The sequence below is a fragment of the Cohnella zeiphila genome (assembly GCF_014212055.1).
Taxonomy (GTDB): domain Bacteria; phylum Bacillota; class Bacilli; order Paenibacillales; family Paenibacillaceae; genus Cohnella; species Cohnella zeiphila.
Genome location: NZ_JACJVO010000008.1, coordinates 115343 through 173013 on the forward strand (window position 1 = coordinate 115343; position 57671 = coordinate 173013).

Annotated in this window: 45 protein-coding genes (1 of these 45 cut by a window edge); 39 read left to right on the top strand and 6 right to left on the bottom strand. The window is 60.1% G+C overall.

Features of this window, described 5'->3' with window-relative positions; genetic code table 11:
* Positions 1-114 precede the first annotated feature (114 nt).
* The 3 genes from H7C18_RS06990 to H7C18_RS07000 are packed head-to-tail and all read left to right on the top strand — an operon-like array spanning position 115 to position 3214.
* On the top strand, positions 115-924 hold the full coding sequence (locus H7C18_RS06990) for a ribose-phosphate pyrophosphokinase (RefSeq protein ID WP_185128310.1): 810 nt from the start codon (positions 115-117) through the stop codon (positions 922-924).
* 1 nt (position 925) lies between these two features.
* Entirely contained in the window at positions 926-2413 is a 1488-nt protein-coding gene (locus tag H7C18_RS06995; RefSeq protein ID WP_185128311.1) for a nicotinate phosphoribosyltransferase, read from the top strand.
* 27 nt (positions 2414-2440) lie between these two features.
* Positions 2441-3214: an NUDIX hydrolase gene (locus H7C18_RS07000; RefSeq protein ID WP_185128312.1), complete on the top strand. Its 774-nt coding sequence runs from the start codon at positions 2441-2443 to the stop codon at positions 3212-3214.
* A gap of 101 nt (positions 3215-3315) precedes the next feature.
* Here the strand turns inward: H7C18_RS07000 and H7C18_RS07005 are convergent, their stop codons facing one another.
* Positions 3316-4350 carry a Gfo/Idh/MocA family protein gene (locus tag H7C18_RS07005; protein WP_185128313.1) on the bottom strand — a complete coding sequence of 345 codons (1035 nt, stop codon included), beginning with the start codon at positions 4348-4350 and terminating at the stop codon, positions 3316-3318.
* Between the two features lie 236 nt (positions 4351-4586).
* Here H7C18_RS07005 and H7C18_RS07010 point away from each other — a divergent pair, with 236 nt between their 5' ends.
* The 13 genes from H7C18_RS07010 (at position 4587) to H7C18_RS07070 (ending at position 20885) form a co-directional block, all read left to right on the top strand.
* Positions 4587-6347: a sensor histidine kinase gene (locus H7C18_RS07010; RefSeq protein WP_185128314.1), complete on the top strand. Its 1761-nt coding sequence runs from the start codon at positions 4587-4589 to the stop codon at positions 6345-6347.
* Positions 6344-8311, top strand: coding sequence for a glycoside hydrolase family 15 protein (locus H7C18_RS07015; RefSeq protein ID WP_185128315.1), 1968 nt, complete (start codon positions 6344-6346; stop codon positions 8309-8311). Before H7C18_RS07010 ends, H7C18_RS07015 begins: the two co-directional genes overlap by 4 nt.
* Entirely contained in the window at positions 8289-9710 is a 1422-nt protein-coding gene (locus tag H7C18_RS07020; protein ID WP_185128316.1) for a response regulator transcription factor, read from the top strand. The genes H7C18_RS07015 and H7C18_RS07020 overlap by 23 nt, the downstream gene beginning before the upstream one ends.
* 156 nt (positions 9711-9866) lie before the next feature.
* The gene (locus tag H7C18_RS07025) at positions 9867-11609 is read left to right on the top strand and encodes an extracellular solute-binding protein (RefSeq protein ID WP_185128317.1); all 1743 of its coding nucleotides are present in this window, start codon (positions 9867-9869) and stop codon (positions 11607-11609) included.
* 125 nt (positions 11610-11734) lie between these two features.
* Positions 11735-12622 (top strand): ABC transporter permease, encoded by an 888-nt coding sequence (locus H7C18_RS07030; RefSeq protein WP_185128318.1) that lies wholly within the window; start codon positions 11735-11737, stop codon positions 12620-12622.
* Between the two features lie 16 nt (positions 12623-12638).
* Positions 12639-13529 (top strand): carbohydrate ABC transporter permease, encoded by an 891-nt coding sequence (locus tag H7C18_RS07035; protein ID WP_185128319.1) that lies wholly within the window; start codon positions 12639-12641, stop codon positions 13527-13529.
* Positions 13530-13554: 25 nt separating this feature from the next.
* Positions 13555-15525, top strand: coding sequence for an alpha-galactosidase (locus tag H7C18_RS07040; protein WP_185128320.1), 1971 nt, complete (start codon positions 13555-13557; stop codon positions 15523-15525).
* Between the two features lie 44 nt (positions 15526-15569).
* A complete protein-coding gene (locus tag H7C18_RS07045) occupies positions 15570-16688 on the top strand; it encodes a mandelate racemase/muconate lactonizing enzyme family protein (RefSeq protein WP_185128321.1) in 1119 nt (372 codons plus the stop codon).
* A gap of 69 nt (positions 16689-16757) precedes the next feature.
* A complete protein-coding gene (locus H7C18_RS07050) occupies positions 16758-17546 on the top strand; it encodes an SDR family NAD(P)-dependent oxidoreductase (protein WP_185128322.1) in 789 nt (262 codons plus the stop codon).
* 13 nt (positions 17547-17559) lie between these two features.
* Entirely contained in the window at positions 17560-18612 is a 1053-nt protein-coding gene (locus tag H7C18_RS07055; protein WP_185128323.1) for a zinc-binding dehydrogenase, read from the top strand.
* Positions 18609-18938: a cupin domain-containing protein gene (locus H7C18_RS07060; RefSeq protein WP_185128324.1), complete on the top strand. Its 330-nt coding sequence runs from the start codon at positions 18609-18611 to the stop codon at positions 18936-18938. Before H7C18_RS07055 ends, H7C18_RS07060 begins: the two co-directional genes overlap by 4 nt.
* Before the next feature lie 19 nt (positions 18939-18957).
* A complete protein-coding gene (locus tag H7C18_RS07065; RefSeq protein ID WP_185128325.1) occupies positions 18958-19980 on the top strand; it encodes a DUF4432 family protein in 1023 nt (340 codons plus the stop codon).
* Positions 19977-20885 carry a fumarylacetoacetate hydrolase family protein gene (locus tag H7C18_RS07070; protein WP_185128326.1) on the top strand — a complete coding sequence of 303 codons (909 nt, stop codon included), beginning with the start codon at positions 19977-19979 and terminating at the stop codon, positions 20883-20885. The genes H7C18_RS07065 and H7C18_RS07070 overlap by 4 nt, the downstream gene beginning before the upstream one ends.
* A gap of 285 nt (positions 20886-21170) precedes the next feature.
* Here the strand turns inward: H7C18_RS07070 and H7C18_RS07075 are convergent, their stop codons facing one another.
* The 3 genes from H7C18_RS07075 to H7C18_RS07085 form a co-directional block, all read right to left on the bottom strand.
* Positions 21171-21815, bottom strand: a complete 645-nt coding sequence (locus H7C18_RS07075; RefSeq protein ID WP_185128327.1) for a peroxiredoxin family protein — start codon at positions 21813-21815, stop codon at positions 21171-21173.
* Between the two features lie 219 nt (positions 21816-22034).
* Positions 22035-22652, bottom strand: coding sequence for a TetR/AcrR family transcriptional regulator (locus H7C18_RS07080; RefSeq protein ID WP_185128328.1), 618 nt, complete (start codon positions 22650-22652; stop codon positions 22035-22037).
* 52 nt (positions 22653-22704) lie between these two features.
* Positions 22705-23907, bottom strand: a complete 1203-nt coding sequence (locus H7C18_RS07085; protein WP_185128329.1) for a sialidase family protein — start codon at positions 23905-23907, stop codon at positions 22705-22707.
* Between the two features lie 204 nt (positions 23908-24111).
* Between H7C18_RS07085 and H7C18_RS07090 the strand changes: the two genes are divergently transcribed.
* From H7C18_RS07090 to H7C18_RS07190, 21 genes are all read left to right on the top strand, one after another.
* A complete protein-coding gene (locus tag H7C18_RS07090) occupies positions 24112-25281 on the top strand; it encodes an iron-containing alcohol dehydrogenase (protein ID WP_185128330.1) in 1170 nt (389 codons plus the stop codon).
* A 62-nt stretch (positions 25282-25343) separates the two neighbouring features.
* Positions 25344-27140 carry a sigma-54-dependent Fis family transcriptional regulator gene (locus H7C18_RS07095; protein ID WP_185128331.1) on the top strand — a complete coding sequence of 599 codons (1797 nt, stop codon included), beginning with the start codon at positions 25344-25346 and terminating at the stop codon, positions 27138-27140.
* A gap of 672 nt (positions 27141-27812) precedes the next feature.
* Complete coding sequence (locus H7C18_RS07100; RefSeq protein ID WP_185128332.1) at positions 27813-29402, top strand: type 2 periplasmic-binding domain-containing protein; 1590 nt, start codon at positions 27813-27815, stop codon at positions 29400-29402.
* Between the two features lie 72 nt (positions 29403-29474).
* The gene (locus H7C18_RS07105) at positions 29475-30446 is read left to right on the top strand and encodes an ABC transporter permease (RefSeq protein WP_202886964.1); all 972 of its coding nucleotides are present in this window, start codon (positions 29475-29477) and stop codon (positions 30444-30446) included.
* A gap of 12 nt (positions 30447-30458) precedes the next feature.
* Positions 30459-31334 carry a carbohydrate ABC transporter permease gene (locus tag H7C18_RS07110; protein WP_202886965.1) on the top strand — a complete coding sequence of 292 codons (876 nt, stop codon included), beginning with the start codon at positions 30459-30461 and terminating at the stop codon, positions 31332-31334.
* Between the two features lie 52 nt (positions 31335-31386).
* On the top strand, positions 31387-32682 hold the full coding sequence (locus H7C18_RS07115; protein WP_185128334.1) for a four-carbon acid sugar kinase family protein: 1296 nt from the start codon (positions 31387-31389) through the stop codon (positions 32680-32682).
* Positions 32667-33665, top strand: a complete 999-nt coding sequence (pdxA, locus tag H7C18_RS07120; RefSeq protein WP_185128335.1) for a 4-hydroxythreonine-4-phosphate dehydrogenase PdxA — start codon at positions 32667-32669, stop codon at positions 33663-33665. Before H7C18_RS07115 ends, pdxA begins: the two co-directional genes overlap by 16 nt.
* A 216-nt stretch (positions 33666-33881) precedes the next feature.
* Positions 33882-34787 carry a 4-hydroxy-tetrahydrodipicolinate synthase gene (gene dapA / locus H7C18_RS07125; RefSeq protein WP_238357526.1) on the top strand — a complete coding sequence of 302 codons (906 nt, stop codon included), beginning with the start codon at positions 33882-33884 and terminating at the stop codon, positions 34785-34787.
* Positions 34788-34796: 9 nt separating this feature from the next.
* On the top strand, positions 34797-35477 hold the full coding sequence (locus H7C18_RS07130) for a TerC family protein (RefSeq protein WP_185128336.1): 681 nt from the start codon (positions 34797-34799) through the stop codon (positions 35475-35477).
* On the top strand, positions 35452-36639 hold the full coding sequence (locus tag H7C18_RS07135) for a sialidase family protein (protein ID WP_185128337.1): 1188 nt from the start codon (positions 35452-35454) through the stop codon (positions 36637-36639). Before H7C18_RS07130 ends, H7C18_RS07135 begins: the two co-directional genes overlap by 26 nt.
* Positions 36636-38768 carry an MGH1-like glycoside hydrolase domain-containing protein gene (locus H7C18_RS07140; RefSeq protein WP_202886966.1) on the top strand — a complete coding sequence of 711 codons (2133 nt, stop codon included), beginning with the start codon at positions 36636-36638 and terminating at the stop codon, positions 38766-38768. Before H7C18_RS07135 ends, H7C18_RS07140 begins: the two co-directional genes overlap by 4 nt.
* Positions 38769-38919: 151 nt before the next feature.
* Positions 38920-40686: a cache domain-containing sensor histidine kinase gene (locus tag H7C18_RS07145; protein ID WP_185128338.1), complete on the top strand. Its 1767-nt coding sequence runs from the start codon at positions 38920-38922 to the stop codon at positions 40684-40686.
* Positions 40658-42256 carry a response regulator gene (locus H7C18_RS07150; RefSeq protein WP_185128339.1) on the top strand — a complete coding sequence of 533 codons (1599 nt, stop codon included), beginning with the start codon at positions 40658-40660 and terminating at the stop codon, positions 42254-42256. The genes H7C18_RS07145 and H7C18_RS07150 overlap by 29 nt, the downstream gene beginning before the upstream one ends.
* Before the next feature lie 108 nt (positions 42257-42364).
* Positions 42365-43708 (top strand): ABC transporter substrate-binding protein, encoded by a 1344-nt coding sequence (locus tag H7C18_RS07155; protein WP_185128340.1) that lies wholly within the window; start codon positions 42365-42367, stop codon positions 43706-43708.
* A gap of 17 nt (positions 43709-43725) precedes the next feature.
* Positions 43726-44616, top strand: a complete 891-nt coding sequence (locus tag H7C18_RS07160; protein ID WP_238357527.1) for a carbohydrate ABC transporter permease — start codon at positions 43726-43728, stop codon at positions 44614-44616.
* The gene (locus H7C18_RS07165) at positions 44606-45442 is read left to right on the top strand and encodes a carbohydrate ABC transporter permease (RefSeq protein WP_202886967.1); all 837 of its coding nucleotides are present in this window, start codon (positions 44606-44608) and stop codon (positions 45440-45442) included. Before H7C18_RS07160 ends, H7C18_RS07165 begins: the two co-directional genes overlap by 11 nt.
* A 37-nt stretch (positions 45443-45479) precedes the next feature.
* Positions 45480-46319: a sugar phosphate isomerase/epimerase family protein gene (locus H7C18_RS07170; protein ID WP_185128341.1), complete on the top strand. Its 840-nt coding sequence runs from the start codon at positions 45480-45482 to the stop codon at positions 46317-46319.
* Positions 46316-47308, top strand: coding sequence for a zinc-dependent alcohol dehydrogenase (locus tag H7C18_RS07175; protein ID WP_185128342.1), 993 nt, complete (start codon positions 46316-46318; stop codon positions 47306-47308). The genes H7C18_RS07170 and H7C18_RS07175 overlap by 4 nt, the downstream gene beginning before the upstream one ends.
* A 73-nt stretch (positions 47309-47381) precedes the next feature.
* Positions 47382-48440: an NAD(P)-dependent alcohol dehydrogenase gene (locus H7C18_RS07180; RefSeq protein WP_238357528.1), complete on the top strand. Its 1059-nt coding sequence runs from the start codon at positions 47382-47384 to the stop codon at positions 48438-48440.
* Between the two features lie 250 nt (positions 48441-48690).
* Complete coding sequence (locus H7C18_RS07185; protein ID WP_185128343.1) at positions 48691-52809, top strand: hypothetical protein; 4119 nt, start codon at positions 48691-48693, stop codon at positions 52807-52809.
* 63 nt (positions 52810-52872) lie between these two features.
* Entirely contained in the window at positions 52873-53652 is a 780-nt protein-coding gene (locus H7C18_RS07190) for a GNAT family N-acetyltransferase (protein WP_185128344.1), read from the top strand.
* A 124-nt stretch (positions 53653-53776) separates the two neighbouring features.
* Here H7C18_RS07190 and H7C18_RS07195 read toward each other — a convergent pair whose 3' ends face one another.
* Positions 53777-54598 carry a phytanoyl-CoA dioxygenase family protein gene (locus tag H7C18_RS07195; protein ID WP_185128345.1) on the bottom strand — a complete coding sequence of 274 codons (822 nt, stop codon included), beginning with the start codon at positions 54596-54598 and terminating at the stop codon, positions 53777-53779.
* 25 nt (positions 54599-54623) lie between these two features.
* Positions 54624-55712 (bottom strand): enolase C-terminal domain-like protein, encoded by a 1089-nt coding sequence (locus tag H7C18_RS07200; RefSeq protein ID WP_185128346.1) that lies wholly within the window; start codon positions 55710-55712, stop codon positions 54624-54626.
* Positions 55713-55971: 259 nt separating this feature from the next.
* On the opposite strand from H7C18_RS07200, the gene H7C18_RS07205 reads away from it, so the two are divergent.
* Entirely contained in the window at positions 55972-56373 is a 402-nt protein-coding gene (locus H7C18_RS07205) for a (deoxy)nucleoside triphosphate pyrophosphohydrolase (RefSeq protein ID WP_185128347.1), read from the top strand.
* Positions 56370-57671: the 5' portion of an arylsulfatase gene (locus tag H7C18_RS07210; protein ID WP_185128348.1), read on the top strand. 177 nt of this gene lie beyond the right edge of the window; only the first 1302 of its 1479 coding nucleotides appear in the window; the start codon lies at positions 56370-56372; its stop codon lies beyond the right edge, outside the window. Before H7C18_RS07205 ends, H7C18_RS07210 begins: the two co-directional genes overlap by 4 nt.

Sequence of the window (57671 nt, forward strand, 5' to 3'; positions counted from 1 at the left end):
GTTTTTTCGACAAAAATCTCTTGACGGTTTTTAATATTGTCACTATGATAATATAAAAATGAATTTATTAAAGACATCGGTGCTGAGCCTGATCAAGCAAGGAGCGTGAACGGAATGATTATGCTAAACGGTGAAAAGCTGGCGTTCGAAACGTACCCCAACGGCGAAACGCGGGTGGACGGCGAACGGATCCTGGACCTGGCCGGCGAGAGCAACCGCCTCGTTCTCAAATACGAGAACGACGGAGATTTGATCAAGCTGATGTTCGTCAAAAGATTTCTGGACGATCATCGATACCCGGCGTCTCTCTATGTTTACTATATGCCTTACAGCCGAATGGACCGGGTCGAAGGCGCATCGGTGTTCACGCTGAAATATGCGGCGAATTTCCTTAACGGGCTTAACTTCGAACAAGTAACGGTCGTCGAGCCTCATTCGGACGTTACGCCGGCTCTGATCGATCGAAGCTCCGCGAAATATCCGACGGTCGAGCTGCTGGATCAAGTGGTGAGGGACACCGGCTTCGACCCGGAGAAGGACTACTTGTTTTTCCCGGACGCGGGAGCGCAGAAGCGCTACGGCAAGGTGAAAGGGTTCAGGCAGCTGGTCGGATTCAAGGAGAGAGATTTCCGGAGCGGGGAGATCCGCAGGCTGGACATCGTCGGCTCCGTCGATAAGCCGGGATTCAAAGCCATTATCGTGGACGACTTATGCTCCTACGGAGGCACGTTCCTTCTCAGCGCGGAAAAGCTCCGCGAGATCGGCGCGGCGGAAGTGTATCTGCTGGTGAGCCACTGCGAGAATTCGATCCGCCAAGGCCGGATTCCGCAGTCGAACGCAATCGATCGGATTTACACGACGGACACGATGCTGGACCCGTCGGATACGGATCTCATTCATATTTATCCCATCGGAGGGTTTTGACATGACAACCAAATTCGTTTACCCGGCCACGCTGCTGTGCGATTTCTACAAAGTCAGCCACAAGAATCAGTATCCGAAAGGGACCGAGCTCGTCTATTCGACCTGGACGGCTCGCACCAGCCGCCTGGCCGGCGTGGATCGCGTCGTCGCTTTCGGCTTCCAGGCTTTTATTAAGGAATACCTGATGGAGTATTTCGACGAGCATTTCTTCGGGAGAACGAAGGAGGAGGTCGTGAACGAGTACAGGCGGGTCATCCGCCTCGCTCTCGGCGTTCCCGAACCGGATGCCGAGCATATCGGGCAGCTGCACGACCTGGGCTATCTGCCGATCCGCATCAAGGCGATCAAGGAAGGCGCCCTCGTTCCGATCAAAGTCCCGATGCTGACCATCGAGAACACGAAGCCCGAATTTTTCTGGCTGACGAACTACCTGGAGACGCTGATGTCGTGCCAGCTGTGGATGCCAGCCACGAGCGCCACGCTGGCGTTCGAGTATCGCAAGATCCTCGAAGAGTACGCCCGCCGCACCAATGGAGACGTCTCGGCCGTCCCGTTCCAGGGACACGACTTCTCGATGCGCGGGATGAGCTCGCTGGAAGCGGCCAAGGGCAGCGGGGCCGGACATCTGCTCTCGTTCGCGGGGACGGATTCGATCCCGGCGATTCTTTACCTGGAAGACCGCTACAAGGCGGATATGGAGAAGGAGCTGGTCGGCACTTCGATCCCCGCGACCGAGCACAGCGTCATGTGCGCGCACGGCCGCGACGAGATGGCCTCGTACCGTTACTTGATCAAGGAAGTGTATCCTAGCGGCTTCGTCTCGATCGTATCGGACACGTGGGACCTGTGGAGCGTGCTGGACGTCGTCATTCGCGGGCTCAAGGACGACATTATGAGCCGGGACGGCCGGGTCGTCATCCGTCCGGACAGCGGCGACCCCGTCCTGATCGTTTGCGGCGATCCTCAGTCGGACAACGAGTTCGGGCGCAAGGGCGTGATCGAGGTGTTGTGGGACATTTTCGGCGGTACGATCACCGAACGCGGGTACAAGCAGCTGGACAGCCATATCGGGGCCATCTACGGGGACGCCATCACGCTGGACCGCTGCCGCGAAATTTGCGAGAGGCTGAAGGCCAAAGGGTTCGCATCGACGAACATGGTGTACGGCATCGGCTCGTTCACGTACCAATACAACACGCGCGATACGTTCGGCTTTGCGCTGAAGTCGACGTACACGGTGGTGAACGGCGAGGAACGCAAAATTTACAAGGATCCGAAGACGGACAGCAACAAGTTCAAGAAATCGCAGACCGGCCTGGTCCGGGTCGTCGCCGCGGAAGACGGCATGGAATATATCGACAACCTGAACAGGGAACAATATGGCCATTATGACGATGCCGATCTGTTGGAGGACGTATTCGTGGACGGCAAGCTGGTCCGCGAGCAGACGCTCGGCGAAGTTCGGGCGGAATTGCTGGCCAACCTGTAGACCAACCGATTGCGAGGAGCCGTTGTCATGAACGAACGTAATGAGAAGCCCGATTCATTCAAGCCCTCCTCCTATCGAACGCCCGACGGGGTGCCGACGGACATCGTGGTGTTCACCATCGCTTCCAGGGAGAAGGAGGGAGCCAAGAAGGCGCTCCCGATCCGGGAGCTGCAGGTCATGCTGATTCAACGCAAGATGTGGCCGTTCGAAGGAAAGTGGGCACTGCCGGGCGGGTTTACGAGAGATACGGAGACGGTGCACGAATGCGCCCGCAGAGAGCTGGAAGAGGAGACGGGCGTCTCCGGCGTCCTCCTGGAATACTTCAACGTTTACAGCGCTCCCGGCCGGGACCCGCGCGGATGGATGATCTCCCACGCGTTCTTCGCGCTGGTCCGCGAGGGCTGTCTCGCCGGCCGGAGCCCTTCGGACGAAGCGGCGGAAGTCGTTCTGTTTCCGGTGGAGGAGGCGCTCGAGATGGAACTGGCGTTTGATCACGCCGTTATCTTGAGGGATGCGTTGGAACGGATTCGCCATCAAATGCTGACGACGACGATCGCCAAGGAATTTCTGCCCGAACAGTTCACGATCAGCGAGCTTTATCAGGTCATCCGGACGGTGGCGCCCGCGTTCGAGGAGCGGAACTTCCTTCGGAAAGTCACGTCCACCCAGAGCCGCAAAGGCATTCTGGAGGAGGTCCTTGACTCCGACGGTCGGCCCGCGGTGTCGAACCGGTACTCCCAGCGTCCGGCGCAGCTGTACCGGTTCACGGATTACGCGCCGGAGCTGTCCATTTACGGCTAGCCGTAAACGGCGCGTTCGGAATCCTCGAAAAAGAGCGGCAGCCCGGGACGATCGTAGTCGTCTCCGAGCTGCCGCCGATTTGTTTTGTCAGGAAACGGCGATCAGAGTCTGATCTCGTGTCCGGTCTCGGCCGATTCGTAGATCGCGGACAGAATCTTGATCATGTCGACCCCTTGATCCGGCGTAATGGTCGGAGTCTCCCGGCCGAGCACGCATTCCACGAAGTGGCGGATGTTCGCCGTATGCTGGGGAACGTTCGCTCCCGGGAACTTCGGCTGCTGGTCGATCAGCGCGCCGTCCGCTTCCGTGAAGATGCGGAGCTTGTCGTTGATCAGACTGAAGCCGCCTTCGGTGCCTCTCCACTCCAGGAATTTCTGCTCCTCTTCGACGTTGGACGCCCAGCTGAACTCGATCTGCAGCGAAGAGCCGTTGTCGAAGCGGATGAATCCGGCCGCCAGGTCCTCGACGTCGAACGTTCCTTCCGGAATTTTGCCCGATGCGTCGGGACGATCGGCGAACTTGCGGTACGTCGAGCCGGACACTGTAACCGGCTTCGGATTGCCGTTCAGCCACATCGCCAGGTCGATCATGTGAACGCCAAGGTCGATCAGCGGTCCGCCGCCGGACAGCTTCTTGGTCGTGAACCAGCCGCCGCGCCCCGGGATGCCCCGGCGGCGCAGCCAGCCGCAGCGTCCCGTGTACAGCTCGCCGAGCTTGCCTTGTCCGATCGCCCGCTTGATGAACTGCGCTTCCTCGCTGAACCGGTTGTTGCGCATCGTCATGAGCAGCTTGCCCGACGCCTTGGCCGCGTCCGCCATCTTCTGCGCCTCGATCGGATTGATCGCGTCCGGCTTCTCGCAGAATACGTGCTTGCCCTTCTGCAGAGCCGCGATCGCAATCTCCGAATGGTACAGGTTCGGCGTGCTGATGCCGACGATATCGATCGAAGGATCCGCGATCAGATCGTGATAATCCTCGTAGACTTTCGCATCCGGAAAATCCTTGGCCGCCGCTTCCGCCGACGCGCGGAAGGCGTCGCAGAACGCGACGATCTCGACTTCCTTGTGGGACAGCCAGCCCGGTAGATGGGCGAACTTGAAGATGCCGCCCGTACCGATAACTCCTACTTTTAACATCGTGAATCGCTCTCCTCGTTTTAACGGATCTATCCCTATTCTAATATAAAAGGGGCGGGATGCATCGATTGCCGATCAGGTCCAATTGTTATCGGATTCTGTCCTTCGCCCCCTTGCCGCCTCTTCCCCCGGAAAGCCGCTTGCTCGTTCCCGTGCCATGATTTACGGATTCTCAAGAGCGTCGGGTTGTGATAGATTTAATTCTACGATACCGGGACCGAGAAGGGGCAACCGAGATGAAACGAAGGGCACGACTGGTCTCCGCGGTTCGGACGGCGATGCTGCGGAACAAGCTTTTTTACTCGTTGAAGAACAGGGTGACGGCCGTCTTCCTCCTCAGCACGCTGATCACGTTCACCCTTGTAAGCGCTGCCTCGTATTACACGATCTACTCGATTCTGTACAACAAGATCGAGAAGAACATCCAGCTCACCCTGGACCAGGTATCCAAGGACACCGACTCGGCCATGGACAACCTGCTGTCCGTGTCCAACCAGCTGAGCTACGGCGGGATCGTCTCGAACGACCTGGCGAACTTCCTGTCCACGGACAGCTACTCCAGCAAGCGGACCCACTACGACAACATCAACTCCTATTTGAACTTGATCGACTACACGAACCCGACGGCGGGATTCCATTTTTACTACCGGTCCGACTCCAAGGATATTCTGTTCGGGAACGGCAGCCTGAGCCGGGACTTCAACCTGGACGGCCTGCCTCTGCTCACGGAGCAAACGTTCTTCGCCTTCTACGGTCCCCACCCTTCGTTCGCCGGAGGAGCGGGCGACCTGGTCCTGTCGATGTCCCGCCCGGTCCAGATCGGGAGCGACATCAACCTGAAGCTGTACCTGGAGTCCAATACGGCGGTGCTGCCGCGGATTCTGAAAACGGAGCAGCTCGGCATGCGGGTGAGCTACGCGCTGGTAAGCGACGGCGGGCAGGTGGTGTACAGCGAGCTTCCGAACGCTTATCCGACCGGGTCGATCTACGACGGCAAAATCAAGAAAGCGGCAGACTCCTACCTTTTCGGGAGCGAGAGCCGCTACGGGTGGAAGCTGCTGGCCGCCTTCGACAAAGGCGCCTTCAACCGGGAGATTCGGGACTGGGCGGTCCGGATGGCGCTGCTCGGCATCGCGCTGATGCTCGTCAGCCTCCTGCTCGGCTACTTGGTCTGGCGGGCGGTTTACGTGCCGATCCGGCTTTTCAAACGGGAGATCGGCACGCTCGCGTCCAGCCCGTTCGACACCGGGAGCTCGGAGCGCACGAACGTGGCCGAATTCGACAAGGTGCTGAAGGAGTTCCACTTGATGAAGGAGCGGATTCAATCGCTGCTCGTCGAGGTGAAGCAGAAGGAGAACGACAAGCGGCAGCTCGAAGTCGACAAGCTGCTCTCCCAGATCAATCCGCATTTTCTGTACAACACCCTGAACACGGTGCAATGGATCGCGAAGGCGGAAGGGCAGCGGACGATCGTCAAGCTCGTGGCGGAGCTCACCCGGCTGCTGCGGTACAATCTCGGCAAGGAAGGCTCCGTCGTCACGGTCGACCGGGAGGTGTCCGCTTTGAAGGACTACGTCTCCCTGCAGCTGGTGCGCAACGATCACCAGTTCGAGGTGCGGTACGACGTGGACGAAGAGGCCAAGGACGTCGCGATTCCGCGGTTTATTTTGCAGCCGCTCGTGGAGAATGCCATCACCCATGGCCTGACCGACGGACAAGGCACGATCGGGGTCAAAGTGGCGAAGAACGGCCCGAGCCATGTGACGGTCGAGGTCGCGGATGACGGGGCGGGCCTGACGGTGGAGCAGCGGCTCGCGATTCTCGAGCAAGGCCCGAACGGGCTCGCCGGCAACGGCCTCGGCATCGGGCTTAGCTACGTGAACAAGATGCTGGAGGTCCATTATGGAGAAGGATGCACGCTGTCCATCGACAGCTCTCCGGAGACCGGCACGTCTTACCGTTTTACCATTCCCAACCGGAAGGCAGATGACGCATGAGAAAGTGGAGCAGCAGAGGAACCGACGAAGGAAGCCGGCATGCGATCGGCAACGGAGAGATGCTCGTCTACGGCATCGGCCCGAATATCGAGTATGTGTACGCGCCTCCCTACAGCAGCCCCCCGATGATCGGCTTGGCCGCCCGGGAAGACGGCTTCGGGCTCGAATGCGAATCCGAACGCGTCTTCGGAACGGCGATCTGGAAGCACCGCATCCGGCGAGAGGACGGGGCGCCTGTCGCCGCGATCACGGATTACCTGCTGCCGGACCGGAATATTCTGGTGAGAGAGGTCGAAGCGGACGCCGAGCTTCGATTCCGCGCCGTTCCGCTGCCGGGCGTACGTCCGGTTGCCGTCGGCCGCGTTCTCGACGGAGAGGAGAAGGTTCCGGACGCGTCCTCCTATCTGTTTAGCTATACGAAAGGCCTCGCGTTTCTAGCCTACGATCCGGTGACGGAGGAAGTCGATCTGCTCGTAACGGTAGACGGAAGCGGATCGTGGGAGGACGCGGGGGACGGAGGTCCGGTCGTCCGGCTGCGTCCGGGGAAGAGCCGGATCGCGTTCGCCGCGGGGACCCGGTATCCGGATCTGCTGCGGGACACGGAGCGGGTTCTGGCCGATTCGGACGGTACTTATCTGACGCGGACGAAAGCGTACTGGCGGAGATACGCCGGGAGGCGGACGGACTTCGCCGCGCTGATTCCGGCCGGCCACCCGCAGAGGGCGGCGATGCTGGAAGCGATCGACAGCGTGTCCGTGCTGCTGAAGTGCCAGCATTCCTCGTCCGGCGGCGTCGTTCCCGGCCACCGGTATAGCCCGATGGCGTACGTCCGGGACATGGCCGGCGTGCTGCGCGGCTATCTGGCGCTCGGGTACCGTGAGGAAGCCGAGTCGATTCTGCGATTCTGGCAGCGGAAGTGGGAACGGTTCGGGAACCTCGAGAACGCCGAAGGGATGGGCGACGATTCGGTCCGGCTCAGCGGCGGCAACAACGAGGTGGAAGTGCCGGCGCTGCTGATTCTGTGCGCCTTCGAATACGCCCGGCAGACGAAGGACGAATCGCTGCTGGAGGACCTGTGGCCGATGATGGACTGGGCGTTCTCGGTCCAGCTCGGCCATCTGGCCGGCGGCATGCTCGAATTCAGCAGCGACGAGACGTACATGGCCGGCGGCATCATTCCCCGGCACCTGATGTTTCAGGGCTCCGCCGAAGCGACGCTGCTGTTCGCGACGGGCGGGGCCCAGCTGCTCGGCTGGGCGGAGAAGCGCGGGCTGCTGGCCGGCGGGAAACGGGAACGGTACCGGGAGAAGCTGGGGGAGGCCGAACGGCTGTTCAAGGCGAATTTTATGCCGGACGGCACGCTCTGCGCCAACCAGCCGAAGCGGGTGGAGCTGGCCGGCAAGCCCCGGTACCAGTTCGGGTTCTGCGACGCCCACGGCCGGCTGGACGGAAAGCTGGTCAACCGCTGGATCGAGCGGCAGGAGCAAGGGTATTACCTGTGCGCGGAGTGCAAGGGAAGGGCGATGCCGGAACCGGAAGTCGACGAGGGAAGGCTCTACGAGCTGAATTCCGTCAACCTGCTGCCGCTCTACTTCGGCAGCGATCTGCTCGCGCCGGAGGAAGCGGCCGCCGTGGCGAGGCGGGGCATCGGCCGGTTCGCCGCGACCGGCGTCATTCCGTCCGATATCGGCGGCACTCGCGCGCTCGGCTATGACTGCGGCCTGATGCTGTACAACGCCGTCGCGCTTGGCGACCCGATTCGGGATCGCTTGCTGGACAAGGCGCTCGGCCTGCTTGATCCGACGGGCGCGTGGGCGGAATATTACGACGATGACCGGCCGGCGGATTGCTGCCGCGCCCGGCCTTGGGAGAGCGCCATGAATATCGAAGGCGTGACGGCGTACATCCGTTCGCTGAATTTCCACGGGGAGGCGGAAGCCGATGAACAAAGTGCTGATCGTTGACGACGAGAAGCTCGTCCGTCAGGGTATCATGACGACTTTTCCTTGGGGCAAGCACGGCTTCGAGGTGGCCTGCAGCGCGGGCAGCGGCGAACAGGCGCTGGAACTGCTCGAACGGGAGGAAGTCGACCTGCTGGTGACCGACCTGGCGATGAATGGAATGTCGGGCCTGGAGCTGATCAAGCGGGCGCGGCAGCTGCGCCGCGACTTGCCGGTCGTCGTGCTGACCTGTCACGACAACTTCCGCTACATTCAGGAAGCGATGCGCCTCGGGGTGCTCGATTATATCGTCAAAACGGAGATCGAAGACGAAGTGGTGGACGAGACGCTCATGCGGATCGCCGGCAAGCTGAACGGAGAGCAATCGGCGGACGGGGGAGCGCCGCAAGGTCCGGCGCCCGGGGAACCTGCCCGCGAAGGGCTTCTGCTCTGCGGTCCGGCCCGGTCGAGCATGCCGGCGGATCTGCTGGCGCCGGGAGACCGGGAAGGATGGGCCGGCCAGCTGGCGGAAGTGGATGCGGCGACGTGGCTGCTCCGGACGACCGGCGCCGAGGCCGACCGCTGGATGGCCAAGCTTGCGCCCGCGCTGGAGGAAGGCGGATGGATCTGCGTCCGGCTGACCGGCATCGACGGGGAGGACGATCGCGACGCGGCGGCCAAGCTGAGGCGGTTCCGCCGCCGCGCGCTGTTCTACCGCCCGGATCGAGCGGCCGGAACGATCGCGTGGCGCGATCTTCCCGAGGCTGGAGAGGCGGGAGAGGAGGACGGCGAAGCGGCAGCCCGCCTTCGGACCGTTTGGAACCGCTCGGACTGGGTACATGACGAGGAGCTGTTCGAGCGGCAGCTTCGCCGCACGGCCGAAGCCGGCTTGGACGCGGAAGAGCTGCGCAGCCTGTTCTATCCGGTCGCGCTGGAATGGGAACGCCTGTTGAACGCCGGGGTTCTCAAGGGATTTCTCGGCTTGGCGGATGCGGGACTCTATTGGGCGGAATGGGAGGCCTGGCTGCGGGACTTCCGCGCCGCGATCCGCCGCGCCGCCGGACGGAACGCGACCCGGCAGATCGCGGACGCGATCCTGCAGGCCGCCGAGCGAATCCGGACGGGGGGCGATCTGGAGATCAGCGAGGAGGAGATGGCCAGAGCCGCGAACATGAGCCGGGGCTACTTCAGCAAGTCGTTCAAGAAAGTAACCGGCCGATCCTACGGCGAATACGTCCGGCTCGTCAAGCTGGAGCGGGCCAAGGAGATGCTTCTGCGCACGGACGAGCCGATCACCCGCGTGGCGGAGCTGTGCGGCTTCAGCGATTACCGTCATTTCAGCCGCGTGTTCCGCGATTATACCGGCAAGCTGCCGACCGATTATCGCAAAGCCGGCGCGGGGGACGGGCGTCCCGAAGTGTGAATCCGGTGCCCGCCGGTGTGAACGGCGTTCCCGCAACCGGTTACAAAAACCGCACGAATCGAACGCTCCCTTGCCTATAACCTTCGGAAGCCTTCCCGTAGAATAAGGCTGTAAGGGGTTTCAACAAAAATACAGTCATCGAAGGGGTTGTTCGTATTGCCAAAGACTAGTTGGAGGAAGCCCGTCCTGCTGGCGATGCCGGCGATGCTGCTCGCCTTGGCCGCCTGCTCGAGCGGCGGCTCGTCCGATTCGAATTCCGCTTCGCCGTCCGCCAGCCCTTCCGCAGCGGAATCTGCAAGCGCCTCCGCAAGCGCTTCCGCTTCGCCGGCCAAGGATCCATGGGGACCGCTTCCGGAGAAGACGACCGTCAATATTTTCAAAGTGGAGCCCGACGGAGGCCCGGACTTCCTCGCTCTGCCGGAAGGCGAGACGATTACGAATAACCGTTATATCAAGGCCATCGACGAGAAGTTCAACCTCGACGTCAAATTCCCGATCGACGTGAAAGGCGGGGCGGCCGGCGAGGAGAAGGGCAACCTGATGATCGCCAGCAACGACATCACCGACGTCATGATCGTCGGCTACAACCAATACTTGCAGATGATCGATAACGGCATGCTGGCCGATCTGACGCAATCATACAACGACTACGCTTCTCCGCAGATGAAGGAGGTTCTGCAGACGGACGGCGGCAAGGCGCTCGAGCTGGCGACCGTCGACGGCAAGCTGTACGGCATTCCGACAATGGGCACGGTTCACAATTCCGACCCGCTGATCTGGCTGCGCAAGGACTGGCTCGACAAGCTCGGCCTGCAGCCTCCGAAGACGGTGGACGACCTGGTCGCCATTCTGAAGGCGTTCAAGGACCAGGACCCGGACGGCGACGGCAAGGCGGACACGATCGGCCTGCCGGGCGTGGACAAATTCGCGAAGACCTCGGCCGACGGCGCCCCCGCCTTCTACGGCTACGACGCGATCTTCAGCGCGTTCAAGGCGTACACCGGCACTTGGGTCAAGGGCTCGGACGGCACCGTCCAGTACGGCTCCATCCAGCCGCAGACGAAGGACGCGCTGGCCAAGCTGAACGAGATGTACCAGGCGGGCGTCATCCCGAAGGATTTCGCCATCATGAAGAACGAGCAGGCCTCGGAGAAAGTCGCGTCCAACACGGCCGGCGCCTTCTTCGGTCCGTGGTGGGCCGGCTGGGATCCGCTGACTTCCGCGATCAAGAACGATCCGAAGGCAGACTGGCGGGCTTACTCCCTGCTCGATACGGACGGCAAGTCGAGATCGCTGCAGGAGACGCCGATCGGCTCCATCGCCGTCGTAAAGAAGGGCTTCAAGTACCCGGAAGCGATGATCAAGATGGTCAACTACGGCTACCAGGTGCAGCTCGACGATCCGGCGGTGGCCGGCGGCGATCCTTATCAGGGACTGACGATGCCGAACTGGCAGACGCTTCCGGTGCCGCTCGCGCTGTGGCGCGCCGACTCCGTCATCCTGGACCATACCGGCGTCGTGGCCGCCTCCAAGGGAGAAGAGCTGCCGAAGGTCGGGGCGGCGACGCTCCAGAACTACAAGACCCAAGGCGGCTACTGGAGCAAGGGCCTCGACTGGTTGCGCCAGAACCCGGACTCCTACGGCGAACCGCTCTCGCGGGTGTACGGCGTGGACCCGATCGTCGAGAACGATACCGAGCCGGTCTACAGCGAATATTACGGCGTCACCCATACGATGGAGCAGAAGATGACCAACCTCGACAAGCTGGAGATCGATTCGTTCATCAAGATCATCACGGGCGAGAAGCCGCTCGACTACTTCGACGAGTTCGTCTCCCAGTGGAAGAAGCTCGGCGGCGACCAGATCACCAAGGAAGTCAACGAAGCGCTGGAGAAGTGAAGCCTGCCGCACCGACATAAAGGGGCAAGCGGACGAGAGCGCTGCGCGTCATGCGCCGCGCTTTCGTCAAACCAAAAGAGTTGCCGGGCTAATCTATTCCCTAGGCTTCCGAAAGAGGGCCGATCATGAGAAACAAACTGGCGATACACTACCACGTCATGCTCATCCCCGCGATCGTCATTCTGGGCCTGTTCAGCATCTATCCGCTCTTCGGGCTGATGATCGCGTTCGAGGACTTCAAGCCGGGCCGGGGCATCTGGCATTCTCCGTTCGTCGGCTGGGAAAATTTTCAGTACGTGTTCATGCTGCCGGACATCAAGCAGATTTTCTACAACACCGTTTCGATCGCCATCATGAAAATCGTCTTCACGCAGCTGTTCGCGATCGTGTTCGCTTTGCTGCTCAATGAAGTGAAGAACCTGCTTTTCAAAAAAACGGTCCAAACGATCGTCTACCTGCCCCACTTTATCTCCTGGGTGCTCCTGGGCGGCATCATCATCAACGTGCTGTCGCTGGACGGCATCGTGAACGAGGCGCTGCAGGCGATCGGGATTCCGCCGATCTTCTTCCTGGGCAGCAACCACTGGTTCCCCGGCGTGATGGTCGGAACGCACGTCTGGCAGGAATTCGGCTTCTCCGCCATCGTCTACCTGGCCGCGCTGACCGGCATCAACCCGAGCTTGTACGAAGCGGCGGCCATCGACGGCGCCGGACGCTTCAAGCGGCTGCTTCATATCAGCCTGCCCGGCATTACGGCCACCATCATTCTGCTCCTGACGCTGGACTTGCAGAACGTGCTCAACGCCGGGTTCGAGCAGATTCTGAACCTGTACAACCCGATGGTGTACCAGTCGGGCGACATTATCGACACGTACGTGTACCGCGCCGGCCTTCGGGAATTCCAGTACGAGCTCGGAACGGCCGTAGGCTTGTTGAAATCGGCCGTCAGCTTCGTCCTGATCGCCATCTCTTATTTCCTGGCGTCCAAGTTCGCCAATTACCGCATTTTCTAAGGAGGAGCGAGCGGCAATGGTCAAAAGCTTCCGGACAACCGACCGCGTCTTCGACGTCATCATCGTGGCCGTCCTCACCCTCCTCTCCTTGAGCACCTTGCTGCCGCTCGTCCACATCGTGGCCGAATCGTTCAGCGACAAAGCGGCGGTCGCGGGCGGCCTGGTCACGTTCTACCCGCGGCATTTCACGCTCGTCGCCTATCGCGCCGTCATGTCGGACCACGCCTTCTTCCGGGCGTTCCTCGTCTCGGTCGAACGGGTGCTGCTCGGAGGCGGCTTGCAGTTCGCGTTCACGATTCTGACGGCCTACGCCTTGTCCCGGCCGACTTCGGAATTCCGGTCGCGCAACGCGTATATGTGGATACTCGTGTTCACGATGATTTTCAGCGGCGGGATGATCCCGTTCTACCTGACGATTCGCGACCTGCACCTGCTGGACACGATGGCGGCCCTTGTGCTGCCCACCGCCGTTCCGGTGTTCAACGTGGTCGTGCTGATGAATTTTTTCAAGAGCTTGCCCAAAGAGCTGGACGAGGCGGCCCTGATCGACGGAGCCGGGCCTTGGTACCGGATGGTCTCCCTGTATGTGCCGCTGTCGCTGCCGTCGATCGCGACGGTCACGCTGTTCAGCGTCGTCGGGCATTGGAACGCGTTTTTCGACGGGATGCTGCTCATGAACAGCCCCGACAAGTACCCGCTGCAGACGTATTTGAACCAGATCATCGTCCAGGCTTCCCAGCCGCAGTCGCATCTGACGCCGGACCAGATCAAGCAGCTCTCCCAGCTGTCGGACCGGACGGTCAATTCGGCGAAGATCCTGGTCAGCCTCGTGCCGATTCTGATCGTGTACCCGTTCTTGCAGCGGTATTTCGTCACGGGGATGACGCTCGGCTCGGTCAAGGAATGAATCGGACGGATAGGGGGTGGAAGAGATGAATGGATTCGTCGTGACGTACGACGGCAAATGCCGTTCGAACGAAGACGGCTTCTCGAAGCGGCAGCCTGCGTCGATTCAAGAGCAGGCGGACGGATCGTCGGTCCGCACGGAAAGCTTCGCGTCGGACGACGGCGCTTTGAGCGTAGACTCCGTAACGGCGACGTACCCGGACTCCGCCGTCATCCAGCGAAGGATTCGGGTGACGAACCGGTCGGCGCGCACCGTTCGCGTTACGAGGCTGGACCCGTTGTGCGGCGTGCTGCCGAAGATGGAGTACACGCTCGATTATTTCGAATCGACCAACGGGCAGGAGTTCTCGCCGAAGTCGGTGCCGCTGGCGGGAACGAAGGTGCTGGAGACGACGGCGGGGCGGTCATCCAAGGGAATGCACCCTTGGTTCGCGCTGAGCGACGTCCATGGAGGCGCGCTCGCCGCGGCCGTCGCCTGGTCGGGCAACTGGATCTTCCGCTTCGAGCCGCTGGACGGCGGCGCATACCGGGTAACCGGCGGCATGAGCGATTGGGCGTTCGCCAAGGAGCTTCGGCCGGGCGAGACGATGGAGAGCGTCCCGGTCCTGTACGCGGCATTGCCGGAAGGCGGCCCGGACGCGGTCTCGGTCGAATTCGGCCGCTGGGGCTTGCGGTTCTGGTATCCGCGGAACGAGATGTCCCGCCGCGTGCCCGTCGCTTGGAACCATTGGTGGCCCTACGAGGATTCGGCGATCAACGAGGAAGTGTTCCGCGCCAACGTCGACAAGGCGGCGGAGCTCGGCGTCGAGGTGTGCACGCTGGACGCCGGCTGGTTCGGCGAGCCGGACCCGCACTGCAACGACCACCTGGGGTGGAGCGAGAACGTGGACTGGGTGCTGAAGCGCGGGGATTGGCACAAGATCAACACGCTTCGTTTTCCGTCCGGCATTCGATCCTTATCCGACTATGTGCATGCGAAGGGAATGAAATTCGGCATCTGGTGCGAGATCGAGGCGCTCGGCGTCAAGTCCGACGTCTATGTCGAACGGCCGGAGCTTCCCGCGTTCCGGGACGGTACTTCGCTCGGCTACGTGTGCCTCGGCAATCCGGACGCCCGGGACTGGGCGTTCGGCGTGCTGGAGAGGCTGATCGTCGAATACAAGGCGGACTGGATCAAGCTCGACTTCAACCTCGACCCGCGAGCCGGCTGCAACCGGACGGATCACGGGCACGGGGCAGGCGACGGCCTGTACGAACACTATCTCGGCTATTACGAGCTGCTGGAGAGGGTGCGGGCGAAATACCCGGACGTCTATCTGGAGAACTGCTCGTCCGGCGGCCTGCGCATCGACCTCGGCCTGGCCCGGCATACGCACGGAGCTTTCCTGAGCGACCCGGATTTTACCCGGCATCATCTGCAGCTGTTCTGGGGAGCTTCGCTCATGCTGCATCCGTCGGCCTGCTTCCACTTCACCTGGTCGCAGACGATCGTGCATTACGACAGCAACCTCGACAAAGATCCGATCAAGCCCGGCATGCCGAGGCACAAATTCGATTACCTTATCCGCGCCAACATGCTGAACGGCTTCGGCATCTCGTACCGGCTGCCCGAGCTGCCGGACTGGGCTGCCCGGAGGCTTCGCGAGCTGATCGGGTTCTACAAAGAGACGATGAGGCGCTTCGTCGGGGAAGCGGACATGCATCGGCTGACCGGGCAGACGATCCGGGATGGCCGGGGCGATTCGTGGAACGCGTTCCTGTACGTCATGGACGGCGCCGAAGAAGCGATGCTGTGCGCGTTCCGGCTGGCCGATTCGGAGCCGGAGCGGCGGCTCCGCCTGGTCGGCCTGGACCCGTCGGCGGCATACGAGATTCGCGCGGCGGACGGCGGTTGGACGCAGGAGGAGAGCGGCGCGGCGCTGATCGAAGAAGGGCTGCTGCTCTCCGGCCTGGAGGAAGAGGCGTCGGAAGTGCTGCTGCTTCGGAAGAAGGCCTGATAGGTCGCACGGGCAATGGACAACGGGCAGGGGAGAGAGACCGCATGAAGATCACGGAAGTGGAAGCCATCTATTTGAAAATACCCGATCTGGACGCGACCAAATGCGACGGCACCCAGGATACGCTGCTGATCCGGATCCGCACGGACGAAGGAATCATCGGCGTCGGCGAGGTCGATTCGGTTCCGCTCGTCGCCAAGGCGGCGATCGACGCGCCGGCCTCCCATTCGATCGCGACGGGGCTGCGCAGCCTGCTCCTCGGGGAGAACCCGCTGGAAGTCGAGCGGCTCTGGGAGAAGATGTACGAAGGGACGATCTACTTCGGCCGTTCGGGCCCCGCCGTGCACGCGATCAGCGGCATCGACATGGCGCTCTGGGACATCGTCGGCCAGCATGCCAAGGTTCCGGTCTCGGAAGCGCTGGGCGGCGCGTTCCATCGCAAGCTGAAGGCGTACGCCAGCTCGCTGATGCCGGACACCGTCGCGGAGGCCGCGGCGCTGGCGGAGCGCTACGCCGGGCAAGGCTACAAGGCGATGAAATTCGGCTGGGGGCCGATCGGCCGGAACGCTTGGTTCGACGAGGAGCAGATTCGGGCGATCCGCGAGGCGGTCGGTCCGGACATCGACGTCATGATCGACGCCGGCCTGGCTTGGGACCTGAAGGGCGCGCTGCGCATGGCGGAGGTGTACGAGAAGTACGGCGTGTTCTGGCTGGAGGAGCCGCTGCACCCGGATAACCTCGACGGGTACCGCGAGCTGGCCGGCCGGACCAGCCTGTACATCGCCGGCGGCGAACAGGAGAGCGGCAGCGCGGCGTTCCGCCGCCTGCTGGACGAAGGGCGGCTGGACATCATCCAGCCGGACCTCGGCCGCTGCGGCGGGCTGTCGGAAGGACGCCGGATCGCGCGCCTCGCGCACGACCGGCACAAGAAAGTCGTGCCGCACGCCTTCAAGACGGGCGTCCTCGTCGCCGCCAGCACCCACTTCGCGGCGTCCATTCCCGAGGGGTTCCTCATCGAGCACACCGTGTCCGCGTCTCCGCTGACCCGGGATCTCGTCCCGGAGCCGATCGAGTTCAAGGACGGCTATGTGCACGTCCCGAACCGCCCGGGGCTGGGGGTTACGGTGGACGAGTCGGTCATCGAGAGGTATCGGGTGCTGTAGCTATGCGTTTGGGACTGCGTTAGCGGGACTTCGGCCGTTAGGATCGATGCAGGGAAAAGGAGGACGGCGATGGAACGGGGATTGCGCCGATTCGAAGGAAAGACCGCCGTCATTACGGGCGGCGCTACGGGCGTGGGGTTCGCAACCGCCCGACGGCTGGCGGAAGAGGGCGCCCGCGTCGTCATCGGCGGCCGCCGCGCGGACGTCGGGCTGCAGGCGGAAGAAGCTTTGCGCGCGGCGGGCCTGGAAGCCGCCTTCGTGGCGGCGGACGTGGCCGACGAGGTGCAGGTCCGCCTGCTGATGGACGAGGCGGTCCGGCGATACGGGAGCCTCGACGTGCTGGTGAACAACGCGGCTACGTTCTCGCCGGGAGGATTCATGGAGACGCCTTGGCCGGAATGGCGCCGGGTGTTCGACGTTATCGTCAGCGGCGCGTACTTCTGCACGAAGGAAGCCGCGCGCCTGATGATTGCGCAAGGCGCGAAAGGGCGGATCGTCAACGTCTCGTCGATCAACTCCACGCGCGCGCTGGAGGAATCTTCGCATTACAACGCGGCCAAGGGCGCGCTCGACCAGTTGACCCGCAACACGGCGCTGGAGCTGATCGGCCGCGGCATCCGCGTCAACGGCGTCGCGCTGGGCTTTATCGACACGCCGATGTCGGTGGTGGACGGAGTCAAGGAGCACGAGACGGACTGGTTCCGCGACATCTACGTCGCCCGCAAGAAAATTCCGCAGCAGCGCACGGGAAAGCCGGAGGAAGCGGCCGGGGCGATCGCGTTCCTCGCCTCCGACGACGCCTCGTATCTTTGCGGGGCGGTCGTCCCGGTGGACGGCGGCTTGTCCATTACGTTCTAAGGAGGCTATGCAAGTGAGAGCGCTCGTCTACGAAGGCCCGTCGGTCATGAACGTCCGCGAAGTCGAGACCCCGGTTCCGGGCGAGGACGAACTGTTGATTCGGGTCGCCTATTCCGGAATATGCGGGTCCGAGCTGAGCGGGTTCCTGGGGCAAAATTCTTTGCGCAAGCCCCCGATGATCTTCGGCCATGAATTCGCCGGTACGGTCGCCGCCATTGGCAGCCGGGCGGCGGACGGGTCCGGGTCCGGGGCTTGGGCCGTCGGGGACCGGGTGACAGCCAATCCGCTCGTGACCTGCGGGCGCTGCGAGAACTGCCTGAAGGGCCGCCAGCAGCTGTGCGCGGAGCGCAAGCTGCTGTCCGCCGCGCTGCCGGGCAGCAACGCGGAATACGTGAAAATTCCGGCCTCGTTCGTCCACCGGATTCCGGACGGCCTGTCGCTGCGCGAAGCCGCGCTGACCGAACCGGCGGCATGCGCCGTCCGGGCCGCCGAGCTTGCGGAGGCGGAGCCGACGGATACGGCGCTGGTCGTCGGCATGGGGCCGATCGGGCTGCTGATCCTGCAGGCGCTGGCGCAGTACGGAGTGCGGCGGATCGTCGCGGTCGACCGGAACCGCGACCGGCTGGCGCTGGCCGCCCGGCTCGGCGCGTCCGACGTGTGCTGCCCGGAGGATGGCGACCTTCTGGCGGCCCTTCGGGGCCTGACCGGGGGGCGCGGCGTCGACGTCGCCGTCGACGCGGTCGGCGCCGCGGTCACCCGCCGGCAGTGCGTGCAGGCCTGCAGGCCGGGCGGACGCGTCGTCCTGACCGGCCTGCACGAGGAAGAGTCGCCGCTGCCGGTGAACTTGATCATCCGCAGCGAAGTCCGGCTGGCGGGCTCGTTCGCCTATTCCGAGACGAACTTCCGCACCGCCCTGCGATGGCTGGCCGAAGGAAGGATCGGTCTCCCGGAAGGCGTCGTGGAGGCGCCGCTGGAGGAAGGCGCGGCATGGTTCGATAAGCTGATCCGGAATCCGGGCAACGTATCCAAAGTGCTGTTGAGGCCGCAGGGAGCGGACGGGGAATGAACGGTTACGGAGAATGGCGGCCGGCGGGCGAAGGCATCCGACGCAAGATTTATCCGCCGGGAAACAGCATCATGAGCATGGCGATCGAGTTCGAAGCCGGCGCCAGAGGAGCCGCCCACTCGCATCCGCACGAGCAGATTACGCACGTGATCGAAGGGCGGCTGCGGCTGACGGTGGACGGCGCGTCGCACGAGCTCGGGCCCGGCGAGCAGCTATTCGTGCCGGGAGGAGCCGTTCATTCCGCGGAAGCGCTGAAGGCTTCCTCGGTGCTCGAGATCTTCTCGCCTCTGCGCGACGATTTGCTGGCGTCGGTCGAAGGCCGTTAAACCGAAAGGAGAAGTTGTCGTGACCGTGCGGGTCGATACGGATTGGACCTATCGGGATCTTCGGACGGTGATCCTGGAGAACGACCGGCTTAAGGTCGTCATCATGCCGGAATTGGGCGCGAAAATCTGGCAGATCACCTACAAGCCCCGCGGCAAGGATCTGCTCTGGCAGCATCCGCGCCTGAAGCCGCGGCCGCTTCCTTTTCACGCCGTCTACGACGATCAGTTCTTCGGGGGATGGGACGAACTGTTCCCGAACGACATGCCGGAGACGATCGGGGAGGAAGCGTACCCGGACCACGGGGAGCTCTGGACGCTTCCCTGGCAGTTCGCGGTCTGGCAGACCGGCCCGCAGGAAGCCTCGGTCCGCTTGTGGACGGAGACGCCGATCAGCAATTGCCGGGTGGAGAAGACGATCACGCTGCGGGCGGGAGAGGCGAAGCTTCGGTTCCGCCACTTCATCGCGAACAACGGCCGCGAGGACTTGCCGTATTTATGGAAGCTCCACGCGGCGATGGCGGTCGACGGAGACGCGCGGATCGATCTGCCTGCCGAGAACGTCTACGTCGAGGAGTTCGGAAAACCCCGCATCGGTCAGACCGGGGTGACCTACCGCTGGCCTTATGCGACCGACGAAGAGGGAGTCCGCCGCGATATGAGGAAGGCGCTGCCGGATTCGGCCGGCGTCGGCGAGTTTCAGTACGCCATCGGCATGAAGGAAGGCTGGTGCGCGATCACGCATGCGAAGGAAAAGATCGGTTTCGCGCTTGCGTACGACAAGCGGCGGCTGCCGCATTGCTGGCTGTTCGCCTCCTATGGCGGCTGGCGCGGGCTGAATACCGTCGTGCTCGAGCCTTGTACGGGCTATCCCGCCGGCGTGAACGACGGCGTCCGCCAAGGGACGCATGCCGTACTGAAGCCGGGCGTTCCCTTCGAATGCGAGATCGTGGCTGCTGTATTCGAGGGGCTGGACGGCGTGTCCTCCGTCGACCGGGAAGGGAATGTCGCCGGAATCAAGCAAGAAGGGAAGAGAACCAGATGAAACTGCTGCATTTTATCGCGGACGGAAAAACGAAGCTGGGCGTGTGGACGGAGAGCGGCGTGCTGGACGTCGAAGCTGCCGCTGCGGAGTTCGGCGCAGCCGGAGGAACCGTTCCCCGGGACGCCGAGGAAGCGATTGCCGGGGGAGAAGCCGCGCTTCGGACGCTTCGCCGCCTGGCGGAAGCCGCGGCGGCGTCCGAAGCGCCGGAACGGGTGCTGCTGCCCGAGAGCGGGCTGGCTTGGGCGCCATGTCTCGCCCGCCCGAACAAAATCGTCTGCATCGGGCTCAACTACCGCCGGCATGCGGAGGAGACGAATTCTCCGATCCCGTCTTCTCCGATCGTTTTCCACAAATTCAACAATGCCCTGACCGCCCATCAAGCCGACGTGTATCTCCCCCGGACGAGCGTCAAGGTCGACTACGAGGCGGAGCTCGCCATCGTCATCGGCCGGAGGATCAAGGATGCGGCGAAGGAGCGGGCGCTTGACTCCGTCTTCGGATACTGCTGCGCCAACGACTTGTCCGCGCGCGACCTGCAGATGCGAACGTCGCAATGGGCGCTCGGCAAGTGCTGCGACGGCTTCGCTCCTCTCGGCCCTTATCTCGTCACGGCGGACGAAGTCGGCAACCCGAACGACCTTCGGATCCGCTGCGAGGTGAACGGAGAAGTCCGCCAGGATTCGAACACGTCGGACATGATCTTCGCCTGCGACGAGATCGTCAGCTACCTGTCGCAGCACATGACGCTGGAGCCCGGCGACGTCATTCTGACCGGCACGCCGGAAGGCGTCGTCATGGGCTACCCGCCAGAACGCCAGGTTTATCTGCGCGACGGCGACGCGGTCACGGTGGAGATCGAGAAGCTGGGCTCGCTGACGAACGTCATGAGGAGCGAGGCGGGATAAGAGCCGCGATCGCGACTCCATGCATTCTATAACCAGTAAAGGAGCTGTCCCTCCGTTCGGGACAGCTCCTTGTTTGTCGTTCGATTCACACCAGGGTGACGGAGACGCCGCGGTTTCGCAGGTAGTCGATATCGTCCGCCGGCGCGCCCGCATCGGTTACGGCCGCGAGCACCGTTCCCGTCGAGCTCGTCATCCGCCGGGAAGGCGACGAGGACCGTCGGTTGATCGGACCGTAACCGAAAGTCAGGCCCGCGCGAAGGTGCGCGGGCCTTTTGCCTGGAGGAGTTACAGCTTCCTCAACTGATCCAGAATGTCCTCGGGAGCCGGACGCTGCATGAAGTCCGGGTTGACGTAAGCGGAACGGATGATGCCGGTCTCGTCGATCATGAACGTGGACGGAACGGGGAGGATCCAGCGGTCGGTCGCGTTGTATTCGGCCAGGCTCATCTTGAACTGGTTCGTCATGACTTCCTGAACGTAAGGAGGCACCTCGTACAAAATATTATAAATGGCGGCCACGAGCCCATTCGTGTCGCTAAGCACCTGGAAACGAAGCTCTTGCTTCTCCTGCTGGGAGAGCGTGTTGTCCGGGCTTTGCGGGCTGACGGCGATCAATTGGGCGCCCAGCGCTTCGATCTCCGGCAGCGCCTTCTGGTACGCCTGGAGCTGCAGGCTGCAGTACGGACACCAGCCGCCGCGATAAAAGGTGAGCACGACGGGGCCTTTGGCCAGCTCGTCATACAGGCGGACGGGAACGCCCGCCGAATTGTTCAAGGTAAAATCTTTGGCTTTCTGCCCTTCCTGCAAGCCGTACAGTATTCCCGACTCCTGCTGCTCCCGGATCTGACGGAACATGGCGGCCTGAACCTCGGCGGGCGTATGGGCGATAAACTGTTGCTTCGCCTCTTCGAGAGCTTGGTTTAACGTCATGAACGGTTCTCCTCCTTAAATTTGGTTCTTCTTCCGGTTTTTTTGGAGTAAGTACTCCATTTTCGTATCTGCGCCTTATCGTAATGGATCGATTTTGGATTGTCAACTCCAAAAACTAAAAACAATAAAAGCCCCTAAAACCGGCGAACGGCCGCTCTCGGGGGCGATACCTGCGGGAAGTGTCCTCCTTCCGGCTCCAATATGGGACTTGCGATCCGGTCAAACGAGAAACGACCGGATGTGTGCGAGCATGGCGTCCAATCCGGCTTCGAGCGGGCCGGCTTCCTTGCGGACTTGCGCCAGAAGCAGGCCGCCTTGAAGGCCGGCCAGCAGCGCCAGCGCGAGACGGTCCGGATCGGCGTCCGGCCGCATCTCGCCGCGGTCGTACATCGCCCGCAGCCCTTTGCGGATCGCGAGCTCCCACAGCTCAAAGCCTTCGGCCAGCTCGAGACGGGCGTCGGGCTCCGCGTCCGCCAGCTCGCTGGCCAGCGAGCCGATCGGACAACCGCCTACGAATTGCCGCTCGATCTGAAGCTGAACGATCGCATCGCGCCACGTCCGGAGCGCCTCCATGCTGTCCAGATGGCTCAGCAGCGGTTCCTGGGCGCCGAGCACCTGCTCGCACTGAAGGCGAACGACCGCCAAAACGAGCTCGCGCTTCTCCTTGAAGTAGTGGTACAGCTGGGAGGCGCTCACTTTGGCTTCCCGCTGCACATCCTCCACGCTCGTTCCGGCGACGCCGCGTTCGAACATCAACCGGGCCGCGGCGGCGACGATGCGCGCGCGCGTCTCTTTTCCCTTCCGGGTTAACCGGTGCTCTTGGTTTGGGGTGTCCATCGTCTTTTCCATAGTTGCAGTATATCAAAAACGGACGGCCTTGCGGATCGGTTTACTTCATCGGGAAGTTCTCCCAGGGCCACTTGTTTCTCTGTTGGCCTCGAATCGAATCCTCCGGGAAGCAGGCGTATTGAATATGAGTGCGGTTGCCGTATGCGTAGGCGACATGGATCATGCCGTCCCGCGATTGAATCAGCGTCGGATATTCGTAGCGGCGGTTGAACTTCCGGTTCGCTTCGCCGCAGTAATCGTCGCCGGTCTCCAAGTGCCGCATGTACGGCCACGTCTCTCCGCCGTCATCGGACAGGGCGATCGTGACCGGAACCCGCTCGTACGGCCACAAGGTGACGGACGGATCCTCGTTCGCGCTGCAATGATTGAAGACGATCGCGATCGCTCCGCTTTGCAATCGAATGGCGCGAAGGGACGCATTGTTGTTGGGCAGCGTCGTGCACACGGGCTCGGACCAGCTCCGGCCGTAGTCGGCCGATTGGCCGACATAGATGCGGTCCGCGCTGCGGCTGCGGAAGAACGCCGACAGCCGGCCTTTTCCCCGCTCGACGATCGAGGCATGCACCCTTCCGCGACTGCCGGGAATGACGGTCTCCCGCCACGTCCGGCCTTCATCCGTCGATCGCCGGACGGCGCTGTAATCGCGACCGAACTGGCCGGTCTCGTCGAGGCTGCTGTACCAGACGGGGAACAGCCAGCTTCCGTCGGAGAGCACCGTGATCGGATGGCGCGCGAACGTCCCGGGGCGGTCGAACAAGGTGAACGGCTCGTCCCACGAATGCCCGCCGTCCCTTGAGATGCGGCAGCGGACAACCGATGTGTGCTGCATGGCGAACGGCCCCTCGGCCTCCCCTTTTCGGAGTTTCTCTTGCCACTCCGGCAGAGTGCACCCTCTTGTCTCCATGGAAGTGTGCATCAGCCACAGATCCCCGTTGGGGGCGACGAACAGGGACGGATTCTGGTCGGCTCGGGAGTAATCGTCCGACAGCCGAACGGGCCGGCTCCATTGCGCCGACTCGGCGGCCAGCCGGGACATGTAAATTTTAATGTCTCCGGCCCCTTCGTCCGACCCGCCGAACCAGGCGCAGACGAGGTCGCCGTTCGCCAGCTCCGCCAACGCCGGGGCGTGATTGGTCGGGCAATCGGTCGGAAGGCGCGCTTCGATCCGGTCGGATTCGGGATCCAGGCAGCAGCGTCCGTCGGTCAGAAAAGCTTGCAGATTGATAATCGCGGTTTGATCCATGAGCGATTCGACCTCTTTCTGCGAAAATGGGGAACTCAAATGATTGTTGAATAAAACAACAGGAATTATTATAATGACGAATATCAACAAATTTGTTGCATTTTTAATCTCAAATTCAATTTATCATTCGTCAATTAGAGAGTCAACAGAAATGATGTCCTAAAATTAAACATCTCCACCAATCCAACTTCAGGAGGCGTCATGATGTCTAATCTTCCTTATTCGTTCCAAACCGCCGCGCGCATCGTCGCCGGCAACGGCTCGCTTGATCGGCTTGCGGATCTGGTTCAAGGATGCGGCGAAGTGAAGAGGGCGCTCGTCATCGCGCAAAATTCCGCGGTTCGGCTCGGGTTCGCCGAGCGGATCGAAGCGCAGTTGAGGCAGGCGGGAATCGCATCCGAACGGCTGACCGGCATGATGAACGAGCCGACGGCGGACCATATCGGAGAGCTGCATGCCCGAATCAAGGAGACGCCGTTCGACGTGTATATCGCCATCGGAGGAGGCAGCGTGCTGGATGCGGCGAAGATCTTGTCCGTGCTCCGGACGAATAAGGAACGCGTGGAGGAGATGGTCGGGACGGATCGGGTGAGGAAGCCGGGCGTTCCGACGGTTCTCATCCCGACGACGTCCGGCACGGGGTCCGAGGTAACGCCGAACGCGATCGTCACCTTCCCGGAGGAGGAGCTGAAGATCGGCGCCGTCAGCCGTCATTTGCTGCCGGCCGTCGCCCTGCTCGATCCGGAGCTGACGCTGGAGCTGCCGGGGCCGGTGACCGCGGCGACCGGCATGGACGCGTTCACGCACGCGTTGGAATCGTTCATCTCCAACAAGGCGAATCCGATCAGCGACATGTTCGCGCTGGAGGCGATGCGCAAAATTTCGGGAAGCATCGAGACGGCTTACCGCGAAGGCCGATCCTTGAAGGCGCGGGAGGATATGCTGATCGGCTCCATGTACGGCGGCATGGCGCTGACCGGTTCGGGAACCGCCGCCGTGCATGCGTTGGCCTATCCGCTGGGAGGCAAGTTCCACATTCCGCACGGGGTGGCGAACTCCATGCTGCTGCCTCATGTGATGGCGTTTAATTATGACGCCATCGAGGAGAGGCTGGCGGAGGCGGCGACTGTCATGGGACTGCGGGAGGGCCGCGGCGCTTCCCGGACGGCGGCGGCCGAAGCGGTCATCGAGAAGATCGCCGAATGGACCAAAACGTTGGACATTCCGCAGCAGCTTGCCGCGTTCGGCGTACGGGAGGAGCATGTCCCGGAGCTGGCCGTCGCCGCCTCCAAAGTGACCCGGCTGCTGGATAACAATCCGAAGCCGCTCGATATCCCCCAGATCGAAGCTCTGTACCGGAAGCTGCTCGCATGACGATTGCATTTTGGTCCGACATCGGCTATGATCTGTGTAAAATTGCAACAGAAGGTGTCGAGATGAAAATCAAAGCACTGGTCGTCGCGCCCTACGAAGGGTTGATCGAGCTGATCAACCAACTCTCTTCCGAGCTGCCGGAATTCGAGATCACGTCGGTTCTGGGGGATCTGTCCGAAGGGCTTCACGTGTTCAAGGAGCGTTACGTTCATAAGGAATTCGACGTGGTCATCAGCCGGGGCGGCACGGCGGCTCTGCTGCGCGAGCACATCTCGGCTCCCGTCGTGGACATCCAGGTGTCCGGGTTCGATATTTTGCGCATGCTGACGCTGCTGAAGGGCTACCGGTCGAAGATCAAGATGATCGGGTTCCCGAACGTCATTCAAGGCTTCGCGGCGGTGTCCAGCCTTATGAACGTGGAAATTCCGTACGCGGAAATCCACCACGAGGATGAAGTGGAAGCGATCGTGAAGAGGGCCAAGGAGGAAGGGGTCATCGTCGTCGTCGGCGACAACGTCACCGCCCGCCTTGCCAACGAATGGGGGATGCAGGGCGTGCTTATCACGTCCGGCCGCGAATCGGTAATGGATGCGTTCCGCACGGCCAAGCAATTGTGCAAGGTGCTTCGCGCGGCGAAGATTCGCAATTCGGTGTACGGAACGCTGCTGGACCAGGTGGAAGAGGGCTTCGCCATGGTGGACGAGGACGGCGGCTTGACCTACGCCAATCGGGCTTTCAAGAAGCTGCTCCAACTTCCGGAGACGGAAATCGAGGTGAATTCGATATTTGCGGCCCATCCTTTTTTTCGGGAATTCGTTCGCTTCACCCAAGAACGTCCGGCTCCGGCGATTCCCGTTCTGTACGAGACCGAGCGCAAGCTGGCTGTCGCCGCGTCGGAGGTCGAATCGCTGCCGGGATGCCATCTGATCAAGCTGCAGGAGTTCAAGAGCGTCTCCGGCGAGATTTATGTCATTTATCATAAGAAAAGCAGCCATCATTCCTTTCCCCAAATCATTATGACCGGAGAAGCGTTCCGGGATGCGCGCCTAACGGCGGAGAGGCGGTTCGAAGCGGGGCTGCCCGTCGCCGTTTACGGCGAAATGGGCAGCGGCAAAATGCTCTTCATGCATATGCTCTACCAATCGGAGCGCTATCCGGACGGAAGTCTGGCCGAGATCGTCATCCAGGGCGGCGGCGAGGAGACGTGCGGCTATCTGCAGCGCCTGCTGCAGAGCGTTCGGCCGGGGGCGCTGGCGTATATTCGCGGACTGGAGAAGGTTCCCGTCCCGATGCAGCGCAAGCTGATCCCGCTCATCAAGAAGGCGAGGGGCAGGCTCGTCTTCTCGTTCGTCCAGGATCCGAAGCGGCTCAAGGACGAACTGCTGCTGGACGCGAAAATGTACGACCTGCTGGCCGAAGACATCGTGTTCCTCTCCCCGCTGCGCGAGAACGTCCGCTATTTCGAGGAGCTCGTCCGCACGTTTATCGTCCAATACAACGAGAAGTACGGCAAGCAGGTGGTCGGCGTGCGGCCGAAGGTGCTGGACGCTTTGCGCTCCCACCCGTGGAGGGGGAATTTCATCGAGCTCAAGGAAATGACCGAGCAATTCGTCCGCAGCGCCACGGGAGAATACATCGAGGAGGATGCGCTCGGCATTCTGGGGAATTCCTCCGTCGTCGGCTGGTCCGAAGGGCCGGCGGACACGAAGCGGATCAACATCCATCAGCCGCTGGAGGAGATCGAGCGGGATATTATCCGGATGGTGATGGAAGAGGAGAACATGAACCAGTCCAAGGCGGCGAAGCGGCTCAAGATCAACCGCGCCACGCTTTGGCGGAAGCTGAAGGAAGAGAAGTAACGCAAGGAAGAAGCGCGGCGCAGCCCCTCGGGGCTGCGCTTTTTTTCTGGGGGCAGGACCCCCACTGTGATCGACCGACCGCTCGCTCGGTTATTGCGGTTTTCTAACAAATCTAAAAATCCTTATTCCTCTCCGCAGACATCGTTTGGGATTTTAACGAATCGAAGAAACCTTATTTGCCCTTTAGGGCATGAATCGCAGCGGCTTTTCGCCGCTTAGGGTTTATACGATTCGTTACGTCCGGCTATCCTTCGATATTGCCGGAATAAGGTCGCGTGGATTCGTTAGCCGCGCCTTCACCGGACACTCACGCCGGAGGCCCGGGTTCATCGTGTCCGCAATTCGGTCCGAAACCCGCTGCCATTCCCGGCAGATCGGCGTTCGAAGCGCGAAAGACGTATGAATAGACGAATTTGTGCGGAAATAATGTTTAAAAATTAAACATTAAATTGTGGAAAACCAAATAACCTCCCCAAATTATAAAAATACTGTTGCTTTTTGATATGATGTGTTGTAGATTCTAAATGTAAGCGATACGCATTTCTCCAAACAACAAGCATTCAGGAGGAATGAGTTGAATTTTTAGGCAGAACATCCCTGTAAGCCGATTTTTATCACGTCTTATGTAAGCGTTTTAACCTACATTACGAGTCACTAGGGGGAAAACGATTCATGAATTGGAAACCGGTTATGAAGGGCACGCCCGTTCTCGCTTTGGCCGTCGCTTTGTCCGCTTGCAGCGGGAGCGGGGGGAACTCGGGCTCGACCGCATCTCCTTCCTCGAGCGGCGCGGCAAGCGGTTCGGCCTCGTCCGGCGGCAGCTTCTCGTTCTCCTACATGATGGCCGCCAAGTACAACAACTGGCTCAAGGATCTGGCTTGGTACCCGGAGCTGCTCAAGGAGACCAACACCCAGGTGAATCTGGTCGACGGCGGCCAGGACGACGCCGACTACAGCAAGAACCTCGATCTGAAGATCGGCTCCGGCGAGTTCCCGGACGCGGGAATCGTATCGCTCAGTCAAGCGGAAGTGTACGGCAAGCAGGGCGCATTTATGGATTTGAAACCGCTGATCGACAAGGAAGCGCCGAATATTAAGGCGTTCCTGGAACAGAATCCGGACTACGCCAACCTGGTTACCGACAAGGACGGCCACATTTACGGCTTGATGCAGGAGTATCCGACGATCTCGAGCGTCACGCTCTACCGTTCGGACATGTTCAAGAAGGCCGGCATTACGCAGAACCCGACGACGATCCAGGAGTTCACGGACGATCTGAAGAAGCTGCAGGAAGCGTACAAGAGCACCCAAAACTTCTATCCGTTCACCGGCCGCGACGGCTTCATCCGGTATACGGAAGCGTTTGACGCGGGCGACAAGATCGACGCGGACGGGAAGGTTCACGGCATCTACAACCTCGGTGCCGGCTACGATCTCTACAGCCCGGGCTTCAAGCAGCTGATCGAATGGTACATTTCGCTCTACAAAGATAAGCTGATCGATCCGGAATGGGTGGCCGGCACGCAGACCGAGGATTCCTGGCAGACGAAGATGCTGACCGGCAAGGGCGCGGTGTCCGACGACTTCTTCACGCGTCCGGCTTGGCTCATGAGCAACGGCGGGCCGAAGAACGATCCGAACTACGACATTCAGGTCATGCTTCCGTTCAAAACCCAGGACGGGCAGCAAAGCAAGCGTCCCGTTTACCCGACGCTTCGCACGGACCGCGTCATCGTCATCAATCCGAAATCGAAGGCCAAGGCGGACGGCATCATCAAGTTCATGGACTACGTCTTCTCCGAGAAAGGCCGCCAGCTGATGGACTACGGCGTCGAAGGAACGACTTCTAAAGACGAGAACGGCAAAAAGACGTTCATCACCGACTTCTCCGTAGAAGCCGCGAAGCCGCTCGGCACGACCAACAACGGGGTATATCAGGACCGCCTGACGTTCCCCGCGCCGGTGGACAACGACGCTTACTACGATTTCCTTGACAAACTGACCAAATCGTACGCGAAAAATTACTTCGACAACTATGCCCAAGTGTTCCCGACCCTGAAGTACGACGCGGACCAATTGAAGGAAAGAACGAATCTGCTGGCCAAGGTGCAGCCGGCTCTCGACTCGAACATCGTCAAGTTCGTCACCGGCGCGCGCAGCATGTCCGAATGGGACTCGTTCTTAAGCGAAATGGAGCAAGCCGGCTACAAGCAGATCGTGGACATCGATCAAGCGGCTTACGACGCGATGAAGCAGCAATAAGCGGCGGCATCTCCTCTCATCCCGCAGCGGATGGGGAGGAGATGCTAAATCCGGCTCAAAGGGTGGATGATGATGAGCGCACAATCCAGAGCAACCTCCGTCGTCCGGATGAAGGACGGGAGCAGGCCAAGAAAAAGCTGGCTGAAGCAAATCTGGGGACTGAAGATCCTCTATCTGATTTTGCTCCCGGGTCTGATCCAGATGCTGCTTTTCAAGCTGCTGCCGCTGTTCGGACTCGTGATCGCCTTTCAGGATTACAGCGTGTTCAACGGAATTTTGCATAGCGATTGGGTAGGGTTCAAGAACTTCGCCGCCTTCCTGCACGACGACTACTTCTGGAGGCTGGTTCGCAATACGCTTTTGCTCGCTCTGTTCAATCTCTTGTTCGTGTTCCCGATCCCGGTCATTTTCGCTTTGTTCCTGAACGAGATTCGCGTCCGGGCCGTCAAACGGTTCGTGCAGACGCTGAGCTTCTTTCCTTATTTCATTTCGTCGGCCGTCATGGTCAGCATCCTGTACCGGCTGCTGTCGCCCCAGGGCGGGCTGGTCAACGAGGTTCTGAATTCGTTCGGCATCCAATCCGTGTTTTTCATGGCCGATCCGAACTGGTTCCGCCCGTTATATGTGGCGCTCAACGTATGGCAGCTGTTCGGGTATAACGCCATTATTTATTTGGCCGCCATGACGAGCATCGACCCGAACCTGTACGAGGCGGCGGAGATGGACGGCGCGAGCCGTTGGCAGCGGATATTCAGGGTCACCCTTCCTTCGATACGGGGAACGATCGTCGTCATGTTCATCCTGGCGATCGGACAAATCTTGACGGTGGACCTCGACAAGATCCTGCTGATGTACAATCCCAGCGTGTACGATACCGCGGACGTCATTCAAAGCTACGTGTACCGGCAAGCGTTCGCCAGCGGAGGGTTTCCGAATTACAGCTTCGGCGCCGCCGTCGGCCTCATGCAGTCCGTGCTCGCTTTTGTTCTGGTCATGGGGGCGAACCGATTCTCGAAAAAATTTACCGAGTCCAGCTTGTTCTAGGAGGCGGCGAAATTGCGCAAAAGGCTCCCGGTTTTCGATATGACGAACGGTTCGATCCTGGTCCTGGTCGTGCTCGCCTGCGTTTACCCGTTCGTGCTGATGCTCTCCACCTCGGTCAGCGACGGGGCCGCGGCGGCTTCCGGTCAGATTTATCTGTGGCCCAAAGGGTTGAACATCGAAACCTATAAGTACATTCTGAACAATCCCCGCCTGGGCGTCGCGTCCGGGATGATGAATTCGCTGTTCTATACGGTCGTCGGCGGCCTTGTGGCCGTAACCGTCACCTACATGACCGCTTATTCGCTGTCGAAGAAACGGCTGAAGGGCCGCAACGTCATCATGATGCTTTTCCTGTTTACCTGGGTGTTCGAAGCGGGCATCGTCCCGAACTATATCATTTATCATGCGCTCGGTTTGGTGAACTCGCGGCTGGTTATGATTCTGCCGACGGCGATCAGCACTTTCCTGCTGATTATTACGAAGTCGTTCCTGGACAGCTTGCCGGGCGAGCTGGAGGAAGCGGCGTTCATTGACGGCGCGAACGATTGGACCATCATGTGGAAGGTGTTCTTTCCCGTCAGCAAGCCGATCATCGCGACCATCGCCATTTTCAATGCCGTGCTCATCTGGAATCAGTTCTTGATTCCGATGATTTACCTGCAGGACTCCAAGCTTCAGCCGATTACCGTCGTGCTCTACAATCTGATCATCAATTCCAGCAAAGGCGGCACGTCCTTCGAGAATATCGTGGTGAACGGCGTGCAGCTGCTGCCTCAGAATTTGCAGGCCGCGGCGATTTTCCTGGCGATTCTGCCGATCCTGTTCATCTATCCCTTCACGCAGAAATATTTCACCCAAGGGATGCTTCTGGGGTCGATCAAAGGATAGCTTTTCATGACAATAAGGATTTTTGCGCATAGAGGCAAACCGGGGTGATGACTTGAAAATTGCAATTATTGCCGACGATTTGACGGGTGCCGGCGATACGGGAGTCCAGTTCGCCAGAGGCGGCATGAAGACTCTCGTCCTTCTCCGGTCGAATCCGGACCGGACGCCGGATGCCGATGTCCTTATCTTGGATACAGATAGCAGGTCGTTGTCCGCGGAAGAAGCGTACGCGAAGGTGCGGAAAGCGGCGGAATACGTGAAGATCTGCGGTGCGGAGGTCGTCTTCAAAAAGATCGATTCGACGCTGAGGGGAAATATCGGGGCCGAGCTCGACGCGGTGTACGACGCCTTTCAACCGGATTTCGTCGTGTTCGCCCCCGCCTACCCGCAATACGGCCGCGTCGTTCGGCACGGCCACATGCATGTCGACGGCAAGCCGCTGCACGAGACGGAATTTGCCCACGATCCGAAAACGCCGATCGCCGACTCGTCCGTCCCGCGGCTGATCGGGCTGCAATCGGTCCGGAAGGTCGGGCTGGTAACGGAAGACGATCTGGCCTCGGACGATTCGGCGCTGGCGGCCAAGCTGGAACAGTTCCGCCGGGAAGGCGTTGCGTACCTGGCATTCGACTCCGCCGGCGAGGACGATCTGAAGCGGATCGTCCATCTATTCGACTCGCTGCCTTATCGGGTCGCTTGGTCCGGCTGCGCCGGATTGGCACCTTACTTGGCGGGCGGCGTCGAGGCGGGGAAGGCGGCCCTGCCGAAAACCTGGCACCCCGTGCTTACAATAGTGGGCAGCGTCCATATCCGCACCCGTCGGCAAATGGAGACGGCGTTGTCTTTGCCGGACGTGCGGGGAGTGAAGCTGCTGTCGCACCTGGCCGTCGCGGGAGAAGTTGAATGGGAGGAGGAACTGGAGCGGATCTGCCGGGAGGCGGGAGAGAGCTTAAGAAGCGGCTTCTCCGTCATCCTCTATTCCTCCGGGAGCCCGGAGGAGATCGAACTGGCGCAGAAGGTCGGCGGCGTTCAGGGGCTGACGCCGGTCGAGGTGAGCAACTGCATCTCGCTGGCGCTCGGGCTCGCGACCGCCCGGCTGCTTCGCGATTTCCCCGTCAATCGGCTCGTTCTGACCGGAGGAGATACGGCCAAGCAGGTAAGCAACTGCCTGAACGTTCATACGTTCGAGCTGATCGACGAGGTGGAGACGGGCGTGCCGGTCGGCATCCTGCACGGAGAGAGGCCGATCTACGGCGTGACGAAGGCCGGCGGCTTCGGCTCCGAGAACGTTCTGGCGGAGGCGATCAAGATTTTGCAAGGGGAGGAAACGACATGCGCCCAATCATAGGAATCACGATGGGGGACGCGGCGGGCGTCGGGCCGGAGATCGTCGTCAGCGCGCTGCGGGATCCGCGAATTTACGAGTTATGCCGTCCCCTGGTCATCGGGGATTTGAAAATGCTCGCGAGAGCAGCCAAGGTGCGGGGATGGTTCCCGAAGCTTCAAACGGCGGTAGAGCCGGCGGAAGGCGACTACGTCCACGGGACGATCGACTGCGTCGACCTCGACCTGCTGCCGGAGGGGCTGCCATACGGACAAGTCTCCGGCATCGCGGGCAACGCCGCGTTTCACTATGTGGAGAAAGCGATCCGCTTGGCGCAGGAACGGCGGATTCATGCCATCTGCACGGCTCCGCTCAACAAGGCGGCTCTGCAGCTCGGCGGACACCATTATCCGGGCCACACGGAGATTCTGGCGACGCTGACGGGAACGGAAGATTACTCGATGATGCTCTCGGCCCCCAAGCTGAAGGTGATCCATCTGACAACGCACGTCGGGTTGATCCGGGCGATCGAGAGCATTACGCCGGAGCGGACGTACCGCGTCGTGAAGCTGGCGCACGACACGCTGCGCCGGGCCGGCATCGAGCGGCCGTCCATCGCCGTCTGCGGCATCAATCCCCACGCCGGCGAGAACGGGCTGTTCGGCAACGGCGAGGAAGAAGAGAAGCTGGTGCCCGGCATCGAGCGGGCCCAGGCGGAAGGCATCGACGCGACGGGGCCATACCCGGCCGATACGCTGTTTTTCCGCGCCGTCCGCGGCGACTTCGACATCGTCGTCGCCTGCTACCACGACCAGGGCCACGGACCGATCAAGGTGCTGGGACTGGAAGCCGGGGTCAACATCACGGTCGGCCTGAACGGCGGCATCGTCCGCACGTCGGTCGACCACGGCACGGCGTTCGACATCGCCGGCAAGAACCTCGCGGACGACCGCTCCCTCAAGGAAGCGATCCGCATGGCGGTCGAACTGGCTCCCAAGGATTACTGACGGGAGAGCTTCGGCGACGCCCGGACCGGGCCGGGTGTTTGCGACGCAGGACATCGGCAACATGCCCGCTCGGGCGTCGACTCGTTGGGGCTTGCGATGTAAAACATCGCAATAAGCCCGCGCGGGTGCCGGTTCATCAGTGAATACGATGTAAAACATCGTATCGTGAGGACGAGATTCGAAAGTGCGAAGCGAATTCGCGAAAAGAATGGAGCGATGAGAATGTTGAAGCCGGAAGGAATCATCCCGGCGATGGTGACGCCGTTTGCCGACGACTATTCCGTGAACGAGACCGCAGTCCGGAGCCTCGTCCGGCGGCTGCTTGAAGCCGGCGCGCACGGCTTGTTCTGCCTGGGGAGCAACGGCGAGTTTTTCTCGCTGACGCGGGAGGAAAAGCTCCGGCTGGCGGAGGTCGTCGTGGACGAGGTCGGCGGCCGAGTGCCCGTCTACTTCGGCAGCGGAGGCATCAGCACGCAGGAAACGATCGGATTGACGAGGGAGTTCGAGCGGATCGGCGTGTCGGCGGTCTCCGTCATTACGCCTTATTTTCTCAAGCTGACCCAGCGGGAGCTGGCGGAACACTACAAGCGGCTGGCCGACGCGACTACGCTGCCGATCTTGCTGTACAACATCCCGAATCTGACGGGCAACTCGCTGCTGCCCAAGACGGTGGCGGAGCTGTCCCGCATCGATAACATCGTCGCGGTCAAGGACAGCAGCGGCAGCCTGGACAACATTCTTCAATATATCGAAGAGTCGGAACCGGGCTTCTCGGTTCTGGCCGGTACGGATTCGCTCATTCTGGCGACGCTGATGGCGGGAGGACACGGGGGCATCGCGGCGACGGCCAACTTCATGCCGCAGACCGTCGTCGCGATTTATGAGAAGTGGAAAAAAGGAGAACTCGCGGAAGCGCAAGAGGAGCAGATGAAGCTGAAGGAGCTGCGCGGCGCGTTCAAGCTGGGCACCCTGCCGTCCGCGCTCAAGGCGGCTCTGAATCTGGCGGGCGTTCCGGCGGGGCCGGCCAGGCCGCCCGTCGCTCCGCTATCGCCGGAGGCGGAGCGGGAGCTGAAGAAGGTGGTGCGGCACTACATCGACGAGGGAATCGTCGCGGAAGGATAAGCAGCCATCATGGAACAGAACGCCTTGCTCTTGTTGGAGATTATGCTGATCAACATCGTGCTCAGCGGCGACAATGCGGTCGTGATCGCCATGGCGAGCCGCAACCTGCCCGTCCCCCAGAGGAAAAAAGCCGTCTACTGGGGAACGTTGGGCGCCGTGGCGCTGCGGATCGCGCTGACGGTCGTCGCGGTCTTTTTGCTCAGAATCCCATTCGTGGAGATCGCGGGGGCGCTTCTGCTCTTGTATGTGGCCGTTCGCTTGCTGACCGACGACAATTCCGCCGCCGGGACGAAAGGCGCCGCCTCCGTGTTCAAGGCGGTCGCCGTGATCTTGACGGCCGATCTGATCATGAGCCTGGACAATGTGGTCGCCGTCGCTTCCATCGCCCGGGGCAACTACGGGCTGATGGCCGTCGGCATCGCGCTCAGCATCCCGCTGATCATCTGGTGCAGCCAGTGGATCGCGAAGGTGCTGAACGCTCTCCCGGCGCTGGTGTACATCGGCGCGGGAATCTTGGGCTACACCGCCGGCGAGATGCTGGCGAAGGACGATCTCGTCCGCAAGCTGATGCCCGCAGACGAACGCTGGATCGGGATTGCGATCGCCGGAGCTTGCGGGCTCGGCGTCATGCTTGCCGGATGGGCACTCAGAAGAAGAAAAGGAGATGTTCGCCATTCGTACTCGAACTGAACTGCTGCAATCCGCCGTGGAGAAAACGGGACAGATCTCGCTGGAATACGGCCATCGGGCCGTCGCCTACATTCCGACCCGCTACCTTGAGAATCACGCCGCGAGCCTGGCGGAGCTGAGCAACGGGGACATTCTGGCCGTCTGGTTCGCCGGCGACGTGGAGGAAGGCAAGGCCGGCATCCGGATCGTGCAGTCCCGCTTGAACCGGGATTCGGACCGCTGGACGGAGCCGGTGGAGGTGTCCGGCGATCCCGTCCGCTCGGAGCAGAACCCGGTGCTGTTCGAGGCGCCGGACGGCAAGCTGTGGCTGATGTATACGGCTCAGGATGCGCAGACCATGAGCCGGGAAGAGTACGGGAAGCTTCATCCCGGCGGGGCGTACACGAGGCAGGAGACGGCCGTCATCCGGCTGCGGATCTCGGAAGACAACGGCTATACGTGGGGACCTGTCGGCGTCTTCTCGGAAAATCCGGGCTCGTTCTGCCGCACGCCGATCGTGGTGCTGGACAACGGAGACTGGATCTTTCCGATGTGGTACAGCTTGGCTGACGGCGTGACGGCTTACGGCAGCGATTATTCGGTCGTGCGGATCTCGACGGACAAGGGTCAGTCCTGGACCGAATATCCGATCCCGGGAAGCCGCGGCCGGGTGCACGCCTCCCTGATCGAGGACGGCGGAGGCAAGCTGACCGCCTTCTTCCGCAGCCGCTCCGCCGACAACATCTATGTCGGCTATTCCGAGGACTACGGACGCACTTGGACGGAGCCGGTCCGCACCTCGCTGCCGAACAACAACGCGTCGATCCGGGCGATCCGTCTGAAGTCGGGCAGAATCGCGATGATCTACAACCATTGCCGCGGGGGCGACGATCCGGCGGCGACGCTGTGGCCGAAGGAGCGGTACCCGGTGACCGTCGCCCTGTCCGAAGACGGCGGTGTTACTTGGCCTTACCGCAGGCATGTGGATGCCGGCGACGGATTCGACGGGGAGGCGAACCGCGGCCTTAACCGCAAGTACGAATATCCATGGATCTTGCAGGACCGAGAGGGTCTGCTGCACGCGGTTTATTCGTTCGCCGGCCGCGTGGGCATCAAGCACGTCTTGTTTACCGAGGATTGGGTGATCGGCTTGCGGAAGGAGAAGGAAGGTCGAAGCCTTTGACCGGACGCGCGAGCATCGACGAGGCGCTGGCGGGCGGCAAGCGCAGCTTGCGCACGATCCCTCAAGCCCTCTTGCTCGGACCGACCGGGGCCAGGCTGTGGGCGGATTACGTGCTGCCGCAGCCGGGCTTCGCCGGTGCGATCGATTTCATCCACAAGCTGAACATTCCGCTGTTGTTTACGGTCGAATGCACGGGGACGGACGTCTATGAGCCTTGCGGCATCGAGTGGCGTCCCAGCCATTTGTCCCTGACTTACCGCAACGAAGACGTTCGCTTCTCGGAGAAGAAGTTCGTGACCTGGGACGATTGCGCCGTCTCCTGCCAGACGTGGGAGAACATCGGGAGCGAGCCGCTCGCGCTAAAGCTGCGGGTGAACGGGAAGCTGTTCGGCGAGCGCAGCGGGGACGGGTTTGCCGGCAGCCTGGCGTTTCCCGAGCATGGATTTCGGATGACCGCCGCTCTCGGAACCGACGCTTCCGGACTGGCGGACGGTATCGTGCTCCAGCCGGGAGAGCGGATTCGGTTCGTCGTCGCCGCCGCGCTCGGGCTGGAGGAGACGGACCCGGCGGAGCGGCTGAGGGAACGGATCGGCCCGTTTACGGGTGGCCGCGTCCCGTTCGACGACATCGCGCCGCGTCATCAACGGGCATACCAGAGCTGGTTCGACCGGGCTCCTTCGTTCGTCAGCAACGAGCCGCTGCTCGACAAAACCTGGCAGTACCGCTGGTACGTGCTTCGTCACAATCTGGCTCATCCCGGGATCGGCAACCTTCGGCACCCGCTTTTTTACGAAGGCAGATCCCATAAGATGACGAAGCGTCCTTACGCTCCGGAGGGCTGGGAGTTCAGCAAGATGATCCCGCTGACCGTGCCGATGCACCTGCTGGAATCGAGATGGCACCATGATGCCGAATACGGCGAAGGAAGCATTCGGAACATGCTTGCGAATCAGGGCGAGGACGGCTTCTATCCCGCGACGTTCGTGAACAAGACGCTGCACTCCTACGCCAACTTTTTCGGTTGGGCCGTCTATCAATTTTATCTGGTGCACCGGGATCGGGAGCTGGTCCGGGAGCTGCTGCCTTCTCTGAAGAAGCAGATCGAGGGGGAGGCCGCGAAGCTGGGCAATTCCGCCGATACGCTGATCATCGAGTATGTCCACCAGCATACGGGGAAGGAGTACCAGCCGAGCTACTGGTATTTTCACGATTATCCGAAGGATCCTAAAGACCCAAGCGCGTATACGCCGCTGAAGCGAGTGGACCGTTCGATTTACCATTACTTGAACTGCCGCGGCGCGGCGGAGCTGTGCCGGCTGCTGGACGACCCGGACGCCGAGCGCTTCGCCGGCTGGGCCGACCGCGTTCGCGACGACGTGCTGGACAAGATGTGGGACGAGCCGAGCCGTTTCTTCTACGATCTGCACCACGAGACCGACCGCAAGGCGATGGTCAAGAACATCGTCGGCTTCTACCCCTACTGGGCCGGGGTGACGGACGCCGGCCACGCCGAAGGCTTGAACCGTCTGTTCAGAACGGAGGAGTTCGCGACGCCATGCCCGTTCCCGTCCGTATCCGCGGATTGCCCGGTTTATACGGCCGAAGGCGGCTGGCAAGGCCTCTTCCTCAAAGGAAGGAACGGCTGCGTCTGGGACGGTCCGACCTGGCCGTATACGAACAGCGTCGTTCTGGACGCCTTGGCGGGCGAGAGCAAGCGCGGCGGGCATCGGTACGACGAAGCGTTCGGCCGATGGTTCCGCGAATTTTCGCTGCTTCATTACTCGTCCCGGGATCTCGGCCGGCCGTATCTGGTCGAGCATTACAACAGCCGGACGGGCGAGGCGATCAGCGACGAGGCGGACTACAACCACTCTTACTACATCGATCTGGTCGTCCGTCACATCGCCGGACTGAACGCGGAAGCGGATCGGATCGTTCTCGATCCGGTCGACATCGGCCTGCGCCATTTCGATCTGGACAACGTCCGGATCGCCGGCAGGAACGTTCGCGTCTCTTATCGCCGGCCGGACCCCGGGGCACCGGCGGAGAACGACGGCTATCGGTTGTACGCGGATGGCAGGGAAGTGCTGAGAAGCGACAGCTTGACCCGTATGGAATATCGTCTGTAGGCGGCGCGAAGATAACCGCGAATGAACCTTCCCGTTCATTCGCGGTTTCTTCGCGCTCGGGAATTTCTAGATTCGGTGTTGATCTACCCGATAGAGGCTTCTATGATGAACAAGGAAGACCGGCTTCGGGTCGTATAGGGGGGAGGAACGTATGGGCGCCAAAAGGATGTTCAGTTTACGGTATAAAATTTTGATTTTCTCTTTGCTCATGACGCTGGTTCCCGTCATGATTATCGGCAGCTTCTCCTATGTCAGATCGACGAACATCGTAAGAGACCAAGCGAGCAAATTAAATATGGAAACGCTTAAACAGATTGCCAACAATATCGAATTCATCCTGAACGACGTACGGGGAATCTCGATTAACATGATTAACAATCAGAAGCTGAACCGGTACCTGAAGTCTCTCAACGCCAATGAGATGGTCTACGACGACCCCGCCATTCAGACGCTGCTCGGGGAGTACATTTTGACTAAAAAATACGTGTATTCCATTTATATTCAAGACTTGAACGGCGGGGGGATGGATACGCAAGGGGCCCGCAACGTCATGGACGGAGAGCGTCTGAACTTGCTGCAGCGGCTGAACGGCAAGGAAACATGGTCATTGAGCGACGTTTACGTGGGGAATTCGGATTTGAACGTCATCGCCTTGTCGCGGGAGATCCGGGATATTAACAACATTAATCAAGTTCTCGGATACCTGAAGATCAATCTGTCCCAATCGCAAATTCGCAGCATTTACGACAAGCAAGTCGCGGGCGAGCATGGGCTCTTTTTTATGATCGATCCCCAGGAGACGATCTTATCCACTTATTCGGATCAAACGGTCGGCCGGAAGCTGGACGAGCGGTACGTTCGACCGCAGGTTTTCGAGCACAGCGAAGGCTACTACGACGCGAAGATCAACGGCAACCGCTATTTGGTCGAGTTCTATACGATCGACCCGACGGGCTGGAAGCTGATCAATTACGTTCCGCTGAGCTCCATCACCAAGCCCGGCGAGCGGATCAAGCAAGTGACCTTCCTGTCCGTATGTCTCAGCTTGACGATCTGTTTTTTATTCCTTGCGTTCTTCCTGATCAAGGTGCTGAAGCCGCTCAGGCAGATCAGAAGATTGATGGGAAACCTCGAGAAGGAGAATTTCAACGTCAACATGAGCGTGCAGGGCAACGACGAGATCGCCTTGCTGGCCGGCAGCTTCAACAAAATGTCCCGGCGGTTGGACGAGCTCATCAATGAAGTTCACGTGGTCAAGATCAAGCAGAAGGAAGCGGAGATCAAGGCGCTCGAGGAGCAGATCAATCCGCATTTTCTGTACAACACGCTGGATTTGATCTACTGGGTCGGACGAATGGAGAAGGCGTTCGAAACCGCCTCCTTGATTCAGACATTGTCGCAGCTGTTCCGGATCGGACTCAACAAAGGCAACGGCTATACGCTGGTTCGCAAAGAGCTGGAGTATATCGAGAATTATATGCTGATCCAGAAAAAGCGCTACGACAATGCGATTACCTTCCAAGCGACCGTGGATCCGGAGACGCTGGACGGCAAGGTGATCAAGCTGATCCTGCAGCCGCTGATCGAGAACGCGATCACGCACGGCATCGAGCAAAAGGGAGGATTCGGGCACATCGATCTGCGCATCTACAAGGAGGCGGACGATGTCGTCTATGAAGTTATCGATGACGGAGTCGGGATCGAACCCGCCGTCATCGATCGGCTGCAAGGCCAGACCGACCGTCAACGGCAAGGCGTAGGCCTTCGGAATATTCACGACCGGATCAAGCTCAGCTTCGGGAGCGCTTACGGCCTCCGGATCGACAGCGTTCCCGGGCAAGGCACCAAGGTGACCGTGAGACAACCATTCGTGAAGGGGAGCGACGAGGATGTTCAGAATGATGATCGTGGACGATGAACCGCTGGTACGCAAAGGAATCGCGACGTCGATCGATTGGCAAGAGCACGGAATCGAGATCGTTGCGGAGGCGGGAAACGGCAAGGATGCCCTGCAGAGGCTCCAGAGCTTGCCGGTCGACCTGGTGCTGGCCGATATTCGCATGCCGGTCATGACGGGGATCGAAATGTCCGAGCAGATCAAGGAGCGCTATCCCGATACCGCGATCGTTCTGCTGAGCGGGTACGAGGATTTCGGCTACGCGAAGGCCGCGCTGCAGATCGGCATTCAGAATTACCTGTTAAAACCGGCGAGCGCGGAGAAGCTGATCTCCGTCATCGTCGAAATCCGGGACAAGAAGCGGCAGGAGCGGCAGAGCCTCAAACAGGAAATGAGCCGGACCCGCATTTTCAACGAGAATTTGCCCTTTTTGAAATACAAGCTCATGAGCAGTCTTCTGAAGGGGGAGCTCGGCGCGGCGGAGATCGAGGAAAAATCGCGCACCCTGCAAATCGATCTGCAGGGACCGGAATACCATATCCTTTTGCTCGATATCGACGATTTTTGGCTTTTCTCGGAGAAGCAGTCCCAGAAACAAAACGAAGCTTTTACGTTCGCCGTGTTCAATATCGCCGAGGAAACGCTGCTGTCCTACTTCTCCGGCTTCGTCTGTTACGGTGAGTTGAACCGGTTGGTCGCGCTGGTCTCGAGCCATAAGATCCATTCTCTTCTGGCCGTCTGCCAGGAGATTCAAGCGAACGTCAAACGCCATTTGAAGCTGTCGGTTACGATCGGGATCGGACAGTCGTGCTCAAGCCTGGCGGATATCCGCCGGTCGTATCAGGAAGCGGTTCAGGCGCTCAAAGAGAAAGTCTACCGGGGCAAAGGCCAAGTGTTCCTGTTTGCCGCGAATCAAAGGCAGGACGTCTTCGACGGAGAACGCTCGGCCCCGTTCACGGCGGAAGAGAAGACGATGGTCCGGCATTTAAAGCTGATGGACGAGAAGGAGCTTCTTCAGTCGATCCGTCAATATTTCTTGCGGTTCGCTTCCGAGAACATCCCGTTCGTCGAAGTGAAGCACGCCTGCGTAAGGCTGGTCTTTCTGTTCATTCAAGAGCTGGAGGAGATCGGCTCCCCGAAGGATGTGGTCTTCGGTCCCCAGTTCATTCCCCATGTCGCGATCGAAAGGTTCGAAGTCGTGGCCGATCTGGAGGCATGGCTGGCGCGGATGGCGGCGAAGCTCGTCCGTCATATCGAAGAGAATCACCGCAACACGTTCAAGAGAACGGTCAAAGAGGCCATCCGGTATATGGAGGGCCATTACGATCAACCGATCAGCCTGACGGAAGTATCGGATCACGTGAATGTGACGCCCGCCTATTTCAGCAAGCTGTTCAAGGAAGAGATGGGAATCACGTTCGTGAAATGGCTGAACCGGCTGCGGGTGGAGAAAGCGAAAGCGCTGTTGAAGGAAACGAGCCTGAAGACGTACGAAATCGCCGAGAAGGTCGGATATTACGATTACAAATACTTTTCCAACACTTTCCGAAAATATACGGGCGTGTCGCCTCGGGATTACCGCAATCGGTAAGAGCATAATTTTGTGGATGTTTTCGTAAAAACGCAGCCCTTTTTTTCGGATGAATCCTTATACAATGTTGAACAGAACCCATACCACACCGATACGAGGGGGATTCCTATGAAAAAGGCAACGATGCTGGCGCTTGGCGCTTCGGCGGCCATGCTGGCGCTTTCCGGCTGCGGAGCCGGAAGCGATGGGAACGCGTCGCAGGGCGGCGGCTCTGATTCCGGCCAGGCTTCCTCCAAGCCGGCCGTCAAGCTGACCTTGGAGGACCGGCTTCTGGAGACGTCCACGGACGGCTCCGTCATCGCCCATCGGCAAATGATCGACGAATTCAAGAAGGAGAACCCGAACGTCGAGATTTCCGAGGAGTCGCTGCAGGACGCCACGTACAAGACGAAAATCAAGACGCTTGCGGCCGGGAACGACCTGCCGGACGTGTTCGAACTGCTCGGCTCCGACGCGAAGATGTTCTCGGACAACAAGCTGATTCTGCCGCTTGACGACATCATGAACCAGGCCCCGGATTGGAAGAAAGGCTTTATCCCGAGCACGCTGAACGATTTTACCGTGGACGGGAAGCTGGTGGGAGCGCCGATGCAGATGCTCTCGACTTCCCTTATTTTCTACAACAAGGATATCTTCGACAAAGCGGGGATTGCCGAATTCCCCAAGACGTGGAAAGAGTTCACCGATGCGATTCAAACGTTGAAAGCGAAAGGCTACATTCCCATCTCGCTGGGCAACAAGGACAAATGGGTAGCCGAATCGTGCATCTTAAGCGAATTGGGAGATCGCTTCACCGGAACGGATTGGTTCGACAGTATCAAGGACCGCAAAGGCGCCAAATTTACCGACCGGCCTTTCGTCGATTCTCTCGCGGCGCTGCAGGAGCTGAGCAAGATCGGGGCGTTCAACGCCGACATGAACAGCATCGACAACAATCAGCAAAGAGCTTCCTACTACAACGGCAAAGCGGCGATGTTCTTCGAGGGAGACTGGGCGATTTCCTCCCTGTCCAGCGAGGCTCCGCAGGAGATTAAAGACCAGACGCATCTGGCCATTCTGCCGACGGCGGACGGCGGAGCCGGCAAGGCCAACGTCGTGTCCGGCGGAGCGGCGTGGGCGTTCGCCATCAACGCCAATCTGAAAGGCGACAAGCTGCAAGCCGCGATCGACCTGGTCAAGAAGCTGACCGGCGAGGAAGAAGCCAACGTAGCGGCCGAAAACAACGCCGTAGCCGCGACGGTTCCGACCGACTACGACAAGAGCAAGGTCGTGCCTCTGTTCAACGAGTATCTGGAGATGTTCAAGAGCCTGGAGCTGTCGCCGATCTACGACGGCCAGCTGTCGCCGGCGATTATCGAGACGATGAATAACGGCTTGCAGGATCTGCTGATCCAACGCGTCACTCCGGAGCAACTGGCCAAAGACATCCAGAGCACCTACGAAGGAACGTAAGGCAGGAGGGGATTCGTTTGGGGAAAAAACTGCCGAACCCTAAATGGATAACGATTTACGGTTTTCTGTTTCCCGGAATCGTCATCTATCTGTTCATCGTGATGATTCCGCTCGCTTTGTCGATTCATTTCAGCTTCTACAAATGGTCCGGCGGCCTGTCCAAGGATTTCATCGGGCTGCATAATTACAGCCAGTTGATCCGGGACGCGAAGTTTTGGTTTTCGTTCCGCAACAACATGATCGTTACCGTGCTGAGCATTATCGGACAACTGGGGATCGCCTTTGTCCTGGCCGTCATCTTGCAGGCCAAATGGGTCAAATTTCGGGAATTTCACCGCACCGTGCTTTTCCTTCCCGTCGTGCTTCCCGCCGTTGTCGTCGGCTTTATCTGGAACTTGATCTACAGCCAGGATTACGGAATCCTGAACGGCGTCTTGAAGGGACTGCATTTGCAGTCCTGGATCCGCCCCTGGCTGGACGACCCGAAGATCGTCATCTATTCCGTCACGGTCCCGATCGTCTGGCAGTGGATCGGATTGTATCTCATTATCTTCATGGCCTCCATCCAGAGCATCCCCGCCGAAGTCTACGAAGGCGCGGAGATCGACGGGGCAACCGGATTCAAGAAGGTCGTCTACATTACGCTTCCGATGATGTACGACACCTTGAGAGTCGCGATCATGCTGTGCATTTCCGGCAATATGAAGATCTTCGACAACATCTTCGTCATGACGGGGGGAGGACCCGGCAACAGCTCTACCGTCATGGCGCAGTATGCCTACAATACCTCGTTCGGCAAATTTCAACTGGGGTACGGCAGCGCGATTTCGATCGGCATGATCATCCTTAGTCTCGGCTTGATTCTGCTCAGCCGAAGGTTGATGGGGGGGCGTACCGTTGAATCGTAAAGGGGCGATAGCAAGCGTCAAAGCCGTCTCCAACGTTCTGCTTGCCGCATTCTCCGTCGTCAGCATTTTTCCGATCCTGTGGGTCCTGTACTCTTCCTTGAAGAACCAGCAGGAGTTCAGCGTCAATATATTATCGCTGCCCTCCAGCCTGCACTTCGACAATTACGTGAAGGCTTTCTGGGACGGCGAGCTCTACCGTTATTTAGGAAACAGCGCATTCGTATCCGTCATCTCCGTCGGATTGACCATCCTGATCGGTTTTGTGACCGGCTACTTCCTGTCGCGGTTCTCGTTCAAGGGCCGGAACGTTCTGTACGCGATGTTCCTGTTCGGGATGCTCGTCCCCGTGTACGGACTGCTCGTTCCTTTATTCATCGAGTACCGCAACCTGCATTTGCTGGACCATCGGTTGTTTCTCGTCCTTCCGGAAGTCACGTTCGCGCTTCCGCTCGTGATCTTTCTGATCGAGAGCTTCATCAGAAGCGTTCCGATCGAGATGGAAGAAGCGGCTTACGTGGACGGAGCCAACCTTGCTTCCACCTTGTTCCGTATCGTATTTCCGATGTGCAGGCCGGTTCTGTCCACTTGTATGATCATCAGCTTCCTGAACGTCTGGAACGAGTTTCCGTTCGCGCTGGTCCTGATCAACTCGCAAGATTTGAAGACGATTCCGGTCGGCTTGACCAACTTCGTCGGGCAGTACACGATCAATTACCCTCAGCTCATGGCGGGCATCAACGTCTCCATCGTCCCTGTGATCGTCGTCTACCTCTGCCTGTACAAACGGATCATTCAAGGGATGGTTGCCGGGGCGGTAAAGGGCTGAAGCGTCTCTTCAAAAATCGCTCAATCGGGGTGTTACCATGATACCAACGCTTAATCCGGTCACGACCGGAAGGGACGCGGCGCCGGAAGAGTTTCTGGATGCGGCGTCGAATGCGGGATTTCCGGCAGTGGATTATACCATTCTGCCATTCTATCGGGCATACCGGGAGCAGTCGTTCGCTGCTGCCCGGGAGATGCTCGAGAAGAGAGGCCTGATCTTGGGATCTTTCGGCTTGCCGGTCGAATTCCGCAAGGATGAAGCTCTCTTCCGGAAGGAACTGGCGGCGCTGCCCGACATCGCCCGCTTCGCGGCCGAACTCGGCGCGACGCGCTGCTGCACGTGGCTGTACCCGGCGACGGACGAATCGGTCGCGGAATATACGAGCCGGTTCATCCGCCGTCTGCGGGAATGCGCCAAAGTATTGGAGGCAAGCGGAATCCGCTTCGGCATCGAGTGGGTCGGACCGAAGACGCTGAGAACCTTGAAGCACGACTTCATTCATACGCTGCCCGGGGTGCTGGAGATGATCGACGCGATCGACGTGCCGGGCGTCGGCGTGCTGTTCGACAGCTTCCATTGGTTCACGTCGGGAGCGACGCGCCAAGACATTCTGGCTTTGAAGCCGGAGCAGATCGTGCTGGTTCATCTCAACGACGCGCCGGACAAGCCGGCCGACGAGCAGATCGACGGCCAACGCCTACTTCCCGGGGAAGGAATCATTGATCTGCACGGAATGCTGTCGGCCCTGAAGGAGATCGGCTACGACAGCTTCGTATCCGTCGAGACGTTCAGCGACTCTCTGCCCCTGCTGGGCTCGCGGGAAGCGGCCGTCCGTACGAAAAAAGCGCTCGATCGGGTATTGGAGGGTTATCTATGATGAAGAAAGCGGCCATTGTAGGAGAACGCAAGGCGGAGCTGGTAGAGCGGCCGATTCCGAAGCCGAAGGCCGGCGAGGTGCTGATCAAGGTGCACGTCGCTCCGATGTGCACGGAATACAAGGCGTTCCTGGAAGGGAAGCCGCACGATTGCCTGGGGCACGAAGCGGTCGGCGAAGTAATCGAGGCGCCGCCGGGAGGGATTTTCCGGCCGGGCGACCGCGTCGTCGCCATGCCGCTGTCCGGCTGCGGCGAATGCGAGCTCTGTCTGGCGGGAGATTTCATTCACTGCTTGAACAATCCGATGCAGGATTCGGCGATGGCGCAGTATATCGTGAAGCCGGCCGTCAGCCTTCGGAAAATTCCCGACGATATCGCTTACGAACAGGCGGCCCTGGCTTGCTGCGGATTGGGCGCTTCGTTCGGCGCCATTCGGAAGCTGGGCGTGTCCGCTTACGATACCCTGCTCGTCACCGGCTTGGGCCCGGTCGGCCTCGGCGCCGTGATCAACGCCAAGTTTTGCGGCGCGAGGGTCATCGGGGTAGAATCCAATCCGTACCGGATCGAGGTCGCTCGCCGTTTGGGAATCGATGCCGTCATCGACCCGCGGGATCCCGAAGCCGCCCGGCAGATCAAGGAGATGACGGGCGGTACGGGGCCGGATTGCGCGGTGGACTGCTCGGGCGTCCCGGCCGCCCATCGGCTCTGCATCGATGCCGTGAAGCGGAAAGGGAAGGTCGCTTTCGTCGGCGAATCCCATACCGAGACGCCGATCGTGGTCAGCCGGGATTTGATCCGCAAGGGCATTCATCTCATCGGATCCTGGCATTACAACCTGAACGACTACCCGAAGCTGATGAACGTTATCCGCCGTTCGCCGCTGACGGAACCGTTCGTGACGCACGTTTTTCCGATGAGCCGGATTCAGGAAGCCTTGGAAACCTCGGTATCCCAGCAATGCGCCAAGATCATGCTGAAGCCTTGGGAATAAGAAGATTAAATAATGAGATCCGCCCCGGCCGAAGACGCCGGGGCGAGATTGTGCGGAAGGAGCGACAGGAGAAATGGCTGGAACGATGAAGGCGGCGATCATGAACGCTCCGTTCGAGATCGAGATCGTCGATTTGCCGCTTCCCGATCTTCGGGAGGACGAAGTGCTGGTGAAGGTGATGGCGGTCGGTATCTGTGGATCGGACCTGCACTATTACGAGCACGGCCGCATCGGCCGGTTCGTCGTGGAGAAGCCGATTATCCTCGGTCACGAGTGTGCCGGCATGGTGAAGGCGGTCGGCTCCGGCGTCACGAGGTTCAAGCCGGGCGACCGGGTGGCGGTCGAACCGGGCGTTACGTGCGGAAGGTGCGCTTTCTGCAAGGAGGGCCGCTATAACCTGTGTCCGGACGTACAGTTTCTGGCGACGCCTCCCGTAGATGGGGCGTTCGTCCAATATATCGCGCACCGGGAAGACTTTCTGTACCCGATTCCGGACCGCCTGTCCTACGAAGCGGCCGCTTTGAACGAGCCCTTCTCCGTCGGCATCCATGCCGCCAAGCGGGCGGGACTGAAGCCCGGCCAGTCCGTCGCCATCATGGGCATGGGGCCGGTCGGCTTGATGGCGGTCGTCGCGGCCAAGGCGTCTGGAGCGGAGAAGATTATCGTCGCCGATCTGGAGCCTATCCGTCTGGAGGCTGCTTTGAAGCTGGGTGCGACGCAGGCGGTCAACATCCGCGACTCCGACCCGGTGCAGGCGGTTCGCCAAGCGACGGGCGGGCTCGGAGCCGATGTCGCGTTCGAGACGGCGGGCAATCCGAAAGCGCTCCAATCGGCGCTGTATGCGGCCCGCCGGGGAGGCAAGCTGGCGATCGTCGGCCTTCCTCCGCAGGACGAAATACCGCTCAACGTTCCTTGGATCGCGGACAACGAACTGGACATCTTCGGCGTCTTCCGCTACGCGAACACGTATCCGCAAGGAATCTCGTTTCTTGCAGCCGGCATCGCGGACGTTCGGCCGCTGATCACCGATCGCTATTCGCTCGACCGGACCAAGGAAGCGTTGGAGCGGGCCCGCACCAATAAGAGCGGCAGCCTAAAAGTCGTCGTTTATCCGAACGGTCTGCTTCCTTGAGCAAAGGCTCTGCCCCTCGGTTCCTCGCCGGGCGGCGGAGCCTTTTTCGTTTCTCCTCGGCCTCTAAGGCAATCCCATTCTTTCTGCCGGCTCCAGTCCAAAAATCATAGAATCGTGCATTTTATTGTCTTTTTTCCAAGATTCATAATAAAGTTGCAATCACGAATGGGATCCGCAAGGCGGTGAATCGGTCGGGAGGCTTTGGCTTTAGCCGAAATGAATGCGATTTCAAAACGGAGAAAGGATGTGGATGAAGATGGTTGGGAAAAAGTTCGCATGTTTATTGGCGGCCGCAACGCTGTCGCTCGCCGGGTTTGCGTCCGTTCCGCCGCGGCAGGCATCGGCTGCCGGAAATACCTATTATGTCGATGCGGTGAACGGCAGCGATACGTCCGGCAACGGAAGCTCAGGCAGCCCGTGGAAAACGATCGGCAAGGCTGCGGACGCGGCAGCGGCGGGGGACACCGTGAAGATTCGTTCGGGGACTTACCGAGAGACGGTCAGGCCCGCTCATTCCGGCACGGCAGGCAATCCGATCACGTTCCAGCCGGATACCGGCGCGAACGTGACCGTAAGCGGGGCGGATCTGATCTCCGGTCCCTGGTCGGTGCATTCCGGCAATGTATACAAGACGACCGCGCCATTGAACATGGGGGATTTTCTCGATTCGGTGTATGTCGACGGCGTCGCCAACTTCCTGGCCCGTTCGCCGAACACGCCGGTGGGCAACCTGTACGATCCTTACACGTATAAGGTGGAGTACCCGGACACCACCAACAGCGTCCTTGTGGATAGCGCGAATTTAACCCAGCCTGACGGTACGTGGGATAACGCGGCCGTATTTATCCGGGATACGTACGCCTGGAACTTCGGCGGCGCTCTCGGCACCGCCTACACCCAGGGACATTTGAATCTGAAAACGGGGCAGAATGCCTACAACCTGGAGTTGTCCTCCTACGACAACGCGCTGAAGCTGATCGGTCCGGGCGGTGCCGTGCTGGGCAGCTACAGCGTAACGGTTCAGCCGAATGCGACTTATAACCTGAAAGTGACGGCCTCTGGCAGCCATCTCGACGTCTATCTGAATAACGGGACCAGTCCCGTCATCTCGTCAACGGACAGCGCGCTGACGGAGGGCTCGTTCGGATTGGGCGTAGAATCGAACAGCTCCGCAATTGCGGCGACGGCGCAATTCGCCAACGTCAACGCGACGATCGCGAGCCAGAATCCGAACCAGCCGACCGGACGGCTGGACCCTGACTTTGCGAGCAATCTCAAAGGCTGGGGACACGGCGAAGAACCGGGCTATTGGTCGGCGGACGGGACGACGTTGACCGGCTATACCCAGCCGTCGATGTCGACGACGGACACTTGGTATTACTCGAACACGACGGCCAAAGACTTCACGTATTCGGCGGACGTGAAGCTGACGAGCGCCTCCGGAGGCAACGTTTATCTGCAGTTCCGGAAGGAGGAGGCGGCGCGCAACGTGCTCGATATTTCGTACAACGATTACTACTTGAACCCTAATTCGCTCAACATGGGCAATCCCGAGTACTACATCATGGGCAGTCTCGCCGCCCTTGATTACCCCGGAGAGTGGTATTACGACCGCGCGACGACGACTCTCTATCTGCGGACGACGTCCAGCGACAGTCCGTCCAACCACACGGTGGAGGCGAAGGCGAGAAATCTGGCCTTCGACTTGACGGACCGGTCCAATGTCACGATCAAGGGGATCAATCTGTTCGCGGCGACGATCGACATGACGGGCGGCGAGAACGACGTGATCGACGGCATTCACGCCAAGTACCTGTCCGAATTCAACAAGGCCGTCTCTTACAATACGGGTCTCTGCCTGTGCGGGACGAACGACACGGTCATGAACAGCGAGCTGGAATATTCGTCGGGAGAATTGGTCACGGTCAAAGGCACGGACAACAAGCTGATCAATAACAAAATCCACGACGGAACCTACGGACCGAACACGTTTATTTCCGCAGTCAATATTTTCGGCTCCGGACACCTGATCAGTCACAATGAAGTTTACCATTCCGGGCGATCTCTGATCGGAGGAGACTTCTACGGCGTCGTCATTCAGTACAACGATTTTCACGACGGCAACTACTTCGCGACGGACACCGGCTTGCTGTATGTGGCGCATAACGGGTTGGGCAATTCGGAGATTCACCACAATGACTGGCACGGCAGCGGCTATCGCTATAACGGCGCCAACGGCGTACAGGGCGATTGGGACGCGGGCATCTACCTTGACGAGCATTCGTCCGACGCCCTCGTCTACGACAACGTGACCTGGAACCTTCCGTGGAACGGCGTCATCGTCAATCATTTGGCCGACAATATCCTGGTCTACAACAATACGACGTACGACCATTCCACCGTTGCCATCAACTTGTACAATCCGGACGAAGAGGCTTACGGGATCCGCGCGGCCAACAATATTTCGCTGGACGGCTTCAACACCGGCGCTTCGGCCTATGGAGCGCAGTTCGATCACAACATGACTTCGGGAACCCCGAGTTACGCCGATCCGTCGGGCGCGGACTTCCATCTGCAGGCCGGTTCGGGCGCCATCGATATCGGAACGCCGATTCGGGGAATCACGGATGGCTACACCGGAACCGCACCCGATGCGGGGGCCTACGAATACGGGGGAACCGACTGGACGGCAGGCGCCGATTTGGCCCATCCGCCTGCAACGCTACCGACCTATCGGCTTGTGGACACGGACTATAAAAATCTGCTCGTCAACGGCAGGCTGGCTCTCAATCGAATCCTGCTGCCGAGCATGGACAGCTTGTACGGATGGACGAAGACGAATTCCATGACGGCCCAGCCCGCTTACGATTATTCCGGTGGAAGAGTATCGAGCCATTTCCCGTATGAGACCGGGATCAGCCTGGGGTCGGGAGCGGACGGCATCGAGCAGACGATTGCCGGGCTGCAGCCGAATACGACGTACGAGGTGAGGGGCTTCCTGAGGGCCGGCTCTTCGGGTCAATCCGTCCGATTGGGCGTCAAGGATTACGGGGGCGCGGATTCTTATCAGGAAGCGGCCTCCACCTCGTGGACGGAAGAGAAGTTCACCTTCACGACGGGAGCGTCGAGTACGAGCGCGACTGTTTACGGTTATAAACCTTCCACGGGAGGATATGCCTTCGTCGACGACGTCTCGGTTGTCGCCACGGGCGCACAGGGAAATCCGCAAACGCCGAGCGGCATGGCGGAAGACTTCGAGAGCACGGCGGTCGGCGCCATGCCGGGCGGATGGACGACGGACGCGTCCGGCGGCACGGTATCCGTGCAGCAGGTCGCGGACGGCGGGAATACGGCGAATCATGCATTGACGCTGACGCAATCGAGCTACGGCACGGCGGGAGACAGCGCCGCGGCAACATTCTCCCCCGTCACGGGAACGGCGGTGATCCAGGTTCGCGCGAGGGCGGATCAGACGAATGCGCTGTCCGATTTCATTTTAATGGACGGCAGCGGATCGTCGGTAGCGCAATTTGGCTTCCTATCTTCCGGAAAGTTCGGGTATGTCGATCCGACCCTGGGCTGGGTCGACACGACGACGTCTTACATGGCCAACCAGTGGTACGATGTTCGGGTTACCGTCGATCTGACCGCGGGCACGTACGACGTCTCGATCGACGGGACGACCGTTCTGTCCAACAAGCCGCTGCTGAGCGCCGCGAGCGACGTATCGCAAATCCAGTTCGGCACCAACCAGTGGTACCTCGGGACGGTTCATTTCGACAACGTGCAAATTGCCGCCGCCGACATTTATGCGGAAGACTTCGAAAGCACGGCGGCCGGCTCCATGCCGGCCGGATGGACGACGGACGCGTCCGGCGGCACGGTGTCCGTGCAGCAGGTCGCGGACGGCGGGAATACGGCGAACCATGCGTTGTCGCTGACGCAATCGAGCTACGGCACAGCGGAAGACAGCGCCGCGACGACGTTCTCCTCCGTGACGGGAACGGCAAACATTCAAGTCCGCATGAGGGCGGATCAGGCGAACGCGCTGTCCGATTTCACTTTAATGGATAGCGGTGGAACGGCGATTGCGCAATTCGGCTTTATGTCGTCCGGGAAGTTCGGGTATGTCGATCCGTCCCTGGGCTGGGTCGACACCGTGACGTCCTACTCGGCAAACCAGTGGTACGACGTACGGGCAATCGTCGATCTGACCGCCGGCACGTACGATATCTCGATCGACGGGTCGACCGTTCTGTCCAACAAGCCGCTGCTGAGCGCCGCGAGCAATGTCGCGCAAATTCAGTTCGGGACCAACCTGTGGTACCCCGGGACGGTCCATTTCGACAATGTGGAGGTTACAAGGTAAGGACGGATTCGCCTCCCCGCGTTATAATGTCTGCATAATGACCGACACGGGGAGGCGTCCGGCATGGATATTCGAAGGTATAGTAACGGCGAAGAAGGGTTCGCAAAACGAAGCCTAGAAGAGTTCTCCCTGAGCGCCTGGCCCGCGCTGCGCACGGTCGAACTGGACGGCTGGCTGCTGCGGTTCGCCGACGGGTACACGAAGCGTTCGAACTCGATCAGCGCTCTCCATGACGAGGGCGAGCAAGATATGGTAGCCAAAATCGAGAGGTGCGAGAGCATCTATCGTCAGGCGGGCCAGCCCGTTATTTTCAAGATGACGCCGTTCGTTCCTTCCGGGTTGGACGGGATGCTGGAAGCGAGAGGGTACCGGTACGTCGAGCCTTCGCTCGTCATGGAACTGGGCGGCTTGTCCGTCGTTCCGGAGCCTTCGTCGGATGGCGTGATTCGCATCGACGGCACCGTGTCGGAAGAATGGGTCGAGCGGCTGACGGCGATGAACGGCATGTCCGCCGGCAGCGGGAATACGACGATGAGGCTGTTCGAACGGCCGCTGCTTCCGACGGGGTTCTTTACGCTCTATGACCAGGATAACGCCGTCGCTTGCGGCATCGGAGTTGCGGATGGAACCTACGTCGGACTGTTCGACATCGTTGCCCATCCCGAACATCGCAATCGCGGCTGGGGAGAGCAGTTGCTCCGCCACATCCTGAAGTGGGGCGGAGAGCGCGGCGCTTCCCGCAGCTGCCTGGCGGTGCTGCAGGACAACCCGCCGGCTACCCGGCTCTATGTGAAGTTGGGATACCGAGCCTCTTATTCCTATGGATATCGGGTCAAGCTTTAAGTTGCCGGTTGTAAAGAAAAAGAGCCTCGGGACGTCGCCCGGGGCCCCTCGTCTTTCTTTCAATTAAAACTTAGGAAATACGTAATGGACCGATTTTTCCCGATATGCTAATTTATACGGCCGATTACTTCTGATGTTCGTTCAGCCAGACACGCAAAGGCACATCGGCGTCCGTCGGAGAGTAATAGCCGTTGCAGTTCACGCCGGCTCCAAGCATTTGCTTGCGGATCGGATCGCACCGGTTCCATAACGATTGCACGGTCATATCGTCCTTCGTGCGGATCCAGCGGTATCCGTAGCCGTAGAACAGCACCTTGCGCGTAATGTCGGACCAGTTCGGAGAGGCGGTGTGCCAAAGACGCCTGTCAAAAAAGACCGCCGTGCCGGGTTTGACGCAGACCGGAGTCGCTCCTTCAGGCTGGCCTTGGCGGTCTGCGGGCATTGGGAGGCTGTCATTCAAGTGGCTGCCGGGAACGATCCAGAAGTTGCCGCGGTCCGGTACGGATAAGTCCGACAAGAAATAAGCGACTTTAAGGGACAAGCGCGGGCGCGGATGCGTTTCCATTTCTACGTTCACCCGCCCGCTGTCCTGATGCCAGCCGAATGTTTTATCGCTTTTAGGCTGCAGGGACGGAGGCGTTACGATCATGTGGGCATGGTACAAATAAATGTTCCAGCCGAGAATGCCCCAAACTTTCGGCAATACTTTTTCATAGTCGACCAGATTGAGGAATATGTCGTGATCGGGAATAAAGTTCGGATGAAACAGGGCCGTTTTCGAATCGTGTCCTTCCTGGACCTTGCGTTCGTAAATCCGGTCGGTCTCCTCGGTCAACGCCGCAACCTGCTCCTGCGACAAAGCGTTCTCGACGATCAGATAGCCCGTTTCATTGAATGCCGCGCGCTCTTCTTCCGTCAGAGCGTACTTCAGACAGGATGGATCCATCGAATCTCCTCCCGAGTCATTTATTTTAGATGACGGAAACCGCCGTTTCCTTCACTTTTTCCTCGTTTACCTCAAGACCCAGCCCCGGACCTTGCGGCACGTACAAATAGCCGTCTTTAAACTCCAATTGATTGTGAAATAACGCCGACAGCTCGGCTCTATGTCCGGTAAACTCCTGATGGTACATGGCGCCGGAGACCGAAGCGCAAAAATGCAGGCTCGCGGCCGTTCCAAGGGTCGGCTGGGTGTTGTGAACGACGATCGGCTTGCTCCACGCCTCGCACAATGCCGCGATTTTCTTCGCTTCCGTGAAGCCGCCGCATTTTACGAGATCCGGCTGCAGGATATCCGGACGGCCATGCAAAAGCAAATCCCGGAATTGCCAAAGCGTATATTCATGTTCCCCGGCACTGACCGGCGTATCCAGCGCATCGGCAACCTGCGCCATAGCAAGATAATCGTATTGAGGCGTCGGCTCCTCGAACCAGGCAAGACCGACGTGCTCCTCCAGATATCGCCCGACCTGGATGGCTTTATGCGCCGTATACCCGTTGTTCGCGTCAAAACCGATCTTTACCTCATCGCCTACGGCGGCTCGAATCGCTTTCATCATCGGAATAGCCGGATCATTGGCGATTTCTCCTCTTAAAGGCCCGTAATTCATGCGCAATTTAAGGACGGTGAACCCCTGATCAACTTGCGAGCTCATGATGCGGACAACGTCATCGACCGTCGCTTTGCCGTCCCATCCGTAGCTGTAATAAATAGGGACCCGATCCCGGAAACACCCCCCTTGCAGCTGATGAACCGGTTTGTTCGTCGCTTTGCCGATAATGTCCCACATCGCAAGATCGACGCCCGAGATCGCTTCCGATTGTGCGCCGGACGGACCGAGTTTATAAGGCGAGAGAAGCATTTTCTGCCACAGCACCTCAACGTCGAACGGATTCCCGCCGATCGCGAGCGGCTTCAATGTATGCGCTGCCATCGCTTGAAGCACGTGTCCGCCCATTGGCGAACATTCTCCCCAGCCGCTGATTCCCTCATCCGTCTCCAGCTTGATAAACAGACTGCCCCAGGGTAAAAGATAGGTCGTCATATTCGTGATTTTCACTGCAATCCCTCCCATTCACAATATGATCGATTCTTTGCGATTAGACGAGCGGAGTGCGGCCGCCTCCCGCCGTGCGGCAGCTCCGTTCAGGACTTAAACTATATATACATTTCATCGCGAACCATGAGATTCCTCCCTCGTCGTTCCGAATTTGTTCTTATGCAAGCTCTGGAGGAGGGGGCCTAACTATAGTAAAATTATGTAATCCGGCAAACCGAACGCACATCATGTTACACGCTCTTAGAAAGAAGGATACGGCATGATTGAAGTCGCCGCGGCGATAATCGAGAACGATCAAGGGAAAATTCTGATTGCCCGACGCGGACCCGGCAAGCCGCAAGCGAGGCTGTGGGAATTTCCCGGCGGCAAGCTGGAGGCCGGCGAGTCCGCCGCGGACTGTCTGCGGCGGGAATTGGCGGAGGAGATGGCCATCGAGATCGAGCCGACGGAATGGTTCGGCGTCAACGAGCATGACTACGGAACGTTCCGAATCCGGCTGATCGCATACCGGGCGGCGTTCGCAGGCGGGGAAGTCCGGCTGAGCGACCATGACGAGTATCGATGGGCAGCGAAGCGGGAGCTGGATCAGTACGAATGGGCGCCGGCGGACGTTCCGTTCGTGCGCAAACTTTTGGCGGAAGGGAGCATGACCTCTCCATGAACCGACCGAACTTGCTGCTGATCACGGTGGATCAGATGCGCTACGATTGCCTGAGCGCGATGGGACATCCTATCGTCGAGACGCCGAACTTGGATGCGCTCGCGGCCAAGGGAGTCGCCTTTACGAGCGCCTACTCGGCCACTCCGAGCTGCATCCCGGCCCGGGCGGCCATTATGACCGGGATGAGCCAGCGCTCGCACGGAAGGGTAGGCTACCGCGACAAAGTACCCTGGACCTACGAGCATACGATCGCAGGGGAATTGGCGAAGGCCGGCTACCATACGCAATGCGTCGGCAAAATGCACGTTTACCCGGCGCGCAACCTGTGCGGATTTCATAACGTGGTGCTTCACGACGGCTACCTGCATCATAATCGCTTTAAAGATGAGAACGCTTACCGGGAGCATTTCGATCAGGCAGACGATTACTTGACGTGGCTTCGGCGCACGGCCGGCGCAACGCTTGACATCACGGACCTGGGACTCGACTGCAACGCGTCGACGGTCGGGCGGCCCTGGCATCTGCCGGAGGCTCTTCATCCGACGAACTGGTGCGTGACGGAGTCGATCGACTTCCTGCGCCGCCGGGACCCGGGCAAGCCGTTTTTCCTCTGGTCGTCCTTCGTCCGGCCCCATTCTCCTCTGGATCCGCCGCAGGCTTACTTCGACATGTACAAGGATCTCGACATGCCGGAGCCGCCGGTCGGCGACTGGGTGGACGAAGAGGCCGCACTGGCGGGAGCGAGCGACCCGACGACGTCGTTCGGCCGTCTGCCCAAGCGCAGGCTCGACCGGGCGCGGGCCGCCTACTACGCATTGATCACGCACCTGGACGATCAGATCGGGCGGCTGATCAACGCGCTGCAGGAATACGGCGTTCTGCGGGACACGCTCATCGTGTTCACGTCGGATCACGGCGAGATGATGGGAGACCATCATGCCTTTCGCAAGTCGCTTCCTTACGAAGGAAGCGCGAAAGTGCCGTTTCTGGTGTGCGACCCGGGCGGAAAGCTCGGCCTCGCGGCGGGAAGCCGCGTCGGCCATACGATCGAGCTGCGGGATATCATGCCGACGCTGCTCGACGCCGCGGGCGCGCCGATTCCGGAGACGGCGGAAGGAGCGAGCTTGCTGGCTCTCTGCAGAGGGGAGCGGCCGGAATGGCGGGCGTACGTTCACGGCGAGCACACCTACGGGGCGCGCTCCAACCATTACGTGACGGACGGACGGGAGAAGTACATCTGGTATTCGCAGACGGGCGAAGAGCAATTTTTCGATCTGGCCGCCGATCCGACGGAATCG

Bases quoted from the DNA above. Each gene is read 5' to 3' on its own strand.
- H7C18_RS07205 (WP_185128347.1), top strand. From the start codon at position 55,972: ATGATTGAAGTCGCCGCGGCGATAATCGAGAACGATCAAGGGAAAATT.
- H7C18_RS07000 (WP_185128312.1), top strand. From the start codon at position 2,441: ATGAACGAACGTAATGAGAAGCCCGATTCATTCAAGCCCTCCTCCTAT.
- H7C18_RS07085 (WP_185128329.1), bottom strand. From the start codon at position 23,907: ATGGATCAAACCGCGATTATCAATCTGCAAGCTTTTCTGACCGACGGA.
- H7C18_RS07090 (WP_185128330.1), top strand. From the start codon at position 24,112: ATGTCTAATCTTCCTTATTCGTTCCAAACCGCCGCGCGCATCGTCGCC.
- H7C18_RS07135 (WP_185128337.1), top strand. From the start codon at position 35,452: ATGTTCGCCATTCGTACTCGAACTGAACTGCTGCAATCCGCCGTGGAG.
- H7C18_RS06995 (WP_185128311.1), top strand. From the start codon at position 926: ATGACAACCAAATTCGTTTACCCGGCCACGCTGCTGTGCGATTTCTAC.
- H7C18_RS07095 (WP_185128331.1), top strand. From the start codon at position 25,344: ATGAAAATCAAAGCACTGGTCGTCGCGCCCTACGAAGGGTTGATCGAG.
- H7C18_RS07020 (WP_185128316.1), top strand. From the start codon at position 8,289: ATGAACAAAGTGCTGATCGTTGACGACGAGAAGCTCGTCCGTCAGGGT.
- H7C18_RS07050 (WP_185128322.1), top strand. From the start codon at position 16,758: ATGGAACGGGGATTGCGCCGATTCGAAGGAAAGACCGCCGTCATTACG.
- H7C18_RS07015 (WP_185128315.1), top strand. From the start codon at position 6,344: ATGAGAAAGTGGAGCAGCAGAGGAACCGACGAAGGAAGCCGGCATGCG.
- H7C18_RS07005 (WP_185128313.1), bottom strand. From the start codon at position 4,350: ATGTTAAAAGTAGGAGTTATCGGTACGGGCGGCATCTTCAAGTTCGCC.
- dapA (WP_238357526.1), top strand. From the start codon at position 33,882: ATGAGAATGTTGAAGCCGGAAGGAATCATCCCGGCGATGGTGACGCCG.
- H7C18_RS07105 (WP_202886964.1), top strand. From the start codon at position 29,475: ATGAGCGCACAATCCAGAGCAACCTCCGTCGTCCGGATGAAGGACGGG.
- H7C18_RS07195 (WP_185128345.1), bottom strand. From the start codon at position 54,598: ATGGATCCATCCTGTCTGAAGTACGCTCTGACGGAAGAAGAGCGCGCG.
- H7C18_RS07075 (WP_185128327.1), bottom strand. From the start codon at position 21,815: ATGACGTTAAACCAAGCTCTCGAAGAGGCGAAGCAACAGTTTATCGCC.
- H7C18_RS07045 (WP_185128321.1), top strand. From the start codon at position 15,570: ATGAAGATCACGGAAGTGGAAGCCATCTATTTGAAAATACCCGATCTG.
- H7C18_RS07185 (WP_185128343.1), top strand. From the start codon at position 48,691: ATGAAGATGGTTGGGAAAAAGTTCGCATGTTTATTGGCGGCCGCAACG.
- H7C18_RS07150 (WP_185128339.1), top strand. From the start codon at position 40,658: ATGTTCAGAATGATGATCGTGGACGATGAACCGCTGGTACGCAAAGGA.
- H7C18_RS07190 (WP_185128344.1), top strand. From the start codon at position 52,873: ATGGATATTCGAAGGTATAGTAACGGCGAAGAAGGGTTCGCAAAACGA.
- pdxA (WP_185128335.1), top strand. From the start codon at position 32,667: ATGCGCCCAATCATAGGAATCACGATGGGGGACGCGGCGGGCGTCGGG.
- H7C18_RS07040 (WP_185128320.1), top strand. From the start codon at position 13,555: ATGAATGGATTCGTCGTGACGTACGACGGCAAATGCCGTTCGAACGAA.
- H7C18_RS07145 (WP_185128338.1), top strand. From the start codon at position 38,920: ATGGGCGCCAAAAGGATGTTCAGTTTACGGTATAAAATTTTGATTTTC.
- H7C18_RS07080 (WP_185128328.1), bottom strand. From the start codon at position 22,652: ATGGACACCCCAAACCAAGAGCACCGGTTAACCCGGAAGGGAAAAGAG.
- H7C18_RS07155 (WP_185128340.1), top strand. From the start codon at position 42,365: ATGAAAAAGGCAACGATGCTGGCGCTTGGCGCTTCGGCGGCCATGCTG.
- H7C18_RS07100 (WP_185128332.1), top strand. From the start codon at position 27,813: ATGAATTGGAAACCGGTTATGAAGGGCACGCCCGTTCTCGCTTTGGCC.
- H7C18_RS07070 (WP_185128326.1), top strand. From the start codon at position 19,977: ATGAAACTGCTGCATTTTATCGCGGACGGAAAAACGAAGCTGGGCGTG.
- H7C18_RS07175 (WP_185128342.1), top strand. From the start codon at position 46,316: ATGATGAAGAAAGCGGCCATTGTAGGAGAACGCAAGGCGGAGCTGGTA.
- H7C18_RS07170 (WP_185128341.1), top strand. From the start codon at position 45,480: ATGATACCAACGCTTAATCCGGTCACGACCGGAAGGGACGCGGCGCCG.
- H7C18_RS07010 (WP_185128314.1), top strand. From the start codon at position 4,587: ATGAAACGAAGGGCACGACTGGTCTCCGCGGTTCGGACGGCGATGCTG.
- H7C18_RS07130 (WP_185128336.1), top strand. From the start codon at position 34,797: ATGGAACAGAACGCCTTGCTCTTGTTGGAGATTATGCTGATCAACATC.
- H7C18_RS07060 (WP_185128324.1), top strand. From the start codon at position 18,609: ATGAACGGTTACGGAGAATGGCGGCCGGCGGGCGAAGGCATCCGACGC.
- H7C18_RS07030 (WP_185128318.1), top strand. From the start codon at position 11,735: ATGAGAAACAAACTGGCGATACACTACCACGTCATGCTCATCCCCGCG.
- H7C18_RS07180 (WP_238357528.1), top strand. From the start codon at position 47,382: ATGGCTGGAACGATGAAGGCGGCGATCATGAACGCTCCGTTCGAGATC.
- H7C18_RS07035 (WP_185128319.1), top strand. From the start codon at position 12,639: ATGGTCAAAAGCTTCCGGACAACCGACCGCGTCTTCGACGTCATCATC.
- H7C18_RS06990 (WP_185128310.1), top strand. From the start codon at position 115: ATGATTATGCTAAACGGTGAAAAGCTGGCGTTCGAAACGTACCCCAAC.